The organism is Flavobacterium frigidarium DSM 17623 (assembly GCF_000425505.1).
GTDB lineage: Bacteria > Bacteroidota > Bacteroidia > Flavobacteriales > Flavobacteriaceae > Flavobacterium > Flavobacterium frigidarium.
Genome location: NZ_KE384393.1, coordinates 164,795 through 222,465, shown reverse-complemented (window position 1 = coordinate 222,465; position 57,671 = coordinate 164,795). Strand labels below are relative to the sequence as shown.

General features: G+C 34.3%; 49 protein-coding genes (1 of these 49 cut by a window edge). 35 read left to right on the top strand and 14 right to left on the bottom strand.

Annotation, left to right across the window (positions count from 1 at the left end):
- A protein-coding gene (locus H603_RS0115420; protein WP_026709465.1) for a HipA family kinase crosses the window boundary here: on the bottom strand, positions 1-583 show its 5' portion. 212 nt of this gene lie to the left of the window's left edge; the window shows 583 of its 795 coding nt (coding positions 1-583); it begins with the start codon at positions 581-583; its stop codon lies off the left edge, out of view.
- A 90-nt stretch (positions 584-673) separates the two neighbouring features.
- Complete coding sequence (locus H603_RS0115415; RefSeq protein WP_026709464.1) at positions 674-1,522, bottom strand: NAD(P)H-hydrate dehydratase; 849 nt, start codon at positions 1,520-1,522, stop codon at positions 674-676.
- Between the two features lie 171 nt (positions 1,523-1,693).
- On the opposite strand from H603_RS0115415, the gene H603_RS0115410 reads away from it, so the two are divergent.
- From H603_RS0115410 to H603_RS0115390, 5 genes are all read left to right on the top strand, one after another.
- Positions 1,694-3,220: a S10 family peptidase gene (locus tag H603_RS0115410; protein WP_026709463.1), complete on the top strand. Its 1,527-nt coding sequence runs from the start codon at positions 1,694-1,696 to the stop codon at positions 3,218-3,220.
- Positions 3,221-3,510: 290 nt separating this feature from the next.
- Positions 3,511-4,593 carry a glycine cleavage system aminomethyltransferase GcvT gene (gene gcvT, locus H603_RS0115405; protein ID WP_026709462.1) on the top strand — a complete coding sequence of 361 codons (1,083 nt, stop codon included), beginning with the start codon at positions 3,511-3,513 and terminating at the stop codon, positions 4,591-4,593.
- Positions 4,594-4,757: 164 nt separating this feature from the next.
- On the top strand, positions 4,758-5,471 hold the full coding sequence (locus tag H603_RS0115400; protein WP_026709461.1) for a YebC/PmpR family DNA-binding transcriptional regulator: 714 nt from the start codon (positions 4,758-4,760) through the stop codon (positions 5,469-5,471).
- An 82-nt stretch (positions 5,472-5,553) separates the two neighbouring features.
- On the top strand, positions 5,554-6,414 hold the full coding sequence (locus H603_RS0115395) for a DMT family transporter (protein ID WP_026709460.1): 861 nt from the start codon (positions 5,554-5,556) through the stop codon (positions 6,412-6,414).
- Positions 6,415-7,008: 594 nt separating this feature from the next.
- Positions 7,009-9,084 carry a hypothetical protein gene (locus H603_RS0115390; protein ID WP_026709459.1) on the top strand — a complete coding sequence of 692 codons (2,076 nt, stop codon included), beginning with the start codon at positions 7,009-7,011 and terminating at the stop codon, positions 9,082-9,084.
- Positions 9,085-9,168: 84 nt separating this feature from the next.
- Here H603_RS0115390 and H603_RS0115385 read toward each other — a convergent pair whose 3' ends face one another.
- Both H603_RS0115385 and H603_RS0115380 read right to left on the bottom strand, forming a co-directional pair.
- Entirely contained in the window at positions 9,169-10,209 is a 1,041-nt protein-coding gene (locus H603_RS0115385; protein WP_026709458.1) for a PLP-dependent cysteine synthase family protein, read from the bottom strand.
- A gap of 70 nt (positions 10,210-10,279) precedes the next feature.
- Positions 10,280-12,340, bottom strand: a complete 2,061-nt coding sequence (locus tag H603_RS0115380) for a S9 family peptidase (RefSeq protein WP_026709457.1) — start codon at positions 12,338-12,340, stop codon at positions 10,280-10,282.
- 133 nt (positions 12,341-12,473) lie between these two features.
- On the opposite strand from H603_RS0115380, the gene H603_RS0115375 reads away from it, so the two are divergent.
- Positions 12,474-12,794: a YbaB/EbfC family nucleoid-associated protein gene (locus H603_RS0115375; protein ID WP_026709456.1), complete on the top strand. Its 321-nt coding sequence runs from the start codon at positions 12,474-12,476 to the stop codon at positions 12,792-12,794.
- A gap of 183 nt (positions 12,795-12,977) precedes the next feature.
- Here the strand turns inward: H603_RS0115375 and H603_RS0115370 are convergent, their stop codons facing one another.
- On the bottom strand, positions 12,978-14,003 hold the full coding sequence (locus tag H603_RS0115370) for a threonine aldolase family protein (protein WP_026709455.1): 1,026 nt from the start codon (positions 14,001-14,003) through the stop codon (positions 12,978-12,980).
- Positions 14,004-14,092: 89 nt separating this feature from the next.
- Here H603_RS0115370 and prfB point away from each other — a divergent pair.
- Both prfB and H603_RS17195 read left to right on the top strand, forming a co-directional pair.
- Positions 14,093-15,194, top strand: a protein-coding gene (prfB, locus tag H603_RS0115365) for a peptide chain release factor 2 (protein WP_157510459.1) whose coding sequence is annotated in 2 segments (ribosomal slippage) — positions 14,093-14,155 and positions 14,157-15,194 — 1,101 coding nt in all. Because the reading frame shifts where the segments join, the coding sequence is not laid out codon by codon here.
- 96 nt (positions 15,195-15,290) lie between these two features.
- The gene (locus tag H603_RS17195) at positions 15,291-15,989 is read left to right on the top strand and encodes an energy transducer TonB (protein WP_051219361.1); all 699 of its coding nucleotides are present in this window, start codon (positions 15,291-15,293) and stop codon (positions 15,987-15,989) included.
- A 41-nt stretch (positions 15,990-16,030) separates the two neighbouring features.
- Here the strand turns inward: H603_RS17195 and H603_RS0115355 are convergent, their stop codons facing one another.
- Positions 16,031-16,942 carry a phospholipase A gene (locus H603_RS0115355; protein ID WP_035676193.1) on the bottom strand — a complete coding sequence of 304 codons (912 nt, stop codon included), beginning with the start codon at positions 16,940-16,942 and terminating at the stop codon, positions 16,031-16,033.
- 177 nt (positions 16,943-17,119) lie between these two features.
- Between H603_RS0115355 and lpxD the strand changes: the two genes are divergently transcribed.
- From lpxD to H603_RS0115325, 6 genes are all read left to right on the top strand, one after another.
- Entirely contained in the window at positions 17,120-18,118 is a 999-nt protein-coding gene (gene lpxD, locus H603_RS0115350) for a UDP-3-O-(3-hydroxymyristoyl)glucosamine N-acyltransferase (protein ID WP_026709452.1), read from the top strand.
- 154 nt (positions 18,119-18,272) lie between these two features.
- On the top strand, positions 18,273-19,901 hold the full coding sequence (locus H603_RS0115345) for an acyl-CoA carboxylase subunit beta (protein ID WP_026709451.1): 1,629 nt from the start codon (positions 18,273-18,275) through the stop codon (positions 19,899-19,901).
- A 259-nt stretch (positions 19,902-20,160) separates the two neighbouring features.
- Positions 20,161-20,805, top strand: a complete 645-nt coding sequence (locus H603_RS0115340) for a hypothetical protein (RefSeq protein WP_026709450.1) — start codon at positions 20,161-20,163, stop codon at positions 20,803-20,805.
- Between the two features lie 235 nt (positions 20,806-21,040).
- Positions 21,041-22,453: an FAD-dependent oxidoreductase gene (locus H603_RS0115335; protein ID WP_084157760.1), complete on the top strand. Its 1,413-nt coding sequence runs from the start codon at positions 21,041-21,043 to the stop codon at positions 22,451-22,453.
- Positions 22,454-22,756: 303 nt separating this feature from the next.
- The gene (locus H603_RS0115330; protein WP_026709448.1) at positions 22,757-23,266 is read left to right on the top strand and encodes a GNAT family N-acetyltransferase; all 510 of its coding nucleotides are present in this window, start codon (positions 22,757-22,759) and stop codon (positions 23,264-23,266) included.
- A gap of 7 nt (positions 23,267-23,273) precedes the next feature.
- Entirely contained in the window at positions 23,274-24,842 is a 1,569-nt protein-coding gene (locus H603_RS0115325) for a S41 family peptidase (RefSeq protein ID WP_026709447.1), read from the top strand.
- A gap of 33 nt (positions 24,843-24,875) precedes the next feature.
- Here the strand turns inward: H603_RS0115325 and H603_RS0115320 are convergent, their stop codons facing one another.
- Together H603_RS0115320 and H603_RS0115315 are read right to left on the bottom strand one after the other, a co-directional pair.
- On the bottom strand, positions 24,876-25,934 hold the full coding sequence (locus H603_RS0115320) for an AMP-binding protein (RefSeq protein ID WP_026709446.1): 1,059 nt from the start codon (positions 25,932-25,934) through the stop codon (positions 24,876-24,878).
- 12 nt (positions 25,935-25,946) lie between these two features.
- A complete protein-coding gene (locus H603_RS0115315) occupies positions 25,947-26,885 on the bottom strand; it encodes a CPBP family intramembrane glutamic endopeptidase (protein WP_026709445.1) in 939 nt (312 codons plus the stop codon).
- Positions 26,886-26,995: 110 nt separating this feature from the next.
- Here H603_RS0115315 and arsC point away from each other — a divergent pair, with 110 nt between their 5' ends.
- Together arsC and H603_RS0115305 are read left to right on the top strand one after the other, a co-directional pair.
- Entirely contained in the window at positions 26,996-27,334 is a 339-nt protein-coding gene (gene arsC, locus H603_RS0115310) for an arsenate reductase (glutaredoxin) (protein ID WP_035676224.1), read from the top strand.
- 97 nt (positions 27,335-27,431) lie between these two features.
- Positions 27,432-29,957, top strand: a complete 2,526-nt coding sequence (locus tag H603_RS0115305; protein WP_026709443.1) for an outer membrane beta-barrel family protein — start codon at positions 27,432-27,434, stop codon at positions 29,955-29,957.
- 143 nt (positions 29,958-30,100) lie between these two features.
- Here H603_RS0115305 and H603_RS17500 read toward each other — a convergent pair whose 3' ends face one another.
- Positions 30,101-30,274: a hypothetical protein gene (locus tag H603_RS17500; protein ID WP_026709442.1), complete on the bottom strand. Its 174-nt coding sequence runs from the start codon at positions 30,272-30,274 to the stop codon at positions 30,101-30,103.
- Between the two features lie 252 nt (positions 30,275-30,526).
- On the opposite strand from H603_RS17500, the gene fumC reads away from it, so the two are divergent.
- Positions 30,527-31,924: a class II fumarate hydratase gene (fumC, locus tag H603_RS0115295; protein WP_026709441.1), complete on the top strand. Its 1,398-nt coding sequence runs from the start codon at positions 30,527-30,529 to the stop codon at positions 31,922-31,924.
- Positions 31,925-32,009: 85 nt separating this feature from the next.
- On the opposite strand, the gene H603_RS0115290 is transcribed toward fumC, so the two are convergent.
- Positions 32,010-33,356 carry a DEAD/DEAH box helicase gene (locus tag H603_RS0115290; RefSeq protein ID WP_026709440.1) on the bottom strand — a complete coding sequence of 449 codons (1,347 nt, stop codon included), beginning with the start codon at positions 33,354-33,356 and terminating at the stop codon, positions 32,010-32,012.
- Positions 33,357-33,501: 145 nt separating this feature from the next.
- Here H603_RS0115290 and H603_RS0115285 point away from each other — a divergent pair, with 145 nt between their 5' ends.
- Entirely contained in the window at positions 33,502-35,229 is a 1,728-nt protein-coding gene (locus H603_RS0115285; RefSeq protein WP_026709439.1) for a M14 family metallopeptidase, read from the top strand.
- A gap of 72 nt (positions 35,230-35,301) precedes the next feature.
- On the opposite strand, the gene H603_RS0115280 is transcribed toward H603_RS0115285, so the two are convergent.
- Positions 35,302-35,913, bottom strand: coding sequence for an NUDIX hydrolase (locus tag H603_RS0115280; RefSeq protein ID WP_026709438.1), 612 nt, complete (start codon positions 35,911-35,913; stop codon positions 35,302-35,304).
- A gap of 7 nt (positions 35,914-35,920) precedes the next feature.
- Between H603_RS0115280 and pyrE the strand changes: the two genes are divergently transcribed.
- On the top strand, positions 35,921-36,571 hold the full coding sequence (gene pyrE / locus H603_RS0115275) for an orotate phosphoribosyltransferase (protein ID WP_026709437.1): 651 nt from the start codon (positions 35,921-35,923) through the stop codon (positions 36,569-36,571).
- Positions 36,572-36,583: 12 nt separating this feature from the next.
- Complete coding sequence (locus H603_RS0115270) at positions 36,584-36,976, top strand: SRPBCC family protein (RefSeq protein ID WP_026709436.1); 393 nt, start codon at positions 36,584-36,586, stop codon at positions 36,974-36,976.
- A 55-nt stretch (positions 36,977-37,031) separates the two neighbouring features.
- Here the strand turns inward: H603_RS0115270 and H603_RS0115265 are convergent, their stop codons facing one another.
- Positions 37,032-37,760 carry a biotin--[acetyl-CoA-carboxylase] ligase gene (locus tag H603_RS0115265; RefSeq protein ID WP_026709435.1) on the bottom strand — a complete coding sequence of 243 codons (729 nt, stop codon included), beginning with the start codon at positions 37,758-37,760 and terminating at the stop codon, positions 37,032-37,034.
- A gap of 95 nt (positions 37,761-37,855) precedes the next feature.
- On the opposite strand from H603_RS0115265, the gene rsfS reads away from it, so the two are divergent.
- From rsfS to H603_RS0115230, 7 genes are all read left to right on the top strand, one after another.
- A complete protein-coding gene (gene rsfS / locus H603_RS0115260) occupies positions 37,856-38,227 on the top strand; it encodes a ribosome silencing factor (RefSeq protein ID WP_026709434.1) in 372 nt (123 codons plus the stop codon).
- Between the two features lie 15 nt (positions 38,228-38,242).
- Positions 38,243-40,168: an ATP-dependent zinc metalloprotease FtsH gene (gene ftsH / locus H603_RS0115255; protein WP_026709433.1), complete on the top strand. Its 1,926-nt coding sequence runs from the start codon at positions 38,243-38,245 to the stop codon at positions 40,166-40,168.
- Between the two features lie 113 nt (positions 40,169-40,281).
- Entirely contained in the window at positions 40,282-40,884 is a 603-nt protein-coding gene (locus tag H603_RS0115250; RefSeq protein WP_026709432.1) for a lactate utilization protein B/C, read from the top strand.
- A gap of 1 nt (position 40,885) precedes the next feature.
- Entirely contained in the window at positions 40,886-41,731 is an 846-nt protein-coding gene (locus H603_RS0115245) for a phosphatidate cytidylyltransferase (protein ID WP_026709431.1), read from the top strand.
- Positions 41,721-42,374, top strand: coding sequence for a phosphatidylserine decarboxylase family protein (locus tag H603_RS0115240; protein ID WP_026709430.1), 654 nt, complete (start codon positions 41,721-41,723; stop codon positions 42,372-42,374). The genes H603_RS0115245 and H603_RS0115240 overlap by 11 nt, the downstream gene beginning before the upstream one ends.
- Positions 42,374-42,661, top strand: a complete 288-nt coding sequence (locus tag H603_RS0115235) for an acyl-CoA-binding protein (protein ID WP_026709429.1) — start codon at positions 42,374-42,376, stop codon at positions 42,659-42,661. Before H603_RS0115240 ends, H603_RS0115235 begins: the two co-directional genes overlap by 1 nt.
- Complete coding sequence (locus tag H603_RS0115230; RefSeq protein WP_026709428.1) at positions 42,651-43,427, top strand: superoxide dismutase; 777 nt, start codon at positions 42,651-42,653, stop codon at positions 43,425-43,427. The genes H603_RS0115235 and H603_RS0115230 overlap by 11 nt, the downstream gene beginning before the upstream one ends.
- A gap of 79 nt (positions 43,428-43,506) precedes the next feature.
- Here the strand turns inward: H603_RS0115230 and H603_RS0115225 are convergent, their stop codons facing one another.
- On the bottom strand, positions 43,507-45,372 hold the full coding sequence (locus H603_RS0115225; RefSeq protein ID WP_084157759.1) for an alpha-amylase family protein: 1,866 nt from the start codon (positions 45,370-45,372) through the stop codon (positions 43,507-43,509).
- 270 nt (positions 45,373-45,642) lie between these two features.
- Here H603_RS0115225 and H603_RS0115220 point away from each other — a divergent pair, with 270 nt between their 5' ends.
- The 5 genes from H603_RS0115220 to cas9 all read left to right on the top strand — a co-directional run bounded on the left by H603_RS0115220 (position 45,643) and on the right by cas9 (position 55,173).
- The gene (locus H603_RS0115220; protein ID WP_394359128.1) at positions 45,643-47,277 is read left to right on the top strand and encodes an OstA-like protein; all 1,635 of its coding nucleotides are present in this window, start codon (positions 45,643-45,645) and stop codon (positions 47,275-47,277) included.
- A 93-nt stretch (positions 47,278-47,370) separates the two neighbouring features.
- Positions 47,371-48,558: an aspartate aminotransferase family protein gene (locus H603_RS0115215; RefSeq protein ID WP_035676187.1), complete on the top strand. Its 1,188-nt coding sequence runs from the start codon at positions 47,371-47,373 to the stop codon at positions 48,556-48,558.
- Between the two features lie 128 nt (positions 48,559-48,686).
- Positions 48,687-50,084 carry a tetratricopeptide repeat protein gene (locus tag H603_RS0115210; RefSeq protein WP_026709424.1) on the top strand — a complete coding sequence of 466 codons (1,398 nt, stop codon included), beginning with the start codon at positions 48,687-48,689 and terminating at the stop codon, positions 50,082-50,084.
- Positions 50,084-50,836, top strand: coding sequence for a shikimate dehydrogenase family protein (locus tag H603_RS0115205; protein ID WP_026709423.1), 753 nt, complete (start codon positions 50,084-50,086; stop codon positions 50,834-50,836). Before H603_RS0115210 ends, H603_RS0115205 begins: the two co-directional genes overlap by 1 nt.
- A 275-nt stretch (positions 50,837-51,111) precedes the next feature.
- Positions 51,112-55,173 (top strand): type II CRISPR RNA-guided endonuclease Cas9, encoded by a 4,062-nt coding sequence (cas9, locus tag H603_RS0115200; protein WP_026709422.1) that lies wholly within the window; start codon positions 51,112-51,114, stop codon positions 55,171-55,173.
- Positions 55,174-55,373: 200 nt separating this feature from the next.
- On the opposite strand, the gene H603_RS17755 is transcribed toward cas9, so the two are convergent.
- Positions 55,374-55,502, bottom strand: coding sequence for a hypothetical protein (locus H603_RS17755; RefSeq protein WP_262487967.1), 129 nt, complete (start codon positions 55,500-55,502; stop codon positions 55,374-55,376).
- A gap of 91 nt (positions 55,503-55,593) precedes the next feature.
- Between H603_RS17755 and tnpA the strand changes: the two genes are divergently transcribed.
- The 3 genes from tnpA (at position 55,594) to cas2 (ending at position 57,571) form a co-directional block, all read left to right on the top strand.
- Positions 55,594-56,025, top strand: a complete 432-nt coding sequence (tnpA, locus tag H603_RS0115195; RefSeq protein WP_026709421.1) for an IS200/IS605 family transposase — start codon at positions 55,594-55,596, stop codon at positions 56,023-56,025.
- 309 nt (positions 56,026-56,334) lie between these two features.
- Entirely contained in the window at positions 56,335-57,231 is an 897-nt protein-coding gene (gene cas1, locus H603_RS0115190; protein ID WP_026709420.1) for a type II CRISPR-associated endonuclease Cas1, read from the top strand.
- On the top strand, positions 57,224-57,571 hold the full coding sequence (gene cas2 / locus H603_RS0115185; RefSeq protein ID WP_026709419.1) for a CRISPR-associated endonuclease Cas2: 348 nt from the start codon (positions 57,224-57,226) through the stop codon (positions 57,569-57,571). Before cas1 ends, cas2 begins: the two co-directional genes overlap by 8 nt.
- Positions 57,572-57,671 lie beyond the last annotated feature (100 nt).

The window sequence follows — 57,671 nt, the reverse complement described above, 5'->3', positions numbered from 1 at the left end:
CAAGCTCTGATGCTTGTGGCAATAAAACGTGATCTTTAATAAGTGCAAACGGACTCTGAGCATGTTTCTCCCAGTTCGTCCAAGAGTGATGAAAGTATAAACTCGCCCCGTGATCGATTAACCATAATTCTTTATGCCAAATCAACATATTGGTATTTCGAAACGTTCTATCAACATTGGTGATATAAGCGTCAAGCCATACTATTTGCGAAGCTAAAACTGGATCCACTTTTGTAACTACCGGATCAAAATTAATAGCTCCTGATAGAAAATGCAAAGCCAAATTCATTCCTTGACTTCCTTGCAACAAATCCTGAATCTCCTCATCGGCTTCGGTTCTACCAAAAGCTTCATCAAGATTTGCAAAAACTAATTCGGGCATTCTCATTCCAAGGACACGGGCAATTTCGCCCCCAATTAATTCTGCTATCAAGGCTTTAACACCATGACCGGCTCCTCTAAATTTGAGGACATATTTAAAATCGTCATCGGCTTCCGCCAAAGCAGGCAGTGAACCGCCCTCGCGCAAAGGCGTGATATACCGTGTAACATTCACGGTTCGAAGATTAAAGTTCGTTTTCATATTCGGGTTTTACTAAGCTACAAACTTACAAATTTGTAAAGTGGAATTCGTTAAATAAAACCTATTTACTGTTGTAGGAATCACTACTTGCTACTCATTTTCTATCGTTAGGAATGCTTTGCCTAAATAGTTTATAATATCGGAAGCAATAAAGGCATGATGCCCCGTTTTAAGTAAGGCGATATCTGCCGTTAAACCATGAAGGTACACTCCTAAAATTGCTGCAGTAATAGGTTCGTAAGACTGCGCAACAAGACTAGTTATGATTCCAGTTAGTACATCTCCACTTCCTGCAGTTGCTAGTGCCGCGTTACCTGTGCTATTTTTATAGACTGCATCTCCATTAATCACAACAGTAGGAGCGCCTTTCATCACAACGATTACATGATATTGCTTACTAAAAGCCTTTGTTTTATTTAATTTCTCTTCGTCAGAATTCCATTTTCCAGTCAAGCGTTCTAACTCTTTAGGATGTGGCGTAAGAATGGTTTTAGGTTGTAAAAGTGACAACCAATTTTTATTAATGGACAGAATATTTAAAGCATCGGCATCAAGAATTAGCGGAACTCTATTGCTCTTCAGAAACTGATGCAAAGCATCTTGAGTAATTTTTCCTTGTCCTAAACCAGGTCCTATAGCGATAGCTTGTGGTTTGATATCAAAATCTATATTCGAAATAAAAGTCTCCTCTACATCTGTGAGTGTCATGATTTCGGGATTTGAAATTTGGAGGATTTGATAACCACATTTAGGTACAAAAGCAGTTACCAGTCCACTACCCGATTTCAGGCAAGCTTTTGATGCTAATACTGCTGCTCCTATTTTACCGTAGCTTCCTGCAACAATCAAAGCGTGTCCTTGCGTGCCTTTGTGCGCCTTGGAGTCGATGGGTTTGTATCGTTTTGTTATTTCGCTTTTAGTGATATGTAGCATATTCATTTTCTAATTAGTTTCTTTAAAAATACTAATAATAAATTGAAACGAAAATCAAAACTACAAGAATCCTATCCTATCCGCTGGTGATATCAGATCTGAATTTGGCATCTCTTTTTTTTATTAACCTAAAAAAGAATACTTTAGTAAGATTAAATCAAACCTTAAAATGTACCAATGAAAAAAACATTATTTTCACTATTGTTACTAGTAGCTATTAATCAATCTAATGCACAAGAACCAACTGTAAAACCAAAAGAGATAGCGAAGGAAAATTCAGGAGCTTCTAATCTTGTTTTTAATCCGGATCAAAGTACCGTTACTAATCACGTAACTACTATCAGAGGCACAAAAGTTCCTTACAAAGCGACGACCGGCACCATGCCAGTTTGGGACGAGGACGGAAAAGCGATTGCAGGATTGTTCTATACCTATTACGAGCGCACCGATGTGAAGGACCGTGACTCTCGCCCTCTTGTGATTTCGTTTAATGGTGGTCCTGGATCTGCATCGGTATGGATGCATATTGCTTACACGGGACCAAAATTACTCAATATTGACGACGAAGGCTATCCTGTACAGCCATACGGAATTAAAGAAAATCCATATTCCATATTAGATGTAGCCGATATTGTTTTTGTGAACCCCGTAAATACTGGGTATTCAAGAGCAACAAGTAAGGACATTCCAAAAGAAAAATTCTTTGGTGTAAATGCTGACATCAAATATTTAGCCGATTGGATTGGTTCTTTTGTAACGCGATCAAATCGTTGGGCTTCGCCTAAATATCTTATAGGTGAGAGTTATGGAACCACCCGCGTCTCTGGGCTTGCACTAGAATTGCAAAATAGCGAATGGATGTACCTGAATGGTGTGATTTTAGTTTCTCCAACTACCCTAGGAATTACTCGTGGTGTCGCTGCAGATGCCGCATTGAAATTACCTTATTTTGCTGCTACAGCTTGGTTTCATAAAAAACTCCCTAGCGATTTACAAGCAAAAGACTTGACCGCTCTGTTACCCGAGATAGAAGATTTTACTATTAATGAATTATTACCTGCCATTAGTAAAGGGAGTTCGCTAGACAATGAAAAAAAGAAAGAAATAGCAGCAAGAATTGCACGCTACTCTGGCCTATCTGAAAAAGTAGTTTTACAAAACAATCTTGACGTGCCTTTTAATTATTTCTGGAAAGAATTATTGCGTGATGAAGGCTTCACGGTAGGAAGGCTCGATTCTCGTTACAAAGGAATTGACAGAAAAGATGCTGGTGATGGTCCTGATTTTAATGCAGAATTGACTTCGTGGCTGCACTCCTTTACTCCAGCTATCAATATGTATCTTCGCAACGAACTCAATTATAAAACAGATTTTAAATACAATATGTTTGGTCCTGTTCATCCATGGGACAGATCTGGTGATGAAACAGCCGAAAATTTAAGACAGGCTATGGCACAAAATCCGTATTTGAATTTAATGGTACAATCAGGCTACTATGACGGAGCTTGTGATTACTTTAATGCCAAATATAATTTGTGGCAAATGGATCCCAGCGGTAAATTAAAGGAACGCATTTCTTGGAAAGGGTACCGAAGCGGACATATGATGTACTTGCGAAAACAAGATTTAGAATCCGCCAATGAGGATATCAGAACATTTATAAAAAACTCCCTACCTAAAGCTGGTGCACCAGCCAAATATTAAGCCGAGCTTGTTTCAAAAGAAGCTATAGTAAAGAAAGACAAATCAAAAAACGTATTTTAGTCTGTCTTTTTTTTTTTCGAAAATTACTCTGATTTCAAAACAATGTCTAGGAGTTCACAAAGTCCCTAGCCCAGATAGCAGTGGAAATCCTTTTACTTTTTTCTTAAAAAGTAAAAGATTGAAACGGATAGCTGGAAATAGCTCCTAAATACTATTGAATTTACATATTTGATACCTTTAATATGATAATTTTTCAATAAATTAGCGACTTCAAATTTTATACACAAACGATGAAAAATACTGCGCTTACGCACATACACGAAAGTTTGGGAGCTAAAATGCTTCCTTTTGCTGGATACAATATGCCAATTACCTATGAAGGGATTAATGCTGAACATGAAACGGTACGTAGCGACGTGGGAGTTTTTGATGTTTCGCACATGGGAGAATTCTTACTTTCGGGTCCTAATGCTTTGGCTTTGATCCAAAAAGTAACTTCTAATGATGCATCAGTTTTAACGGTTGGTAGAGCGCAATATTCTTGTTTACCTAACAATGACGGTGGTGTTGTGGATGATTTAATTATCTATAAAATGAAGGAAGAAGAGTATTTACTAGTCGTAAATGCTTCGAACATTGAAAAAGACTGGAACTGGATTTCGTCTCACAACGATTTAGGTGTTGACATGAAAGACCTTTCTGAAGAGTACTCTTTGTTAGCAATCCAAGGACCAAAAGCAGTAGAAGCAATGCAATCCCTATCATCTATTGATTTGAGCGCGATTAAATACTACCATTTTGAAGTAGCTGATTTTGCTGGAATTGATGATGTAATTATTTCTGCGACGGGTTATACAGGTTCAGGTGGTTTCGAAATCTACTGTAAAAACAGTGATGCTGAGGTGATTTGGAATAAAGTTTTTGAGGCTGGAGCAGCTTTTGGAATCAAACCAATTGGTCTGGCTGCAAGAGATACATTGCGTTTAGAAATGGGTTTTTGTTTGTACGGAAATGATATTAGCGACACTACGTCGCCGCTTGAAGCAGGTTTAGGATGGATTACTAAATTCAATAAAGAATTTACGAATTCTGAAAACTTGAAAAAGCAAAAAGAAGCAGGTGTTTCTAGAAAACTAGTGGCCTTTGAAATGCAAGAACGCGCGGTACCAAGACACGATTATGAAATCGTAGATGGAGCTGGAGCAGTAATTGGTATCGTAACCTCGGGAACAATGTCACCTTCAATGAATAAAGGAATTGGTTTGGGTTACGTTACTATTGACAATAGCGCTCTTGAAAGCGATATTTATATTAGAATACGTAAAAAAGATGTTGCTGCTAAGGTGGTAAAATTACCTTTTTACAAAAAGTAAGACGAAATAGTTAAGTGATTGAGTTGTCAAACGACTGCACTTTTAGAGAATGAAATAGTTTGCTAACTATAAAGCTTGTTTTAAAATTACAGACAAACAGCAAATCGTTTTAAAAATAGCGGAATAATTGTATTTTTGCACCGCATTAAAAATAAAAATCAGAAATGGGAAGAGCGTTTGAATTCAGAAAAGGTAGAAAAATGAAACGTTGGTCAGCAATGGCTAAGGCATTTACCAGAATTGGAAAAGACATTGTAATGGCCGTTAAGGAAGGTGGACCAAATCCTGATGCCAATTCAAGATTAAGAGCCGTTATTCAAAACTCTAAGGCAGCAAACATGCCTAAGGAGAATGTAGAGCGTGCTATTAAAAAAGCCACCGATAAAGATACAGCTAACTATAAAGAAGTTTTATTTGAAGGCTATGCACCTCACGGAATTGCTATTCTTGTAGAAACTGCTACTGATAATAACAATAGAACAGTTGCTAATGTTAGGAGTTATTTTAACAAATGTAACGGTACTATGGGAACGCAAGGTTCAGTAGAATTCATGTTTGATCATACTTGCAATTTTAGAGTTCCTGCCGAAGGACTTGATGCTGAAGAGTTAGAATTAGAATTAATCGATTTTGGTGCTGAAGAAGTTTTTGAAGATGAAGACGGGATTTTAATCTACGCTCCTTTTGCAAGTTTTGGAACAATCCAAAAAGAATTAGAGAATCGTAATCTTGAAATCTTATCTTCTGGATTCGAAAGAATTCCTCAAATTACTAAAGCTGTGACTGAGGCTGAAATGGCTGACGTTGAAAAACTGATTGAAAAATTAGAAGAGGATGATGACGTGATGAACGTGTATCATACTATGGAAGAGGCATAAACTTCATTACATTTATATATAAAACTCCAGCTACGGCTGGAGTTTTTTTTGTGTTAACAACAATGTATTCAAAATTACAACTATGTTATTTCTTATATTAAGTATTCTTTGTAGCGTTACTGTGGGTATTATTTTTAAAGTAGGCCGAAAACAAAATCTCAACATTAGCCAAGTTGTAGCTTGGAATTATGTGATGGCTTTGATTCTATGTTATTTCTTTTTTAGTCCAGATTTAGAGGCTATAAATGCTACAGCGCCTTGGCAAATTTACATTCCGTTAGGGATATTATTGCCTACTATCTTTTTATTTCTAGCCGCTTCGATAAAGCATATGGGAATCGTAAAAACAGATGCAGCCCAGCGCTTATCACTATTCATACCAATCGTTGCAGCCTGGTTTTTATTTGGTGAGGAATTTAGTAAAATAAAGCTCTTAGCATTTTTAATCGCGCTTCCTGCCCTAGTATTAATTCTATCTAAAAAGACAGATAACCAAAACGGAAAATGGCTGTATCCAGCAGTAGTTTTGGTAGGTTTTGGAGCAATCGATATTTTGTTTAAACAAATCGCTTTGGCGACAAGCCTCCCTTTCACCACCTCTATATTCATCACTTTTGGGATTTCGTTAGTTGTTATTCTAATTTATGTGATTTATGAGGCATCCATTAAAAAAGTGTCTTTTAAAAGTAGCAATCTATATTTTGGCTTGTTAGTTGGTTTATTCAATTTTGGTAATATATTGTTTTACTTAAAAGCGCATCAGGCTTTCGCCAAAAATCCATCGACAGTATTTGCTGCAATGAACATGGGAGTTATTGTAATAGGGAGTTTGGTAGGCGTTTTGATCTTTAAAGAAAAGCTGAATTCTAAAAACTATGTAGGACTTGCATTTGCACTTCTTGCAATTGTACTAATAACCTATTCTCAAATGATGGTTGTTTAAGCTTTAGTGCGTATGTAATACTATAAAAGCAAAAATTAAAAGATTGTTATTGTAGCTTTTTTCTCAAGTATTTGTTTTGTTCGATTTTTGCAATCAATCACTTTAGAACTGCGTATCTCAACTTTATTTTTTGCGTATAAATTATACTGTACATTATTTAAAAAATGCACTATCGCTAGTGTCAAAAGCCTTTAGAACACTACTCTAAAACATTTATTTTCTACATCGCTACAAGTTCCTTATATTTGCCTGATTTTTGCTTTTCTAAATTGGGATAAAACCGAGATTTAGTAATGGCTTTTTTTCTTTTTATGACTTGTTTTTATAATTGATTCGAGCTGATAATATATAGAAATTTGGACGCTACAATAGCATTAGAAATATTAAAAAATTACATCCATTTTGTAGTTTAACATGTTGGTATAGAGGTGACTTTGTTTTTACTATTCATTAGATCATACTATTCACATAAACAGTTTTCATTAACTGCAGTCGTATTTTAGATAATTTACGAAACAAACAAGAAAGTCAATACGCAGCAATAATACGCTTGAAAGAAAAACGTTCTCACGAACGCATAAATTTATAATACCTATGACAAACAATATTTTAATTGAGAATCAATACAACAGAACCAGTTTATTTGAAAAAGAGAATGTAAATTATTTGGTTCGCATATTAAAACGTTTTAATACGGTACCTAAAATAAATAATGTTAACATTATTACCTCAACTACGCAACCTACAATATTTAAAATTGTTCCTAACAAATCAATTATTATAGGTACTGCTTTTTTAGACAAACCCATCTTAGCGCTATTGTATTTGCGATATGGTATTGAGTGGCAATTGTGGTACAAAGCGCTTGATCACGAAAAAAAGGATACGGTTCTTTGTGATATAGCAGCGCTAGAGGTTATTAAAATATTTTACAATTTATTACCAAAAGACGATAAAGAAAAATTAGAAGATCTAGATTTTCTTCTTATAAATTTAATAAAAGAAGCTAACAAATCTGCCACACCAAAAACTTTAGGGAATACTGAATTGCAGTCTTTTCATGGATTACAAAGTACAAGCACGGAATTAAAAGAGTCATGGAAAGCCATTGTCGAAAACTTAGCAAAACCTACCGAATATTTATTAATGTCTGGTGGGGATTTGAGATTGAATATTGATGAAATTCATCTTTTAAATAAATACGGCTGTCGCCCGTTCCCCAGGCCTGATGCTTTTACTTTTGCTTCTTCAACTGCTTCTAGTGTATCAAACTTTGCATTTGATAAAACAGACAAAGTGAGAAGTATCTTGATTAGAAATAGCCTTAAAAATGGTTTCAAAGAGAGTACTATTGCTTTCTCTGAATTGCTAAAGACTAATTTAAGAAAAAACTTTAAGTTGAATGAAGAGTGTGAGATCATTTTCTCTCCTTCTGGAACTGACTCCTCTTTACAAATTGCTGCAATCACACAGATCATGTCTAATGACGAAATCACGCACATACTTGTGGCTTCTGACGAGACTGGAAGCGGTGTTGCTGCTGCATTAAAAGGATGTCATTTTGAAAACACAACAGCATTGAATTTCCCAATTAAAAAAGGAGAGCAAATCGAAGGATTTAGAGATGTAGATGTAATTAAGGTTCCTTTTAGAGATGAAAACGGAGATTTAAAGTCGGCTAAACAATTGGATGACGAAGTTTTTAATGCCGTTTTAAAAACCAAAGAACTTGGTAGACATGTAGTATTGCACACCATGGACCAGTCTAAACTAGGATATCAAGCACCTAGCGACGAATTCATTAAAAAATTAAATACTCTTAAGGATTTATCAATGCAAATTATTGTTGACGGATCACAACTAAGATTAGATCCTAAAGACATACAACATTATTTAAACAAAGGATACATTGTAACTATTACTGGAAGTAAGTTTTTTACTGGACCTCCATACTGTGGCGCTTTAATACTGCCAAAGAATGTAAGTAATTCAATCCAATCTTCAAAAAATGTATTACCAGCAGGCTTAACGCAGTACTACAACCACTCTGACTGGCCTAGTACTTGGGAATGCTCAAAAGCACTTTCTGATGGCTACAATTACGGTTCGTATATGCGCTGGAATGCTGCAGTTGTCGAGATGGATCGTTATTACAAAACACCAGTTTTATACCGTAACATGGGAATCGAAATGTTTTGCAACTTTGTTGAAGACTCGATTAAAGAAGCTTCATTTTTACAACCAATTTACGCTGACGAAGCTAAAACTAAAAGCTACAATAGCAAAGCATTCGGAATAAGAAACATCCGTACTATTTTCCCATTCTTTATCTTGGATAATGAAACCGCTTTACCACTAGAAAAAGTTAAAAAATTATATACTTTATTGAACTCTGATTTGTCAGATGAATTTGCTGATTCTTCATTAGAAATTATTCGTCTTGCTGCTCAAAAATGCCATATTGGTCAAGCGGTAAACGTAAAATATTCTAACGAAATTGAAAGTGCGATTTTAAGAATTAGTTTGGGATCACGAGTTATCTCTGAAAGTTGGGTAAATAGAGACATCAGTTTATTCTTTAGAAATATTGAATTACAAATGAGCCAAATCACCATTACTATCAAGAAAATCGAATTGATTTTAAGCCGCCCAGAATTATTAGAAGACTAAATTACCTACCCATTTTACATAAAAAAGTCCCATTTACAAATTTGTAAATGGGACTTTTTCTATTGGTCAAATAACGTAATTTTATTACTTGATCATTTCGATTTTTTGAACATCTTCCTCATTGACACTATCAAAAAATCCTTGTTCGTTCATCCAGTCATCACTATATACTTTACTCATATACCTTGAGCCATGATCCGGGAAGATCGCTATTACATTACTAGTAGCGTTAAACTCTCCCGCTTCTGCATATTGTTTAATCGCTTGCATTACCGCTCCAGAAGTATAACCTACAAATAAGCCTTCTTTACGTGTGATTTCTCTTGCTGTGTGTGCGCTTTCTTCATCGGTTACTTTCATGAATTTATCAATCATGTCAAAATCTGTAGCAGATGGAATCAAGTTTTTCCCAAGGCCTTCTATTCGATAAGGATAGATTTCGTCATAATCAAACTCTCTCGTTTCATGGTACTTTTTTAATACAGAACCAAAGGCATCTACACCCAAAATTTTAATCTCGGGATTTTGCTCCTTTAAATACTTTGCTGTTCCAGAGATTGTGCCTCCCGTGCCGCTACAAGCTACCAAATGTGTGATTTTACCGTTGGTTTGTTTCCAAATTTCTGGTCCTGTCGAATTGTAATGTGCGTCAATATTCAACTGATTGAAATACTGATTAATATAAACAGAACCTTTCGTTTCTTCGTGAAGTCTCTTGGCTACATTATAGTAAGAACGTTCATCATCTGCAGCTACGTGCGCAGGGCAAACGTACACCTTTGCGCCCAAGCTTCGTAACATATCAATCTTATCCTTTGATGATTTTGAACTTACTGCAAGAATGCAACTATATCCCTTAATGATACTCACCATAGCTAGACTAAAACCAGTGTTTCCAGATGTTGTCTCGATGATGGTATCTCCGGGTGACAAAATTCCTTTTCTCTCAGCCTCCTCAATTATATATAATGCAATTCTGTCTTTTGATGAATGCCCTGGATTAAAAGCTTCTACTTTTGCAAAGAAATTACCCTCTAACTTTTCAGTGACTTTATTTAGTTTTATAAGGGGTGTATTCCCTATTAATTCTAAGACATTATTGTAAGCATTTATTTCCTCTTTCATAAAAAAACGGTTAAAAAAGGTTGATTTTACAAACCTTGATAGCTCTCAAATTTAACTAAAAAATCTCTAATTAATTTGTAATTCTCTCTAAATCTAACAAAAAGCTAAATTCTTTTGCCAATTCTTTCAATGCTTCAAATCTTCCTGATGCACCACCATGTCCTGCATCCATATTTGTATCTAAATACAAGACAGTATCATCTTTTTTTAATGTTCGCATCTTGGCAACCCATTTTGCAGGTTCCCAGTACTGTACTTGCGAATCATGTAAACCAGTAGAAACATAGATATTAGGATATTTCTTCTCCTTTAAATTATCATAAGGAGAATAAGACTTCATATATTTATAATACTTTTTAACGTTAGGATTCCCCCACTCGTCATACTCCCCTGTCGTCAAAGGAATCGAATCGTCAAGCATTGTAGTCACAACATCCACAAATGGAACTTGTGCAATAATACCATTGTACAATTGAGGCGCCATATTGATAATTGCTCCCATCAATAATCCACCTGCAGAACCACCTTCGGCATACAAATGCTTAGCAGAGGTGTATTTGTGCTCAATAACATATTTTGAGCAATCAATAAAATCAGTGAAGGTATTTTTCTTTTTAGCTAATTTACCTCCTTCATACCAAGGTCTCCCTAGATCTTCCCCTCCACGAATATGAGCGATGACATAAATAAAGCCTCTGTCTAGCAACGACAGTCTTGTGGTCGAAAAATAAGCATCCATAGAATGACCATAAGAACCGTAAGCATACAACAATAAAGGATTATCTCCCGTTTTTTGCATGTCTTTATGATATACCATCGACATAGGGATTTTAGTTCCGTCTTTGGCTGTAGCCCAAACTCTCTCTTCGATATAATTATTTTTGTCAAAAGAACCACCTAAAACCTCTTGCTCCTTTTTAACTTCTTTCTCCTTAGTCTTCATATTAAAGTCAATTAAAGAGGAAGGCGTAGCCATTGATTGGTAACCGTATCGCAAAATATCAGTATCAAAATCGACATTTGCGGTTGTGTATGCAGTATAGGTTTCGCTCTCAAATGGTAGAAAGTATTCCATGTCCCCATTCCAAGGCATGATTCTAATGCGGTTGAGACCATTACTACGTTCAGAAACTACTAAGAAATCCTTGAAAATATCAATATCCTCAAGTAAAACATCCTCACGGTGCATGATCACTTCTTCCCAATATTTTCTATTGGTTAACTTCTCTGTTGTTTTCATCAACTTGAAGTTGGTTGCCTTATCCTTATTAGTTACGATATAAAAATAGCCACCGTAATACGAAATACTATATTCTAACCCGCGCACTCTTTTTTGGAACACTTTAAATTTTCCGTCAGGTTTGTCAGCTAGTAATGTTCTAAATTCGGTTGTTAATGTACTAGATGAACTTATTAAAATATATTTTCTAGATTTCTCTTTTCCTACAGCAACATCAAAGGTGTCGTCTTCTTCAAAATAAACTAATACATCTGTCTCAGTTGCTGTACCTAGAACGTGCTTTAATACTTTATCAGATCGCAACGTTTTTGGGTCTTGATTGGTATAAAACATGGTTTTATTATCGTTAGCCCAAGTAGAATTTCCAGTGGTGCTTTCGATCTTATCAATTAAAATTTCGCCAGTAGTCAAATTTTTAACGTGCAGTGTATAAATTCTTCTACCAACAGTGTCTACTGCGTAAGCGGCCAATTGATTATCATTGCTAATGCTCAATCCGCTTAATTGGAAATACTTGTGGCCTATAGCCAACTCATTGCAATCAAACATGATTTCTTCAGGAGCGTCTAGACTAGTTTTTTTTCGAGAATAAATAGGGTAATCTTTTCCTTTTTCGAATCTAGTAATGTAATAATAGCCATTGTATAAATAAGGAACAGATTCATCATCTTCCTTGATGCGGGCTTTCATTTCTTCAAATAAATCTTTTTGAAAATCCTTAGTATGAGCAGTCATCGCCTCATAATATTCATTTTCTTTATTTAAATATTCGATTACCTCAGGATCTTCGCGCTCTTTTAACCAGAAATAATTATCGGTTCTAATGTCTCCAAATTTCTCAAGGACTGTAGGGATCACCTTTGCAATAGGTGGCTGTATATTTTTTATCATTTTTTGTACTTAGTAATTTTTACAAAAATAACACAATCGCCATAGAGTACACAAAAGCTTTTGATGTTATTTACTATTGCTTATTGCGTTAAAAACTGTAATTTCGTATTCAATAACTTTAAAAAGAGCAAAAATGGATTTAATGGGAATGATGGGTAAATTAAAAGAAACCCAAAATAAAATTGAAGAAACAAAAAAGCGTTTAGATTCTGTTCTTGTTGATGAGCAAAGTACTGACGGATTATTAAAGATAACGATGACAGCAAATAGAAAAGTAAAATCTATGACTATTGCTGACGAACTATTAGAAGACAAAGAGCAACTTGAAGATTACCTTATATTAGTAATGAATAAAGCAATCGAAAAAGCATCTAAAGTAAACGATGCTGAACTTGATGCTGTTGCAAAAATGGACATGCCAATGATTCCAGGAATGGAAAACATGTTTAAATAAGGAGAAAATCATATTGAATCAGCAATTTTCGTTGGCTTTACCAATAAAAAGTTGCTTTGGCTTAAAGCCAAAATAAATATGCCACAATTTAAAAGAATCTACAGCATAATCTGTACCTTTTTCTTTTAAATTGTGGCATTTATTTTTATAGTTGGTGCTACTAAAATTAAAAAAAACAATAGTTTACAACTCTAATTTATTTAATGTTTCAAGAACATAAGTATGCATCACTTCTCTATAATCTAGATGGGTAACCATTCTTAACTTCCCTTGCCCCATAGAGCTAATTGAAATATTTTTTTGCTTTAATTTTTCAATCAAGTGCTTTTCACTGTAATTGCTTTTAATTGTAAAGATTAAAATATTAGTTTCTACCGGTTCTACCCTAGCAACCCATTCTCTTTTATTTAAAATTCCTGCAATTTCCTTTGCTCTACGGTGATCTTCAGCAAGACGTGTAATGTTATTATCTAAAGCATATAATCCTGCAGCAGCTAGATAACCCACTTGTCGCATACCTCCACCTAAAATTTTACGAATGCGTAACGCACGGTGAATGGTCTTTTTATCTCCTAATAATACAGACCCAATAGGCGCACCCAATCCCTTAGACAAACACACTGATATCGTATCAAAGATTTCTCCATAGGATTTCGGATTTTGCTTTTTGGCGATTAAAGCATTCCAGATGCGAGCGCCATCAAGGTGAAACTTTAGATTGTTTGCATCACAAACAGCTTTGATCTTTTGTAAGTCTTCTAACTCGTAACAGGCACCACCCCCTTTATTTGTTGTATTCTCGACGCAAACTAAACTCGTTAAAGGACTGTGATAGAATTCAGGATCGTTGATTGCTCCAGCTACCTGCTCTGCAGTAATCATCCCGCGATCTCCGTCAAGTAATGAAAAAGAAACACCACTATTAAAGGACGCCCCACCACCTTCATAAAGGTAAACGTGCGCATATTTATCAGCAATAATTTGTTCGCCTGGTTGTGTATGTAATTTCAACGCTGCTTGATTTGCCATAGTTCCTGACGGGAAAAAAAGTCCCGCTTCCATGCCAAAAAGTTGTGCTATAGTATCCTCTAATTCTATTACAGTAGGATCTTGTTTGTATACGTCATCGCCTACTTCGGCATTGAACATATACTGTAACATTTCGTATGTAGGCTTAGTAATCGTATCGCTAACTAAATTTATTTCCATATAGCCATTTTATATTTATTTAAAAAGACAAGTCGGTACTTGCCTCTTCTTAAATTTTATTATTTTTGTCCAACAAAATTACACAATTTATGACAACTACCGAACAAATTAAAGGTATTGTAGAGCGCCTTGGTGCGTTGAGGAGGTATCTTTGACGTTGATGCCAAATTAATCGAAATTTCTAACGAGGAAGAAAAGACTTTTGCCCCTGATTTCTGGAATAACGCCAAGGAAGCAGAGGTTATTGTAAAGAATCTTCGAAACAAGAAAAAATGGATTGAAGACTACGATAAAGCTGTCGAGATGACAGATGAATTGCAACTTGCCTATGAATTTTATAGGGAGGGAGAATACACAAATGAAGAGCTAGAAGCGCAATATGATGCAACCGAAAAACATATTGATGCTATCGAATTTAAAAACATGCTTTCTGACGAAGGAGATACGCTTAGTGCAGTAGTCCAAATTACAGCTGGTGCCGGTGGGACCGAAAGTTGTGACTGGGCATCAATGCTAATGCGCATGTACATGATGTGGGGTGAAAAATACGGTTACAAAATCAAAGAGCTAAATTTTCAAAAAGGAGATGCTGCCGGAATTAAAACGGTAACACTTGAATTTGAAGGAGATTATTCTTTTGGGTACCTAAAAGGTGAAAATGGAGTACACAGACTAGTGCGTATTTCCCCTTTTGATAGTAACGCTAAACGTCACACCTCATTTGCATCTGTTTATGTGTATCCTTTAGTAGACGATAGTATCGAAATTGATATTAATCCTGCTGATATCGAAATCACAACTTCGCGCTCTAGTGGAGCTGGAGGTCAAAACGTGAATAAAGTTGAAACTAAGGTACAGTTGTTCCATAAACCTACTGGAATTCAGATTCAATGTTCAGAGACGCGATCACAACAAGACAATAGACAACGTGCTATGCAAATGCTACGTTCGCAATTGTATGAGATTGAATTAAAAAAGCAGTTAGCACAACGTGCCGATATTGAAGCCGGAAAAATGAAAATTGAATGGGGTTCGCAAATACGAAATTATGTCATGCAACCTTACAAATTAGTAAAAGACGTGCGTACAGGCTACGAAAGCAGCAATGTTGATGGCGTAATGAATGGTGAAATAGATGAGTTTTTAAAAGCTTATTTAATGATGATGGGGCAACGAGACGAAGAGGAATAGTATTATTTTACTGTTAACATCTAATCCTACAGATAAAAACTTATTTTTCTGTAGGATTTTTTGCTTACATTCGCAAAAAAAATCACCTTACACAACATGAAAAATTGTATTCTATTAGCATTTCTCTTTCTCTCATTAACATTTAACGCACAAGAGAAAATCTATTTTACAAAAGATTTTAAAGAAGTAAAATCTGCTGATCTCGCGACGTATTACAGTACTTACGAAGATATTGACGGAGGTACTCAAAGAACCACTTACAACATTGATGGTACGCTTAAAAATAGTGCGCAGTTTTCGAATATGAAAAGAAACATACGCAATGGAACTGCAAAAAGCTGGTATAAAAACGGAAGCATTGAAACTGTTAGCTTCTATGTTAAAAATAAACTTCAAGGACTTCAAACGCGATATTATGAAAATGGCCAAATAAAGCGCACTGAAAATTTTGATAAGAATGAATTTGTTGATGGAAAATGCTTCGATGAAGATGGTAGCGAAATTACCTTTTTTCCTTACTATGAAAAACCTGAATTCCCAGGAGGTACCAAGGAATTTTACAAATATATAGCCCAGTCATTTAAAATGCCCAATGGTGCTAAAGGAACAATTAAAGTAAAATTTGTTGTTCAGGCTGATGGTAAATTACGCGAATTTGAAATATTAGAAGGGCTCAACTACGATATGAATGTTGAAGTTTTGAGAGTTTTACATAGCAGTCCAGCTTGGACCCCTGGTAAAGTCGATGGAGAGATTGCTGATATCAGTTATAGTATACCTATTACAATTAAATAAAAAATTCCCCTTTACACTACAAAATGTAAAGGGGATTTTTTTTATAGCCATTCGATTAACGAAATACCTAATCCAATTGTTGTTTGTTTATTATTGTAATCAATTAACGTTTCGCCATATCCATTAGAAATCAATAAATGCCCTTTTAAATTGTCTTTTATTGGGTATGAGTATGAAAAGGTAGCACTTCCTTTTGACCTTGAATTAAAATGTAAATTGTGGTTTCCTTTAAATGAAAATATGTGACCGTTTTGACCATAAATAACATTTATATCACCATATCCTAAATACTCTGCAATATCTGGATTATCATCTTTAGTCGCTTTCATTCTCAACCAAGGTCTAACATAAACAGTCCAACGATCCTTTTCAAATCCAGCGTGAAAAATTACTCTATTCCAACTTCGTGATAGCGGCAAACTTTTACCATTCGATTCATGCGTAAATGACACTCCCGCCATTTTCATTTTAAATCCTAATAAATTTACATTTACAGGAAAATTCAAAATAATTTCTGGCTCATAATTTATTTCTCTAAAAGGGCGTGATAAACTATTATTATAAATTTGCCAATGCGAGACTTGCGTATAGGCGATCCACAAATCCCCGTGTCCCCAAAAAATGTCCTGCATTACTTTAGTCTTAAAACTAATTTGAAAACGAGATTCGATGTTATTGTAATTCAATCCATCCTGCGAAATATAATCATCGCTAGGATTTCCAGAAACTGGCTTTTCATTGGGATTACTAGACCATCTTGTAGGTAAAATATAAATAGGTTTATAAGGCGTGATTAAAAAAGTGCCCCTAGTAACTGTAGAGTCTAACTCCCATCGCTCCGTCATGTTGCGAAACTGAGATTTGTTATTAAATAAAGCTTGAATTTGGGATTGCCCCATTAAAGGCGTCAGCACTATTAGTAAAAGGATGATTCTAGATAGAAGTAGTTTCATTGCTATAGGATTAGCTGGCAAAAATAATTAAATTTAAAATGTTAATTTTACCTCATTATGGTAAAAAGTTATAATAATATCATCTAAAATTAGTTAAAGCCATTACTAATATTAGGAAGTATGCACCTAAATCATTTTATTTGATGCTTATTAATCTTTTATACTAACAAACATTTAATGAAATCATATTCTGTAAACGAACTCAACGAAATCCTTAACGGCGTTGTTGTCGGACATACTTCTCACCTAATCACAGCCCCTGAACAATTAGAAGTTGCCACGGAAACTGAAATATCATTTATTGGTAATAGAAAATATGAAAAACAATGGCTAGATTCTAAAGCATCTGTTGCAGTAGTGAACGAGGATATCACAATTGAACCGGGTGAAAACAGAGCTTTTATAAAAGTTAAAAATGCCGACTTGGCGATGACGCAAATACTAAATTTATTTGCTCCTCCTGCCCCATTATTTAGTTCAGCTATTCACCCCACTGCGGTAGTGGATATGAGTGCTTACATTGCTAATGGAGCAAAGATAGGCGCTGGATCTTACATAGGACCTAACGTAAAAATTGGAGAAAACACGATTATATACCCCAATGTTACCATCTTAGATGATTGTACTGTTGGAGAAAATACAATAATATGGTCTGGAGCAGTGATTAGAGAGCGTTGCCACATAGGTAATGACTGTATCATTCACCCCAATGCTACAATTGGAGCTGACGGATTCGGATTTAGCCCTTGCGCTGAAAGAGGATTAGTAAAAATCCCGCAAATAGGAAATGTAATCATTGGTAACAATGTTGAAATCGGGGCTAACTCATGCGTAGATCGAGGAAAATTTAGTTCAACAGTTGTAGGTGATGGTTGCAAAATTGATAACTTAGTTCAAATAGGACACAATAGTAAATTGGGCCGTTTTTGTATTATGGCAGGAAACAGCGGTCTTGCAGGTTCGGTGACACTTGGTGATGGTGTAATCATTGGTGGTAGTGCGTCAATAAAAGACCACACAAAAATAGGTAGCGGTGCTATCGTAGGAGCAGGTTCTGGTGTTACAGGTGATGTCGCTGCTGGAAAAACAATGTTAGGCTATCCTGCTGTCGAAGCTAGAGATGCGCTCAAACAATGGGCTATTTTAAAGCGACTAGTTAACGATTCTAAGAAATAATCAATCACAATTTATCATATTCATAAAAAAAGACAGTTTGCATGCCGTTTTTTTAATTTTATATCGAAAAATATTTACAATCCATCGAAAATAATAAATATTATTTCGATGGATTTTGTATTTTAGCACGAACTATTTATAACACTATTACAACATGGATTTAAACTTCAATAAGAACGAAGATCACAATAAACTCTTATTATCACAATTAAAGCACAATCTATCTAAAGTAAAATTAGGTGGTGGTGAAAAAAGAATTGAAAAATTGCATGCCGAAGGAAAGATGACCGCAAGAGAACGCATTGCGTATCTTCTTGATCCTAACACAAAAGCAATCGAAATAGGTGCTTTTGTAGGTGAAGGAATGTACAAAGAACATGGTGGATGTCCTTCTGGTGGAGTTGTTGTAAAAATAGGATATATAAAAGGTAAACAATGTGTCGTTGTTGCAAATGACGCTACTGTAAAAGCAGGAGCTTGGTTTCCTATCACAGCCAAAAAGAATCTAAGAGCACAAGAAATAGCCATGGAAAACCGCCTGCCTATCATTTATTTAGTAGATAGCGCAGGAGTGTATTTGCCTTTACAAGACGAAATTTTCCCTGACAAAGAGCACTTTGGAAGAATATTTAGAAACAACGCACAAATGAGTAGCATGGGAATTACACAAATTTCTGCTATTATGGGAAGCTGCGTTGCTGGTGGTGCCTACTTACCCATCATGAGTGACGAAGCTATTATTGTGGAAGGCACAGGAAGTATTTTTCTTGCTGGAAGCTATTTAGTAAAAGCGGCTATTGGTGAGAGTATCGATAATGAAACCTTAGGTGGAGCGACGACACATTGCGAGATCTCAGGTGTTACAGATTATAAAGCTAAGGACGACAAAGACGCCTTAGACAAGATAAAAAATATCGTTGAAAAAATTGGGGACTACAATAAAGCTGGTTTCAGCCGAATTAAATCTGAAAAACCGAAATTAGACGAGAAAGAATTATACGGAGTGCTGCCTAAAGCACGTAACGAACAGTATGACATGATGGAAATCATTAATCGTATGGTTGACAACTCAGAGTTTGAAGCTTATAAAGATGGTTACGGTCAAACAATTATTACAGGATATGCACGCATCGACGGTTGGGCTGTAGGTATTGTAGCCAACCAAAGAAAGGTTGTAAAAACAAAGAAAGGCGAAATGCAATTTGGAGGTGTTATCTATTCTGATAGTGCAGACAAAGCGACTCGCTTCATAGCAAATTGCAATCAGAAAAAGATACCTCTTGTGTTCGTTCAAGATGTTACCGGATTTATGGTGGGATCTAAATCTGAGCAAGGTGGAATAATTAAAGACGGTGCAAAAATGGTAAATGCTGTAAGTAATTCAGTCGTTCCTAAATTCACGGTTATCGTAGGAAATTCTTATGGTGCTGGAAATTATGCCATGTGTGGAAAAGCATACGATCCACGTTTAATTTTTGCTTGGCCAAGTGCCGAACTTGCCGTAATGGGCGGAACTCAAGCTGCTAAGGTATTGGCACAAATCGAAGCATCATCGTTAAAGAAAAGTGGTGAAGTGGTAGACGAGGCTAAGGAAGCGGCTCTTTTTGCTAAAATAAAAGCACGTTATGACGAACAAGTATCTCCATATTATGCTGCCTCCCGCCTTTGGACAGATGCTATCATCGATCCTTTAGATACCAGAACTTGGATTTCAATGGGTATCGAAGCAGCAAACCACGCCCCAATCGAGAAACAATTTAATCTAGGAGTGATCCAGGTTTAATAGTTACACTTTCAAATTTTGGAGCAATTTACTCCAATTTTCATAATAACTTATGTCCCGCTATCCGCTGTATCTTCTTGTTTTAAACAACAAGAAGGATGCCGCTGCTATCGGGGCTATTTTTTTACGATTGTATTTTCATAAGTACTTCTACTACAGTATTAACTTGCAAACAGATATTTTGGTTTGGGATTTAATATTATATTTATTGTTATTAGAAAAGAGATTTATCTGATTAGAATCTAATAAAAACAAAATAATGAAAATAACAATTCGCTACTTAATCAAGTTTGGAGAAGAACAAAACATAAAAAAGTTGTTTTACCAAGGAGAGGTCTTTATGAATACAATAAAAAGCTTTAAAAAATCTACAAGAATAGCTATTGGTGATAAATATGAAGGAACTATTAGTTTAAAAAATTTCAATAAAGGGCAACTAACTTTAGAAAAATTTGGAGAACCTTTAAATCTTAAGATTAATAAGTTACAATTGCTAGAAAATAGCGATGATCATTTAGGAAATATTTTTTGCAGTTATGCATTAACTGACAAGCTATTAGTAAATAAAGATAAACATACTATAGACTCTAGGGTAAATAATTTTGGTTCTCATTGTATAATCATCAAAGATGTAGATAAATTTTTGAAAGCAATTTTTTGTCAGCTTGATAAAAATAATATTGCTTATTCACATAATTTAGTCAAATACCATGATTATAAAAAAAATGATCACATATTAAGCTTATTTGACAAATCGCATCATTTCTCCTACCAAAAAGAACATCGAATAATTGCCACTACTGATTCAGAAAAACCGATAGTATTACACATAGGGTCACTGGAAGACTACGCTGAAATTCATGAGACAGAATTTTTAGTGAAAAATTCAATTTTCTCAAAATAAAGCCTGACTGGTAATAACTTTAATTTTTGGTAAACTTTTGAGTCACGTTTTTATTTTTAAATATTTGCTAAGTTTCAAATAATCAAATCACCATTACAAAGTAAAAACATAGCATTAGTTTCTAATTGCAATTCAATTGCGATTGTTAGCGAGCGCTTAACTTCTTTTTTACTAACTTAACAGTCAATTAAACAATTAAAAGAAGAAGCGATTATATTCAATAAAAAATAAAGTTATGTCCCAAAAGATAAAAATGTACGGTGCTGAATGGTGTCCTGATTGTAGAAGAACCAAAAGCTTTTTTACACAAAACAATATTGATTTTGAATACATCAATCTCGATATCACTCCAGAAGCATCAAAATTAGTTGAGGAATATAATAAAGGAAAAAGAATAATTCCTACAGTTGTTATCAACGATACTGCACATAGCAATCCTCAAAACCATGAGCTCGCTGGGATTTTAGGAATTAATAAACAGGGTAAAGTCAAACTATATGGCGCTGATTGGTGCCCCGATTGTCGCCGAGCAAAACGTTTTTTGCAGGATAACCAAATTAATTTTGAGTTTATAGATGTCGAAAAAACTGACGGTGCTAGCGAATATGTTATGGAGGTGAATAAAGGCAAAAGAATAATCCCCACTATTTTAATTAATGGTACAGCCTACTCTAATCCTGACAACATTAAATTAACCGAAATATTAGAAATCGATGAGATTACAGATACACGTACATACGATGTTTTAATTGTAGGAGGAGGTGCTTCTGGCTTAACTACTGCAATTTACGCGCAAAGAGATAGATTCGACAGTATTATTTTAGAAAAGAAAAATATAGGCGGTAATGCTTTTATAACAAAAAAAATTGAAAACTACCCTGGCTTTAAAGAGGTGTCAGGTCCAGACTTGATGGACCGCATGGAAGAACAAGCGACTGTACTTGGAGCAAAAATTGAGACAGGTATTGAAATTATCAAAATTGAACCAACAGCCACATTTTTTAAAATACATACCAAGTCTCAAGAATACAGAGCTAAATCAATTGTTATTAGTACAGGAAGTACTTACCGCACTCTTGGCATTCCAGGTGAAGCAGAGCTGATTGGATCAGGAATTCATTATTGTGCTACTTGCGACGGTGCTTTTTACAGAGACAAAGAAGTTATTGTAATTGGCGGAGGTAATAGTGCACTTGAAGAAGGTATGTTTTTAGCTGGCTTTTGTAAAAAAGTGACAATTGTACACCGTAGCGAAACGTTTTCAGCAGACGAAATTTATACAGAAAAGCTAGAAACCTTCAAAAATATAGAGGTGCTACTGAATAAAAAACCAAAAGAATTTATCGCTAACAGCGAAGGGAATTTTGATAAATTAGTTTATGTTGATAACGAAACCAATAAAGAAGAGGAGGTAAAAGCTGATGGCGTATTTACCTTTATTGGATTAATTCCAAATACAAAAGCTTTTGAAGGATTTTTAAATCTTTCTCAAAGTGGTCATATCTTAACAAAAGACTTAAATCAAACAAGTGTACCAGGAATCTTTGCTGCTGGTGATTGTCGTTTTGGCGCTATTGCGCAAGTGGCCGCTGCTACCGGTGAGGGAGTCGTCGCTAGTTACGGAATTAAAAAATATCTCAACAAATAAAATTTGCACACAATTATATAACCTCGTTTTCATAAACGAGGTTTATTATTTTACTACTTAAAACAATTACTTGTAAAATCCTATATACCTGATAAACAACCTCACACTGAATGCAAACGATACATACAAACAGTGCTATGTTAGCGCCTTTCATGCTTCGTAATCAGCTTACTTAAGCAGCATCAAGTTGTTATTGGTTTGTTCTTGTAACTTGCAATTCATAAAATCGATAAAAAATAGTATTTCGAACATTCAATTTAATTAAGAAAAAGTATTTTAGTGCTTCCATTTTAAATTAAAAGCATGGTATTAGAATTTAAGAAAGCAGTAGCTGCTCAAATTCCCGAAATTTGGATTATTTTGCAGCAAGCTATTGCAAGACGCAAAGCTGATGGAAGTCAACAATGGCAAGATGGTTATCCCAATGAAACTGTAATTCTAAATGATATTCATAAAGGTGCAGGATACACACTAGTAGATGGTGAAATAATTATAGGTTACACTGCGATTTTAATTAACGACGAACCCGAATACCAAAATATTCAAGGAAAATGGTTAAGTGATTCCGACTTCGTGGTTTTTCACCGTGTAGCGATTGCACAGGAATTTCTAGGTAAAGGAATCGCCAAAATACTAATGCAAGAGATTGAAAACTTTGCTAAAACCCATTCTATAAAGAGTATAAAAGCCGACACCAACTTTGACAATCAAGCAATGATTGCTATTTTTGAAAAATTGCACTACGTATATTGTGGTGAAGTTTACTTTAGAGGTAGCGCGAGAAGAGCTTATGAGAAAATACTAAAAGCATAATAAGCTCATGAAAAAAGTACTACTATTAATTACAATACTGGCGGTTTTTATACAATGCAATTCTGTTGAAAAATATAACCAACATTATGACACTAAAATTCCTGTCAACGATTTAAAAAACGATGTTGATTTCACCTATAAAAAATTACAGCAGTTGCACCCTTTTCTATACGGCTTCATCAGTAAAGAGGATTTAGACCATAAATTTGATAGTTTAAAAAACAGTTTAAAAACACCTTTAAAACCCTTAGAGTTTTACAAAAAAATTAGTCCGATTGTCGCTGCTGTTAAACAAGGGCATATGATTGTCTATCCTCCTATGAAGCGACTAAGTACTAAGGAAAGTAAAGTACTTGAAGAAAAAGGAATGGGACCCTTTTCGCAAATTGAATTGGGTTTCAATGATAACAAATTATATGTCTTAAAAAATAAATCTACAGACAGTACCATACACGTAGGTTCGCAACTAATAAGTGTCGACAATATTAAAGTAACTGACATCATTCAAGAACATAATAAATACTTCACCTCTGATGGTTTTAACACTACATTTAAACCCACTTATTATAACACACGTCTTGCTAACTATTTTGTCGTGGATCACGGGATTAAAGACAGTCTATTATACACCTTTAAATACAATGACAGCATTGAAAACCATTTAATTAAACGCTTTAAGAAGGAAGAGAGCAAAGATGATTCTACAGTTGTCGTAAAAGCTCCCAAAATAAAAGTAGATAGAGAAAAAACAAAGGCGTTAAAACGTAAAAATCGCATTCAAGGATACGATGCTACTGCAGGTAATTACACTCGAAATATTGAATTTAGAGGTCAAGATAGTAGCACTGTAATTATAAAAATTAGAGGCTTTAAAAATAGAGCTTATAAAAAGTTTTACAAAGAATCTTTTACTAAAATCAAGAACTACAAAACGAAAAACTTAATCTTAGATTTAAGAGACAATGGTGGCGGAAGGTTAAGTGAGATAAATTATCTCTATTCTTTTTTAGCTGATACAAGCTATGTCTTATTAGAGAAATCAAAGGTCGTTTCGCGTTCTAGTGCAGCAATAGGATCTTATTTATCTGATGCGCCTCTAGTAGTTCAGGTAGCTAAGACAATCCTTTTCCCCTTTACTTATACCATCTCTTTATTAACTACTAAAAAAGATAAGGACGGTAGTTTTTATCAAAAAATTTACACAAAAGAACAAGAAGTTGATGAACTGGCTTTTAAAGGAAAGGTATATGTATTGATCAATGGAGGAAGTTTTTCGGCATCTAGTATATTATCCGCAACTTTAAAGGGAACTTCAAGAGCTACATTTGTAGGTGAAGAAACTGGTGGGAATTTCAATGGCACCGTAGCAGGAATTATACCTATTATTAAATTACCACATTCTGATTTAAAAATCAGAATGGGATTAATGCACGTCATACCGCATCAACAAACTACTGTTGAAGGCCACGGAATTTATCCCGACAAAGAGATTGAAGTGACCATGGATGATGTAATTAATCAAAAAGACCCACAACTTGAATGGATATTTGAAGACATAAAATCAGACAATGAATAGCAAAAGAAAAGCACCTTTAAAGGTGCTTTTCTTTTATTGAATTAAACTTTTTAAGATTTCGTTTCTCTTAACTTTTCCATTATCTGTTTCTAAAAATGAGACATTATAAAAAATTTCTTTAGGTTGGTCATATTTGTCAAGACCTTTAAGAAGACTTTCGTCAAAAATTCCTTTATCACCTTCCACTACTAATACTAATTTTTCGCCTAAGGAGTTATCAGCAATACCTCCAACAAAGAATCGAGACGGAATCAATCCTGACAACTTCTCCTCTATTTGCTCAGGAATTAGTTTAATACCACCACTATTAACAACGGTATCAATCCGACCTAAAAATTTGAATTGGTGCTCATTGATGATTTCGACAATGTCATTAGTTACAATTGCTTGATCTGATATTTTAGGAGCATTAATTACTAAACATTGTTCGTGATTTTGCGAAATGACGATGTTGGGCAAAATAGAAAATGCCGGCTCCCCAACTTTTTTAGCTGCAATATGAGTGATGGTCTCTGTCATACCATAAGTTTCATAAACTTCTGTGTCTTTAAGTTTTTTTAAGCTCCCTTCTAAATCTTTACTCATTTTTGCACCTCCCACGATTAATTTCTTAACGTCTTTTAATGCTTTCAATGAATTTTGTACTTGTAAAGGTACCATCGCTACAAAATCATATTTTGTTTCGTTTCTTGCCAAAGGTGTAGAAGTTGGAGCAACAAAATCAATATCTAGTCCTAAAATAAAGCTACGTACCAGCATCATTTTACCTGCAATATACTCAGTTGGTAAGCAAAACAACGCTTTATCACCTGGACTTAAATTAAAAAAATCACCGGTGGCAAGTGCCGAATTCACCATTTTTTGCTTGTCCATTTTAATAATCTTCGGCGTCCCTGTAGTGCCAGATGTTTTGAGATTGATATACTCTTTGGTGTCAAACCAATCAAGTAGAAAATCACCAATAGATTTCTCAAATTCATCTCCCTCTTTAATCAGGCAATAAGATACGCGACATAAATCGTCTCTATCAAGATGGTATCCATTTAGCTTGAAACGGTTGTGTACATTTTTATAAGTTACTTCAGTTACCATAATTTGTGATTTTTAAATACTATTAGAAGTGCTGTTTGCTGTAATTTTGCCCGTTAATTTTTCCTTCCAGTTAGTCCAGTTGTATCTTTTACTAAAGATATACAACAAAACAGGATACGTTATAAATAATAATAAAACATCTGTCAAGCCATAGGTGGGTTCGCTTACGCTCTTTAAAACAGAATCTGTTTGAAAAGCCGTCCAGTCAGCTGTTATCAAGAGTGCTCCAAAAATATTATTTGCAGCATGAAAACCTAAGGCTAATTCTAAACCTTCATCCATCAATGTAATAATTCCTAGAAATAGTCCTACGACCAAATATTCGAGCATAATTAAATTTCCAACTCGCGATACTTCTGGGTTCCAATAATGCATTCCACCAAATATTAGTGTTGTCATTAATAAAGGAAACCATTTATTTCCAGCTAAATTCCCAAAACCTTGCATTAAATAACCCCTAAAAACTAATTCTTCAACACTCGTTTGAATGGGAATTAAAAGTAATGCTACCACCACTAATATTAGAAACGGAATAGGTTTAAAATTCAAAACGTATTCGTTAGGGGATAAAAAGTAAGCCACCGTAACCGAAATTATTAGGAACACAGCCCAAATTGTAAATGAAAATAGCACTCGGCTCCAATCTACTTTTGGCCGTGAAGTGGTAATAGATAGCATGTTTTGATTGTGGGACTTTTTTAAAATTAAAAACAAGGCACCTAGCACAAATACGAAGGAAAGTAGCATCAAGGCTAAATAGAGATTGGAGTCAAAGTAAGTAGCAAAACCATCCATTCCAGTTGGCATGGGTCTTCCGCTATAATGCGAATAAATAGCAGTTACCATTACAAGAGGTATTGAACCAATGTTTGCAGCGACAAACAGCAAAAAGGAACCAAATAAATAACTTGCAAAACTGTTTTCCTTCTTAAATCCTTGGGCTATAAACATTTGTTTTTTTTTACTTTAATATTATCAATTACCACTTCTTAAAAGTTACTTTTGTGATTTTAAAAATACCTTTTTTATTTGATATAAATCCTATTAAAACCTTAATTAAAATGCAAGTTTATCACAATCCCCGTTGCGGCAAATCTAGAAACTGTTTGGCTTATCTTGAGCAAAACAAAATAGAATTTGAAACAATAAAATACTTAGAGCAACCACCTACTAAAGACCAAATTATTGACTTGCTGAAAATGCTCGATATGTCACCACTGAATCTCGTGCGAAAAAAGGAGAAAATTTGGATTGAAAACTATAAAAACCAAGCATTAACTGACGATAACATAATTACTGCCATGGTCAATAATCCTATTTTGATCGAGCGCCCCATCATAATAAAGTATGGAAAAGCCAGTATTGCAAGAGACATAGAAAGCATTCAAAAAATAGCGTAACTAACAGCATATTTATTTTAACATTTTTTTGTGAAATCGCCATTAAACCTATTGCGATTTTTACAATCTTATAACGATAATCTAAACTAAAACATTAATGTACCATCATTTAAAAACCTACTTGACTCTTACATTTTTTCTAACTTTAATGTGCAGCTTTGCGCAACAAAGGCCAGGCCCACCAGGACAAGGTCCAGCTGCAGCAAAAATTAGTATTACTGGAACAGTTATAGAGAAAATTAGTAAGCAACCATTAGAGTATGCTACAATTTCATTTACCAACTCTAAGACAGCCAAAGTTGTTGCAGGAGGAATAACTAATCCTAAAGGAGCCTTTAATATTGCTGTCTCTCCAGGAATGTACACGATAAAAATAGAATTTATTTCTTTTAAATCAATCGAATTAAAAGATAAAGTGCTTAAAGAAGATACTGATTTAGGAACTTTAGCGTTAAGCGAAGATGCTGCTCAATTAAATGAGGTAGTAATTCGTGCTGAAAAATCTACAGTCGAAATCAAATTAGATAAAAAGGTTTACAATGTAGGTAATGACATGCTTGTAAAAGGAGGAACAGTAAGTGATGTTCTTGAAAACGTACCTTCTGTATCTGTTGATGTTGAAGGTAATGTAAGTTTAAGAGGAAGCGACAACGTACGTATTTTTATTGATGGCCGTCCTTCTAATGCCTTAAATATGGCGGAGGCTTTGCGCCAAATTCCAGCGGATGCTATTGATAAAGTTGAAGTTATCACTAACCCATCTGCACGTTACGATGCTGAAGGTGGTGCCGGAATCTTGAATATCATTCTTAAAAAAGGAAAAAATCAAGGTTTTAACGGAACATTTATTGCGTCTACAGGATATCCAGAAACATATGGCTTAAGTGCCAACTTGAATTATAAAACTGAGAAGATGAATTATTTCACTTCTACAGGATATAGCTATAGAACAAATGAAGGTGCTGGGAAAACAAATTCAGAATATTACAATCTGGATGGTTCAACTAGTAAATTTATCGACGAAACTCGTGATACACAACGTACGCGAAAAGGAATTAGCACAAAGACAGGTGTTGAATGGGAAATAACGCCTACAGCATTCTGGACAAACGCAATTAGCTATAGAGACAATCGTGGAGACAATGAGGATTTAGTTACTTACCGCAATTTTGATCAAGACCGTCAATTCACTTTCGATAACTATCGTTTAAACAATGGTTACGATAGCGGTAACGACTTTGAATTTACATCAAACTTTATCAAAAACTTCAATGATAAGGGTCACAAATTAACTGTTGACGGTTCGTACTCAAGAAATAATGACAAAGACAATTCGATTATTACGGGTGTAAACGAAACTTTTCCTGACCAATCTTCGTTCAGCACAACAATGAATGATGAAGTTCAAAAACAATTTCAATTTCAAGCAGATTACGTTTTACCTATAGGTGAAGGTGGTCAATTTGAAGCAGGTTACAAAGGTAACTTTAATGATTTGAATAAGGATTATGATATTTTTGCAAGTGAAAATGGAAATGATCTTGGTAATTCATTGTCTAATACATTAGAGTACAAAGAAAAAATCAATGCTATCTATACACAATACGGTTTCAAAGTAAATAAATTTTCATACTTATTTGGTTTGCGTTGGGAAGACACTAATATTGATGTCAATCTCTTAGACACTAATGAGTTTAATAATAAAAGATATAATAAATTTTTCCCTAGTGCTTTTGTAAACTATGAAATCTCAGACGCAAGTAGCCTTTCTTTAAGTTATAGCAAGCGTTTATCTAGACCTAGAGGACGTTTCCTAGATCCTACTCCTAATATTTCGAGTAACATCAACATTTTTAGAGGTAACCCTGATTTAGATCCTTCATTAACAGATAAATTTGATCTAGGTTATATTAAAAGATGGGATAAAGTAACTTTCAATACATCACTTTATTTCGAAAACACAACAGATGTATTTTCATTTGTGCGTTATGAAAGCGGTGATTTTGTAAATGGAGTTGACGATGGTACAGGAACACTTGTAGGTGGTACTCCAGTTATTTTGAGTACGCCAATTAACATTGGAAAAGAACAAAAATTTGGTTTCGAATTCACATTAAACTACTCTCCTACCAAAAAATGGAAGTTGAACAGTAGCTTTAACTTATTCGATTCTAAAACTACCGGTGAATTTGTTTACACAGATTCTCAAGGAATTACACAAACAACTAATTTAGATAACAAAGCAGTGTCATGGTTTACTAGAGTTAATTCTCGTTACACCTTACCATACAAAATTGAATGGCAAGCAAGCGGAATGTATTTTGGACCTAGTAATACAGCACAGGGAAGAAGTTTAGGTCAGTATATGATCAATACTGCTTTTAGTAAAGACATCTTAAAAGATAGAGCCACAATTGCATTTAATGTAAGTGACATCTTTAATTCACGCAAAATGAAATCAGAAACTAATTTGGCTTCGGTGAGTAACTATAGTGAATTTCAGTGGAGAAAGAGACAATTTAATCTATCGTTCACTTACCGCATCAACAAGAAAAAATCAGATAGAGATAGAGAAGCACCTAAAGGTGGTGGTGATGAAGATGGTGGTGGATTTCCAGGATAATAAAGAGTTTAGTTTGGTTAATTAATTCTTGAATACGGGTTCGTTTAGATACGAATCCGTATTTTTTTTGTACCATAAAAAAGTAAGGCACAAAAAAAAAGGACCCGTTTACCGAATCCTTTTTTATGACACAATCTACTATATTATAGTGATTGTTGTTCTTGCTTCTTTTTAGCTTTTTTTTCTTTATATGCTTCCCAAGTTGCACCGCCTACCCAGTAGGAAACGAAACTAACTAGAAAAAACATTAACCAAAATCCTAATGTAAGGATGGTTAAAAAAAGTAAAAAGCCTAAATACTGTGAAAATTCAAACATGTTTTCCGGAATTTTTGAATGTAGCCACAAATGTAAGTTTATTATCCAACCCTAGCAATAAAAAATTATAAAAACTATGCATCAATTTTTATAAAATAGTATTTATCCGTATTTTTGAGCTCATATTTAGGAGCATTTTCCAGCTATCCGCTATATCCACGCATAAAAAACGTGGGATGCCGCTACTATCTGGGCTAGGCCACAAAATATACGACAACATGTAATTTTTCAAATAACACAAACACATATAAAATGGAATTCAGAATAGAGAAAGACACCATGGGTAAAGTGCAAGTCCCAGCCGATAAATACTGGGGTGCACAAACAGAACGTTCTAGAAACAATTTTAAGATAGGTCCATCTGCTTCAATGCCAAAAGAAATCGTTGAAGGATTTGCTTACTTAAAAAAAGCAGCGGCTTATGCTAACTGCGATTTAGGTGTTTTACCAGTTGAAAAACGTGATGCTATCGCTGCCGTTTGTGATGAAATACTGGCAGGTAAGCTAGACGATCAATTTCCATTAGTAATATGGCAAACAGGTTCTGGTACTCAAAGTAACATGAACGTAAATGAAGTTGTTGCAAACCGTGCTCAAGTTTTGAAAGGTTTTGCTATTGGCGAAGGAGAGCAATTCATAAAAGCTAATGATGATGTGAACAAATCACAATCTTCAAATGACACTTTCCCTACAGGTATGCACATTGCTGCTTACAAAGCGATTGTAGAAGTAACTATTCCTGGCGTAGAGCAGTTGAGAGATACGCTACATGCAAAGGCTACTGAATTCAAAAATGTGGTAAAAATAGGTCGTACGCACCTTATGGATGCTACTCCCCTAACATTAGGACAAGAATTATCAGGATACGTTGCTCAATTAAACTACGGTTTAAAAGCAGTAAAAAACACATTAGCACATTTATCTGAGGTAGCTCTTGGAGGAACTGCTGTAGGTACAGGTCTAAATACTCCTGCTGGATACGATGTAAAAGTAGCCGAATACATTGCTGAATTTACAGGACACCCTTTTATCACTGCCGAAAATAAATTTGAAGCCCTTGCTGCACACGATGCTATCGTTGAGTCTCATGGTGCTTTAAAACAACTTGCTGTTTCTTTGAACAAAATTGCAAATGACATTCGTATGTTAGCTTCTGGACCTCGTTCAGGAATTGGTGAATTGATTATTCCAGAAAACGAACCAGGTTCTTCTATCATGCCAGGAAAAGTAAACCCTACACAATGTGAAGCGTTGACAATGGTATGTGCTCAAGTAATGGGTAACGATGTTGCAATCACTGTAGGTGGAATGCAAGGACATTATGAATTAAATGTATTCAAACCAGTAATGGCTGCTAACTTTTTACAATCAGCACGTTTATTAGGAGATGCTTGTAAATCATTTGACGAACACTGTGCTCAAGGTATCGAACCTAACCACAAAAGAATTAAAGAATTAGTAGATAATTCATTAATGCTTGTGACGGCTTTAAATACTAAAATAGGCTATTACAAAGCAGCTGAAATCGCGCAAACAGCACACAAAAACGGAACTACTTTAAAAGAAGAGTCAGTACGTTTAGGATATGTAACTGCCGAAGATTTTGACGCTTGGGTTAAACCCGAAGATATGGTAGGAAGTTTAAAATAATTTCGCTCTCAATCAATACAAAAAAGCCCTGTAACAAATGTTACAGGGCTTTTTAAATTTATAAGAACAGTTATTGTATTGCTACCTACTCTTCTTCTTTCTTGATGACTTTTCGAGCCACTTCGATTTTATATTTCTTTCCTTTCATTTTCTGATCTCTAATATTATTCAGGAGGTCTTTAACCTTTCCAAATTTTACAGCGGCAAACGAAATAAAATCTTTCACTTCGATTAAACCTAAATCTCCTTTTTCTAGTTGACCTTTTTGAGAAAAGAAACCTACAATATCAATTTTATTTAATTTATTCTTTTTACCACCGCTTATGTAAATTGTTTGGTATTGAGGTGGTTTTGGTAAGTTGACAGCTGTATCTACAGCTAGTACTTTCATACCATAATCAATATAATCCATTTTTTTTTCACTATCATGCGTAATGATGTAAGCAGTACCAGAAGCTGTCATACGTGCTGTACGACCATTTCTATGCGTGTACTCATCTTCTTTTGAAGGCAAATGATAATGAATTACGTGGTTCATCTCAGGAATATCTAGTCCACGGGCAGCTAAATCTGTGGTGATAAGATAGCTTACACTACCGTTTCTAAATTGAATCAAAGCGCGCTCGCGTTCCTCTTGATCCATACCTCCATGGTAGTATGTTGAGTAGATTCCTTTTTCGTTCAATGTGTCACTAATACGTTCAGCAGCATCACGATGATTACAGAAAACAATAGCCGATTCTGATTTTAAAGAGCAAATTAAGTTAAATAAACTCCCCAACTTATCTTTGTCTTTAGACACCACTAATTTGGTCGCTAAATTGCTTGTTTCTTCATGCTCCGGAATAAAGTCCAAAATAGTTGGATTGATTACTCTAGTATATTTTGGAATTTCGATATCACTAGTAGCTGATACTAAAACACGTTTGTTCAGTTTACTTAATTTACCAATGATAAAAGACATTTGCTCATGAAAACCCAATTGCAACGATTTATCAAACTCATCTAAAATTAATGTTTGTATTTTGTCAACTCTAAAAGTTCCTCTATCAATATGATCTGCAATACGTCCTGGTGTTCCTATTAAAACAGCTGGAGGATTGCTTAAGTTTTTGATTTCAGTATCGATCGAGTGGCCACCGTAACAAACGTTGACTTTGTAATCGGTTCCCATTTTTTTCCATACTTGCTCTATTTGTAATCCTAATTCTCTTGATGGAACTAAGATCAAACACTGCACAGATAGAATCTCTGGTTGTAACATTTCTAAAATAGGCAACAAAAAGGCTAATGTTTTTCCTGAACCTGTTGGTGATAATAACAAAACATTATTATCGTTCAAAATAGCATCTTGCGCTACTTCCTGCATTTCATTTAAGCTTTCGATGCCTAAATTCAATAGTATATTGTTAGAATGGTGCTTCTTATTCATTTTTAAATATTTGTGCAAAGGTAAAATGAATTATGCATTTCTAATGTACAATTCCCATTTTTATCTTAAAACCACATTATTAAAGCTACCATTCTAATATAGCATGCAAATTATTTATATTTGGTTTCCATAAAAACAATACCAAATGAAAATCACCACTGCACTATTACTCTTGATATCAGCCTCCTGTTTTGCACAAAAGGATGTAAATTATGAAACTATATTCGAAAAAGGGAATGGCAATCAAACCGCTAGTTACCAACAAACAATTGAGTATTACAAGCTACTAGCAAAGGATTTTAAAACGATTTCCATTCAAGAAATGGGACTCACAGATAGCGGAGAGTCTCTGCACATCGTAATATTTAGTGCAGATGAAAATTTCGATTTTGCTTCTATTCGAAAAAATAAAGCCATTGTATTATTTAATAACGGCATTCACCCCGGAGAGCCAGACGGAATTGATTCCACAATGCAACTGTATCGCGATCTCGCTTTAGGAAAGATTATTGTGCCTAAAAATACGGTCTTAGTAACGATTCCTGTTTACAATATAGGAGGCGCCTTGAATCGAAATAGTACTACAAGAGTAAATCAAGATGGTCCTGAAGTTTACGGCTTTAGGGGAAATGCTCGAAATTATGATTTGAATCGAGATTTTATTAAATCAGATAGCCGAAATACGAGCAGTTTTGCAGCGATTTTCCAACTTTTAAAACCTGATGTTTTAATTGATAATCATGTTAGCAATGGAGCAGATTATCAATACAAATTAACGTACATCATGACCCAACAAAACAAAATAGGCGAAATTTTGGGTAATTTTATGGATAAGGAAATGAATGAAGCAGTGGTTCAAGACCTAAAGAAAAAGGAGCTCCCAATGACACCTTATGTGAATGCCTTTAGCGACACACCAGATACTGGTTTTATCCAATTTTATGATAGCCCAAGGTACTCCACGGGATATGCTTCACTTTTTAATACAATTGGCTATGTTGTAGAAACGCATATGTTGAAAAAATATCAAGAAAGGGTTCATGCAACCTACGAATTTATGCGCTCGATACTTGATTATACCGACGCCAACTTTAAAAAAATTAAAGAAAAAAGAATTGCTAATGAGTCGTTATACAAACCCGGTTCAAAATATGCTTTAAAATACAAAATTGATAGTACGTCAGTGACCAATTTTGAATTTCTTGGGTATGAAGGAAGCTATAAAAAAAGTGATGTAACCAGCGGTGAAAGATTATTTTATGATCGTCAAAAACCATTTAAAAAGAATATTCCGTACCTGAAAAATTATGTTCCAGTTGACGAAATTACAATTCCCAAAGCATATATCATTCCGAAAGGTTTTTGGAATATTATTGCGCTTTTAAAAGGCAATGGACTTACTGTACAACAACTAGAAAAAGATCGTTTAATACCTGTAGAAAATTATCAAATTGAAGATTACAACACTACTTCATCTCCTTATGAAGGTCATTATTTGCACCGCAATACAAAGGTAAGTACAACTGTAGAGACAATCGCATTTAAAAAAGGAGACTATATCGTATCGACAGATCAAGCAGGTGTAAAATATTTACTAGAAACACTAGAACCTGCAGCGATTGATTCCTTTTTTAATTGGAATTTCTTTGATACAATACTCCAGCAAAAAGAGGGCTACTCAGCCTATGTATTTGAAGATACTGCCGCTAAAATACTAAGAGACAATCCTGAAATAAAAAAAGCATTCGAGCAAAAAAAGGACAGTGATGAAGTTTTTGCAAAAGATGCCGCAGCACAACTGGAATGGATTTATAAAAATTCTGCTCATTATGAAAAAGCACACTTACAATATCCTATTTATCGCGTAATGTAAAATAAAAAAATAACGGACAAATGACTTAAAGTCAAATGTCCGTTTTCTTTTTTATGATCTATTATCAACAAATTACAATGTCAGAGAGTTTTCATTCTCTTCCTCAAATAATAGTTTGATGTTCTCATAAGAATTTTTGAGGATTTCGGGGATTTCTTCCGGTTTAAACCAGGCTACTTTCTCGATGCCTTCCTCTAACTGACCTTGAGGCGTACCTTCAAAATCAGAATGCATTTCGAACCAATGCGTTATTTTCAGCTTATAGACATCGTTGCGCTTAAAAACATGGTAGGTTTTCTGGAGTTTTTTTACAATTTTGAGTTTGTTCACCCCAGTCTCCTCCTCTACTTCACGCATAGCGGTATCCTCAATTTCCTCTCCTTTTTCGATTCCGCCTTTGGGTAAATCCCATTTGCCGTTTCTAAAAATGAAAAGAATTTCTCCTTTTTTATTATATACTAAGCCACCGCCTGCTTTATTCACAGGGATTTTTGTCTTCAAAGTCTTCATAATTTCCTTATCATCGGGATGATATAAACAGGCCTTCTGAATTTTATTTTGAAACATTTTTACGATAAGCTGTTTGATATCAATGCTTTCTAATAAAAACAATTGAAAATCTGTCTCTTTTGAAATTTTATTTGTCAAAAAAAGTGGTTTGTCGTTCACAAAAACTTTATACATTTGTACTATGATTTTTAATAAAGATACTGCCGAAAAAACAGCCGAATTGCTTTTGCAAATAAATGCAATTAAATTGAATCCAGGAAATCCTTTTACATGGGCTTCTGGATGGAAGTCACCTATTTATTGTGATAACAGGCTAATACTCTCATTTCCACCAATAAGAAATTATGTGCGAGATGCGTTTGCAAAACACATTGAGAAACAATTTGGCAAGCCAGATGTAATTGCCGGTGTTGCCACTGGAGCAATTGGGATTGGGATGCTAGTTGCAGAGAGTATGGGATTACCATTTGTATATGTGCGTCCAGAAGCAAAAAAACATGGCCGTCAAAACCAAGTAGAAGGTTTTTTACAAAAAGGACAGAACGTAGTAATTGTAGAAGATTTAATTAGTACTGGTGGTAGCAGCTTGAATGCCGTTGAGGCTTTACGCGCCGCTGGAGCAAATATTAAAGGGATGGCAGCAATTTTTACTTATGGCTTTGATATTTCAACACAAAATTTCAAAGATGCTAATGTGGATTTATTCACTCTAAGTAATTATGAAAATTTATTGAATTTGGCTGTAGCCAAAAGCTATATTACAGAAAAAGAAGAAACGACGTTAAGAGAATGGAGTGTTAATCCTTCGACTTGGAATAACGAAATAAAATAAATACTTACTTATATGAACTTAGAGAGCCCAAAAGTTACTGTTCAAAAATCAGCTCAAGATTTATTCACATTATTAACTGATGTGAAGAATTTTGAACAATTGATGCCTGAAAATATTGCTAAATTTGAAGTAATTGGCGAAGACGCGTTTATTTTTGGATTGAAAGGGATGCCTGAGATCAAATTAAAAATGAAAGAAAAAATAGCACCTAACAAGATCGTTCTTGGAGCTGCTAGTGATAAGTTACCATTCACATTAGTGACTAATATCGAGGCAACTTCGGAAACTTCAAGTTCGGTAAAATTAGATTTTGAAGGTGATTTTAATCCTATGATGGCTATGATGATTAAAGGGCCAATTGGGAAATTTATTGAAACTCTAGCAACAAACATGGGAAAATTATAATCCCAGTTAATTATATAAAAAAGTCCCTTAAATTAATTTTTAAGGGACTTCTTGTTTAATATAACATTTGAATTTCTTTGATATTATACTGTACCACAGCATCGTTTTCAAGCAATATTTGTAATTTACCTTGATCAGAGACACCCTGAATAATTCCCATGAATCTATCACCATCTGGCAATTCAAAAGGAACAGGAACATTTTTTTTAAAAAGTAAATTCAAGTATTCCCTCCACAACGAATCAGGGTTGGTCTTTAAAACGATCATAGCATCTTTTAAATCTTTTAAAATTGCTACTAACACTGCTTGCTTGTCAAATTCTTGTTTAGCGATGACAGCTAGAGAAGACCCTTTAGGAAGGTTTTCAAAATTTGTCTGGTTAATATTGATTCCAATACCTACGATAGAAGTAACTGAACCGTCAATTTTAATACTATTTTCGATCAAAATTCCGCCAATTTTGCAATTGTATGACATTATGTCGTTTGGCCATTTTATCGCTAATTCAGGTATTTTAAATAATTGTAATGCCCGTACTACAGCAAGAGCCACCGCAATATTTAGAGTATAGATTTGGTTCAAATCAATTAAAACATCCTTAATAAGCACACTCATTGTTAGGTTCTTACCTTTCTCAGCTACCCATACTGACCCCATTTGACCTTTACCCTTTGTTTGAATTTCGGCAGAAACCACAGTGAAATTTTCAACAAACTGCTTACTAGCTAACCCCTTAAGGAAATCATTTGTTGAATCTATGGCATCGAGTTTGATTAGTTTCATTGACTATAATTTGTGCAACAGAATTTAATATTTTGTTAAGGGTCAAAAATAATCACAAAAAATGGTAACTTTACCAACTTATATAAAAATTTTTCATGGCAAAAAAGACAATTAATAATGATGACTTACTAGCAAACATCATTAAGGGAATAGAAGAAGTAAAAGGAAATGACATTAGCATTCTAGACTTAAGAGAAATTGATACAGCCGTTTGTGACTATTACGTGATTTGTAATGGTAATTCTAACACACAAGTGAACGCAATTGTAAACTCTATCCAAAAAATCGTTTCAAAAGAATTAAAAGACAAACCATGGCATGTTGAGGGATCAGACAATGCTGAATGGGTTCTTATGGATTACGTAAACATCGTTGTACACGTATTTCAACAACAAATTAGAGAATACTACAATATTGAAAGTTTGTGGGGTGACGCTAAGATCACTACAATCGAAAACAAATACTAAAGAAAAACACAAGTAATGGCTAAAGATAATAATCCAAACCCTAATAAGTTTAAAGTAAGTCCGTGGCTAGTTTACACTGCTATTTTACTAATCTTTTTATTTATTAGCTTTATAACGGGTGGCTCAAGTTTGCAAGAACCTTCACAGTTGAGCTCTTCTAAATTCAATACGTACCTAGAACAAGGGCAAATTGAAAAAGTTATTGTTTACAATAAATTAGAAGCCGAAGTTTTTTTAAAAGCGGATGCTCTAAAACTTAAAGAGCACGCAAAAGTTTCTAAAGATTTATTTGATAATACTAATAAAGGACCACAATACACCTTTGACATTGGTAATGATCAACTTTTTCAAACTAAATTAGAGAAAGCAGTAGCTGAAGGAAAATTAAAAGATTTTAGTTTTCAAGCAAAAAGTAACTGGTCTGACTTATTCATTACACTTTTACCAATAATTATTATTGTAGGTGTCTGGTTATTTATCATGCGAAAAATGTCTGGCGGAGGTGCTGGAGGTGGTGGTCAAATATTTAACATTGGAAAATCTAAGGCTAAATTATTTGATGAAAAAACCGATATCAAAACTACTTTTAAAGACGTAGCTGGATTAGAGGGTGCTAAAGAAGAAATACAAGAAATTGTAGAATTCTTGAAAAACCCAGAAAAATACACTAATCTAGGTGGTAAAATTCCAAAAGGAGCTTTACTTGTAGGACCTCCTGGTACAGGAAAAACATTATTAGCTAAAGCCGTTGCTGGAGAAGCACAGGTTCCTTTCTTTTCATTATCAGGATCTGACTTTGTTGAAATGTTTGTAGGTGTAGGAGCTTCTAGAGTTCGCGACTTATTTAAACAAGCTAAGGAAAAATCTCCTGCTATCATCTTTATTGATGAGATTGATGCTGTGGGTAGAGCGAGAGGAAAAAGTAATATGTCAGGTGGTAATGATGAAAGAGAAAACACTCTTAATCAATTATTGACAGAAATGGACGGTTTTGGTACCAACTCTAATGTAATTGTACTTGCTGCAACTAACAGAGCAGATGTTTTAGATAAAGCTTTAATGCGTGCAGGACGTTTTGACAGACAAATATTTGTTGATTTACCAGACATTCGTGAGCGTGCTGAAATTTTCAAAGTACACTTAGCTCCATTGAAAAAAGTAGAAGGTTTAGACTTAGACTTTTTAGCCAAGCAAACACCTGGTTTCTCAGGAGCTGATATTGCTAATCTTTGCAATGAAGCTGCTTTGATTGCTGCGCGTTTTAATAAAACTGCGGTAGACAGACAAGATTTCTTAGATGCTGTAGATAGAATCGTAGGTGGACTAGAAAAGAAAAATAAAATCATTAGCCCAGAAGAAAAGAAAGCTATTGCTATTCACGAAGCTGGTCACGCAACTGTAAGTTGGATGTTAGAGCATGCAGCACCTCTTATAAAAGTAACAATTGTTCCTCGTGGACAAAGCTTAGGAGCTGCTTGGTACTTACCAGAAGAGCGTCAAATTGTTCGTCCTGACCAAATGTTAGACGAAATGTGCGCAACGATGGGTGGTAGAGCTGCAGAGAAAGTAACTTTTGACCGTATTTCTACAGGGGCATTAAGTGATTTAGAAAAAGTTACTAAACAAGCGAGAGCGATGGTGACGATTTACGGACTAAACGATAAGATAGGAAATGTAACTTATTATGATTCTACAGGTCAAGGAGAATACAACTTCTCTAAACCGTATTCTGATGAAACAGCAAGAGTTATCGATACTGAAATCTCGTTATTAATTGAGGGTCAATATCAAAGAGCAATTACTATCCTTGAGGAAAATAAAGACAAATTGAATCAATTAGCTGATATATTAATCGAAAAAGAGGTCATCTTTAAAGACGATTTAGAAGCTATTTTTGGTAAAAGAACTTTCGATGCTAATTTAGAAGAAGTAGTATTGTAATTACCATACATAGACTAAAAAAAATTAAAATCTTAATTCAAAATTCACTTTTTGAATTAAGATTTTTTTATCTTTGGACGTTTCAAACAATATGTAAAGTACCACCACAATATATGAGTCTTTTTAGTAAATTTTTTGGTTCTAGTAGTTCGGCCGCAGATGAGGAGAAGGTGAGAGAAGAGCAGGAAACTTCGAACATTAATAACATGTCTATAGATGAACAGTTTACTTATCATTTTAAAAAGAATGGTGGGAAATTTTTGTACTGTGAAAACATGGACGAACTGAAAGAACAGTTTGAAAATATTCTTGAAGAGAACGATTGGTTTGAAAGCCAAGTGTTATGTTATGATCACAAATTATTTGGATTATTAGACGAAAACAGATTGCGATACGGAATGACTTCTAATCCTAAATTCTTGTTTTCTACCTGCGAAAATTTAATTGCTGAAGAAGGTTCTATACTTTTTTCTTCAAAACAAATTAAGCAACACAAGCCTAATGAACTACCTACTAATATTGTAGTTTATGCAACTACAAGTCAAATGCTTGCTACAAAAAGCGACGGACTTACTGCGATAAAAAAGAAATACGAAAGAGATTTCCCCACTAATATAACAGCAATTAAATATTTTGAAAAAGCAAAAGAGGAAAACTTCACGCAATACGGAAGTTCTCCAAAGAATCTTTATTTATTGCTTTTAGAAGACCTTTAAAATGAATGAAACTTTAAAGAGATCTATATCAGGAGCCGTTTATATTGTTTTATTGATAGCTTCAATTTTATATTCTACTGATAGTTTTTTTATTCTGTTCGGGATATTTTTACTTATAGCAACTTTTGAGTTCTGTAATTTAGTGCAAATAAATAAAATCATTCCGGTATTACTTGCCGCAGGCTGTTTCAGCTTATTTTATATGATATCTTTTGCAAAAGAAGGAGTACTATTTGACCTTAGATTCAGTAAAAATTTCGATTTATCAGTTTTATTTTTCACCTTATTTGTATTCATTAAATGCATTCATTTTCTATTTGACAATAAAGCGGTAAAAATTGATTCTTTTTCAAAATATGTATACCTACTGGGCTACATCATTTTACCCTTTATAATTATCACAAAAATTCCTTTTGGAAAGGATGGTTACAATCCAAAAATCCTAATAAGCATCTTTATTTTAATTTGGACAAATGATACCTTTGCTTATATTGTGGGTAAATCTATAGGGCGAACAAAATTATTTGAAAGAATCTCGCCTAAAAAAACAATCGAAGGATTTTTTGGAGGAGTTGTATTTGCAGTAGTTGTAAGTTATGTTATCGCTAAATATTATATTGAAATAGCAGAATCAAATATTTACATATGGATTATAATTGCCATCATTGTTGGTTTTTTTGGAACCGTAGGCGATTTAATCGAATCTAAGTTTAAACGAGTAGCTGGTGTTAAAGACAGCGGAAAAATAATGCCTGGTCACGGAGGTGTACTAGATCGACTAGATAGTGTTATATTTGTAGCACCAATTGTATTTTTATTTTATCAAATTTTAAATTATGTTTCATAGAGAAGGAATTAAAACAATTTTATTTGGCTCAATTTTTACGACAGCCGTATTGTTACTATCTGATAAGTTTATCACGCTAATTTGGCTGCAAAAAACAGTGCAAATTACTGCTTTTATCATCTTGGTAATCATTCTACAGTTTTTTAGAAATCCTAAAAGAACTGCCATTTTAAGTGAAACAGAGATACTAGCTCCTGTGGATGGAAAAGTAGTGGTTATCGAAGAGGTATTCGAAGCAGAATATTTCAAGGATAAGCGCATACAAATCTCTATTTTCATGTCACCTATTAATGTGCACGTTACCCGTTATGCATTAAGCGGATTGGTAAAATTTAGTAAATACCACCCAGGTAAATTTTTAGTTGCTTGGCATCCGAAGGCGAGTGAAGAAAATGAAAGAACTACAGTGGTCATTGAAAACCCAAATTTTGGTCAGGTTTTATACCGCCAAATTGCAGGTGCGCTAGCCCGCCGTATTGTAAATTACGCACAAGAAGGCATGCAGGTAGTACAAGGTACAGATGCTGGTTTTATAAAATTTGGTTCAAGAGTAGATATCTTCTTACCACTAGGAACACCAGTAAATGTTGTTCTTAATCAAAAAGCTATTGGTGGAAAGACAATTATTGCAACTAAGGCATAATGAACACAAATGATATAGATCTTCAGTTTCAAAAAGCTGTTGAAAGTGCTGCAGCGATGACTCAAGCTTCATTGCCACAAGATGTACAATTACGATTGTATGCCTATTATAAGCAATCTACACTTGGTACAGTTGAGATAAGACAAACAACTTCCTACCATCTGAGAGATGCATTTAAAACAAATGCTTGGATGCAAATTAGCCATATTACTGCCACTGAGGCAAAGCAAGAATATATAGCAATCATCAATTGCATATTAAAAAACAATGAGAAAAATGAAAAATAATGTCATGTTTGCAAGTGCATTTACCGCAGCAGCTTTACTTTTTTCTTGTCAAGATAAAAAGTTTACAGAAGTTGTTGAAGTGCCCTTACCAACTGCTCAAGAGAAAGTTTCTATAGGTTATCCAGAAGATGTTAAAGCAAAAGAGGGATCATTTCAAGTCGAAAAACTTCCCTATGCTTATGATGCATTGTCACCTACAGTTTCTCCACTTACTCTAGAAACGCATTATTCTAAACATTATCTATCAGATACAAACGGTTTGAATGCAGCAATTGCTGGTACACCGTATCAAAATCAGTCTATAGTAGACATATTATCCAAACTAGATATAAGAGATACCGGGCTTCGTAACGATGCTGGTGGATACTACAATCACAGTTTGTACTGGAAATCTATGGCTCCTGACACAGGAGGAACACCAACAGATACTATTGCAGGAACAATCAATCGAGATTTTGGATCTTTTGCTAATTTTAAATCTGCTTTTAAAGCTGAAGCTTCTAGTCAAGTTGGTTCAGCTTGGACTTTTTTAGTCGTAGACAAATACGGAAAACTAAGAATTACAAGCACACAAAATCAGGATAATCCATTAATGCGTAATGCAGCGGTTCCTGGAACTCCCATATTAGCACTCGATTTATGGGAACATGCTTATTATCTAGGTTATCAATATCGTAGAAAAAATTATATCGATTCTTTCTTCAATGTAATAAACTGGAAACAAATTAATGAGAATTATGAAGAGGCTTTAAGAAAGAAATATTAATTCCTATTTACATTTAAAAAGAAAATGCTGATGATAACAAAATGTTACATCAGCATTTTTTTTGTTCGCACAAACAATTCTATAATTTATAGATAAAAGATTCCAATGGAGCTATGGTAATACTTATTGTGGCTTTACCTTCTCTTACATTTAGCTCCCCTTGTGTACCCTCAGACAGTTGATCAATTAAAGTATATTTGCCATCAGTTAAATTCCATTGCGACGCTACAACCGATGGAATTACTGCATCAAATGTACCCTTTTGTGTCGCCGAGAAATTACTAATCACTATCAATTTCTCATTTGCTGACCATCTAGCAAAAGCATAAATAGTTTTGGCTACTTGCTCCTTATTTGTTTTTGCAACAATTTCTAAAGCTGCGTACTTCCCCATCAAAGCATCACTTGTTCTTGAAAAATTGAGCAAACGCTTATAGAAACTTCTAAGTTCCTTTTCTTTTGGCGATAAGCCACCTCCATCAAACTTTCCATTATTCATCCATTTTTGATGGTTAGGAACACCTACATAATCAAAAATAGATGTGCGAGTTGCAGTACCATAACCACTATTCTCATTTGCTGCCTCCCCTACTTCCTGTCCAAAATAAATCATTGTAGGCGCACTACTTATTGTTGTTGAAACCACCATCAACGGCTTACCATTTTCGGCAGAACCTGCAAAAGCTTTATTTGCTAAACGTTGTTCGTCATGATTATCAAGAAAATGCAACATGTGATGCTCTATATCTGCAAGCTCATTTTGAATAATCGTGAGATCATCAGTGTTGGCTTTTCCTTGAGTGATTGTTTTAAGTTTGTCATAAGTAGCTACTTTATCGTATAAGTAGTCCATTTTACCTAGCTGGATATAATTGCGATACTGATCTGGCTGATACACTTCTGCAACTAGAAAAGCATTAGGATTTGCCATCTTTATCGCCGAATTCATGTAACTCCAAAATTCATAAGGGACCATCTCTGCCATATCATATCTAAAACCATCAACTCCTTTAGCTGTCCAATAAAGTGCAATGTCACGAAACTTTTTCCATGAATTAGGAACATCTTTATTTTTCCAGAAAGCATAATGCGCTGCAATAGGTTTAGTAGCATAATTAGCGGGTAGCAGCGGAAAATCTTTTGTGCCATCAGGACGCACACCATAGTTTATCTTAACTGTTTCATACCAATCATTCTTGTCTGGTTTAGGCAATTTTGATCCATTACCAGTCCACTTTGCAGGAATTTCAGTGAATTTCCCATCACTTAAAGCGTGTTTCTCACCATTTAAAGGGATTACTGTATCTGGAACTTCAAATTTTGAATCAGGGATATAATAAAAATTATTGTCTCTTTTGTACGCTACAGATGTATCATCGCTTGCACCAAAATCCTCTACTCCGTCTGGATTATTTTTACCTTCATATTTGCGTGCAATGTGGTTGGGTACAATATCGATTATGACTTTCATTCCTGAATTGTGCGTGCGGGCAATCAAAGCCTCAAACTCCTGCAATCTATTTTCTGGCTTTACAGCCAAATCTGGATCTACATTGTAGTAATCCTTTACGGCATAAGGAGATCCAGCGCGTCCTTTAACTACATCTGGATCATCATTAGATATTCCGTATTTTGTGTAGTCTGTAATTACAGCATGATGGGGAACTCCTGTGTACCAAATATAATCGACACCTAAATCTTTTATTTCGCGTAAAGCGACATCAGTAAAATCATCAAACTTCCCTACTCCATTTTCGGCGATGGTTCCCCATGGTTTATTTGTGGTATTTTTATTTCCAAAAAGTCTAGTGAAAACCTGGTACACCACCACTTTTTTTTGTGGTTCTTTATTTCGATTATTTATGTCACTTGCTACTTCATTTGTCTTACAAGAACTCAATAAAATTGCAAACGTTAAAGCTGTCACAGCTATTTTATTTTTCATTATTAACAGTTTTAATTATGAAACCTTTCGATTTAGTTTAGATACAAATCTAATTTACTGTAAATTATAACAATATGCGATGTTACGCATCTAGTTGTGTTTATAAACGCATCTAAGAGTACTACTACAACGTGAGAGTTCATATGAATGTTGATAATTTTATTTGATTGAAAATCATTATTCATACGCTACTATTAGCAATCTATAAATAAATGCTAATATCGATTAGGATTGTTTCCTTTTTCTTAAATTTGACAAAAAATAAATCCATTGAATAAATATCTATTCTTAATAGGCTGTTTCTTGCTGCTTTTTAGTTCGAAATCAACTTTTGCGCAAGCGCCAAAAAAAATAATCGTAGAACACGCGGATTATGGCGATACAAATACGGAAGAATTGCCAGAAGGCTTTCTTTTAAGTGGTAATGTAAAGGTAAATCACGACGGAATTGTACTAACCTGTAATAAAGCCTATTTTTTTAGAAATGAAAATTACATCAAAGCTTTTGGGAATGTTCAGTTAGTACAAGGCGATACCTTATTTTTAAATAGCAAATACGCTGAGTACAACGGAAATATGAGACGTGCTTTTGCCTCTGGGGATGCATATATGAGTTCGCCAGACGCGACACTTAATACGGATACAATTAACTTCGATAGAAATACTCAAGAAGTATATTACAATTCGCCAGGTACCATCGTTAATAAAGACAATACCTTAAAATCAAAATCGGGTCGTTATTATGTCAAACAAAAGAAATTTCAGTTTTTAACGGCAGTTACAGTCACTAATCCACAGTATGTAATTAAGTCAAATCATTTAGATTATTATAGCAATTCTGGGCATTCTTATTTGTTAGGTCCTTCGACAATTACTAGTAAAAATAATTACATCTACACCGAAAAAGGTTTTTATGACACCAAGAAAAATTTGGCGCATTTCCTTAGAAAATCTTATATTAAATATGATGACCGATTAATTGAGGGAGACAGTTTGTATTATGATCGAAATAAAGAGTTTGCCTCAGCAACCCGTAATGTAAAAATAACAGACTCTATAAACAGAGCGATTATTAAAGGACATTATGGAGAAGTTTTCAAGAAGAAGGACTCGATGTTTGTCACAAAAAGAGCACTAGCAATAAACTTTGTTGACAATGATTCTGTTTATATTCACGGAAAAAGATTGATGGTAACCGGTAAAGAAGGTGATCGAATAATTAGAGCATATAACAACGTGCGCTTTTTAAAGAAGGATATGAGCGGAAAATGCGATTCTATCCACTCGAGTTCTAAAAATTCTTTGACAAAATTAATTGGCAATCCGATTTTATGGAACGGGGAAAACCAAATAACCGGAGATGTTATTCATTTAATAGGTAACAACAGCACAAAAAAAATTGATTCTCTCAAAGTTCTCAATAATACTTTTCTAGTGTCAAAAGATACATTAGGAACCGGTTTCAATCAAGTGAAAGGACTCAATCTCTATGGAAAATTCTTAGATGGTAAGTTGCATGACGTAGATATAGTAAAAAATGCCGAGGTTATTTTTTACATGCGTAATAATGAAAATGAACTTATAGGTATTAATAAGAATATCAGTAGTAGAATTAACATGATACTAGACAATAATGCCATCGAAACGATTACCTTTTTTAATCAAGTTGACGGTGATATTTACCCCGAAGCAGATCTACCCGAGAATGCCCGCAAATTGAGAGGACTTGTATGGAGAGCTGATGAGCGCATTTTTAAAAAGGAAGATCTATTTACAGACGAAGAAAATGAGTACAACGATAAGATGATTGAAGATGGCAAGAAAGACAATGCTGCTAAAAACGTACCCTTAAAAGTGAGAAAGGAAACTTTAAATTATGATAAAAAGAAACCCAAAAGCAAATAGTACATCCTTGCCTTTTGCCATTCTTAAAAAAGCATTATAATCACTTTATTTTAATTAGGTGCCTAGCACCAACAGATTAAAACATTCACACTATTGAAAACAGATTTTATTAAATACCAAGCACAAACCTCTCCTTATCCATTAGGAATGGAGGTTTCTCATGCAATTGGATCCTATATTTACGACGTTAATAATAAAAAATACTTAGACTTTGTGGCCGGAGTTTCTGCCTGCACTTTGGGTCATCAACCCGCACGAGTAAATCAAGCAATTAAAGATCAGCTTGATAAGTACTCGCATGTCATGGTTTATGGCGAATACTCTCAAAGTCCGGCAGTTGAATACTGCAAGTTATTAGCTTCACACTTACCTGCCCCTTTAGATAAAACCTATATGGTAAATTCAGGCACCGAAGCCATTGAAGGAGCACTTAAACTTGCCCGCAGAGTTACGAGTCGTAGTCAATTAATTTCGTGTCACAATGCTTACCATGGAAACACCATGGGATCATTAAGTGTGATGGGATTTGAAGAGCGAAAACAAGTTTTCCGTCCGTTAATTCCTGATGTAGATTTTATTACCTTTAATAATGAAGCCGATCTTGAAAGGATTACAACAAAAACAGCTGGAGTTTTACTTGAAACAATTCAAGGAGGTGCTGGATTTATTCAGCCTGAAAATGATTTTCTGGAAAAAGTAAAAGCGAGATGTACTGCTGTAGGGGCATTACTAATACTAGACGAGATCCAACCAGGTTTTGGTCGAACAGGGAAGTTATTTGGTTTTCAAAATTACAATGTCGTTCCAGATATTCTCGTTATGGGAAAAGGAATGGGTAGCGGAATGCCTGTAGGTGCTTTTACCGCTTCAAGCGAAATGATGGATTTATTGAGTGATAACCCTAAACTGGGTCACATCACTACCTTTGGTGGTCATCCTGTCATAGCGTCAGCATGTTTAGCGACATTGCAAGAATTAACTGAGACCGAGCTGATGAATCAAGCATTGGAGAAGGAAAAGCTCTTCCGCTCTCTTTTGGTACATCCTTTGATTAAGGAAGTTAGAGGTAAAGGTTTGATGTTAGCTGCAATGACTGAAACCGCTGATATTACTAATGAAGTGATATTAAAATGCCAAGACAAAGGGTTAATATTGTTCTGGTTATTATTTGAAGGCTGCGCTATTAGAATTACGCCTCCATTAACCATTTCTAATCAAGAGATTGAAGAAGGTTGTACGATAATCAAGCAAGTAATGGACGAAATCTTAGCATCAAGATAAACCCATAAACCGCCACTATTTTAAATAAAACTATTGTTAATTAAATTGTTCACAACAATTTTGATTTCTTTTTACAGCAGTAGTTATGATACCTAACTTTATTTAGGTCAAATTCAAAAAAACAAAGTATGCAATTAAGCAATGAAGAAGAAGACTATAACTTATCATTATCCAAATTTGAGTCTATGTTGAAAACCAATAAAGTACTCTTTTTTGACTCGGAAGAGTTTGAAGAAATTATTCTTCATTACCTAGATATGGGTAAGGCAGCATTAGCCAAAAAAGCACTCAAACTAGGCTTGGATCAACATCCGAAGTCAGTGGGGCTTAAACTAGTGCAAGTCGAAATGTTAGTATTTGATGATAAGCTGGATATTGCTGAAAAGCTGTTGAACGAACTCTATGCTATCGAACCAAATAACGAAGAAATATATATACAAAAAGCAAATATCTATTCGAAAAGAGATCAGCATGAAAAAGCTGTCGAGTTTTTAAAAATTGCGCTTACATACACCGAAGATTTTGCCGATGTCTACAACTTGATAGGCATGGAATATCTCTTTATGGATAAGTTAGAGCAAGCAAAAGAAAGTTTTATTAAATGTCTTGAAGAAGATCTTGAAGATCAATCGGCTTTGTACAATGTGGTTTACTGTTTTGAATTTTTAGATCAAAACTTAGATGCCATTGCTTACTTAACAAAGTACATAGATAAAAACCCTTATAGCGAAATCGCTTGGCATCAAATGGGGCGTTTGTACTATGATCTTAAAGATTATGAAAACGCAATACGTGCCTTTGACTACGCTACTTTAATTGATGATGAATTTCTAGGTGCTTTTATGGAAAAAGCAAAAGCCTATGAAAGAATGAAGCAATACGAGGAGGCGATTGAAAGTTACAACCGTACGATTGCGCTTGATGATGCTACATCCTATGCCCTACTGCGTATTGGTAAGTGTCACGAACGTTTAGGCAACACTGCTCTCGCAATAAAGTATTATAATGAAACAGTGCATGAAGATCCTCTTTTAGACAAAGGTTGGATTGCGATAACTGATTTTTACATTCGTCAAAAGAACTTTCAAAAGGCACTCTTTTTTGTCAATAAAGCCTTGGCAATTGACAATCAAAACAGACTGTACTGGAAACGATATGCAAAAATCAACAAAGAAATGAATTTCTTTGAAGAGGCTGAATTTGGTTTTAGAAAAGCAGTAGAATTTGGAGACACTGAATTAGACACTTGGTTATTCTGGGTGAATATTTTACAATTCTTGGGAGAATTTGACACCGCTATTCAAACCTTATTGCAAGCATCTGAATATTTCCCTGAGGAAAATGAGATCGAATACCGATTAGCAGGATTATATTTTATGGCACAAGAAACTACAAAAGCTAAGTTCCATTTGAGCAATGGTTTGCGATTAAACTTTGATAATTACATTTTACTTGAGGATTTATTTCCGGTAGTATGGACTAACAAAGCAGTGAGAAATTATATCGAAAAATATAAAAAAGAGTAATGGCAGAGAGTACTAAAAAAAGATTTGGCTTACTTGGTAAAAACATCAGTTATTCTTTTTCGAAAGGTTATTTTGCCGAAAAGTTTGCATCTGGTTCGTTAAACGATTTAAGTTACGAAAACTTTGATCTACAAGATATCAGTGAATTTGAGACGCTAATTGAGAACAACCATCAAGAATTGGCTGGCATAAATGTAACTATTCCTTACAAGGAGGCTGTAATCCCTTTTCTAGACAAATTATCTAAAAAAGCCAAGCTTATTGGTGCTGTGAATACAATAAAATTTACCCGTAATGGTAAATTGAAAGGTTATAACACCGACTATTACGGTTTTAAAAAGGCAATAAAACCCTTGCTAGCTGAACATCATAAAAAGGCACTAATCCTAGGAACAGGAGGCGCATCAAAAGGTGTTTGTTTTGCATTAGATGAGTTGGGAATTACGTATACGTTTGTATCAAGAATAAAAAATGAAAACACTATTTCGTATGAAGATTTAAATCAAGATGCTTTTACAGAGCATACTATTGTAATTAATGCAACACCTGTAGGAACTAGTCCTGATATCACTGCCTTTCCTGCAGTACCGTATCAGTATTTTACGCCACAACATATTGCTTTTGACCTTATCTATAATCCTGCTGTAACACAATTTTTAAGTAAAGCAGCTGCACAAGGAGCACAAACTAAAAACGGTTACGACATGCTTGTCTACCAAGCAGAAAAGTCATGGGAGATTTGGAATAAATAAAAAACTTCAACAAAAAATAAATATAACTTTCAATCTTTTAATGAGATTGGAAGTTTTTTTTTGGCAAAATTTCTAAAATGAAAAAGGCGACCCTTTTAAAGAGGCCGCCTTGAATGTTTTCACAACGGAATAATCCTTATTGTGAATTGCTTCAAAATTGTAGGACAATATTACAAAAATATTTTAAATATTCAACTATTGTTTTATGTAATGATCTTAATTTTCTTATATTTATATTTAACAATTCTTTCAAATAACAAGAAATTAGTCATAAAATGAAGAAAATATTAGGATTGGATTTGGGGACAACCTCAATAGGATGGTCATTTATAAATGAATCTGAAAACGAAAAAGAAACTTCATCAATAGTAAATACAGGAGTTCGTATTGTGCCATTAACTTCAGATGAAGAAGCTGACTTTAAGAAAGGAAATACAATTTCGATAAACGCTGACAGAACTTTAAAACGTGGAGCAAGAAGAGGCTTACAACGTTTTAAATTGAGAAGAGATGCATTATTAGATATTTTTTCTAAAATAAATTTCATTCCCCCTCATTATGTTTACGCTGAAAATGGTTCGAACAGTACTTTTGCATCGTATCAATTACGAGCAAAAGCAGCTATTGAAAAAGTAAGCAAAGAAGAATTAGTGCAAGTTTTATTAATGCTTAATAAAAAAAGAGGATATAAAAGTAGTCGTAAAGCAAAATCTGCGGATGAAGGCGATGCGATTGACGGAATGAAAATTGCCAAAGAAATCTTTGAAAACAATTTAACTCCTGGTCAATGGGTCTATAATTCGCTATCAAAAGGGGGGAAATTCATTCCTGACTTTTATCGTTCTGATTTACAGAAAGAATTAGAGAGAATTGTTCGTTTTCAAAATCAATTTCATTCGGAACAAATGAATGAAAAGTTATTGGACGATATTCAAGGAAAAACAAGAACCCAAACTTCGCAATACTTTACCAACACAATAAAAATTCCACTTACCGAAAATAAAGGTTCGAGAGACGAAGTAAAACTGCAGCATTACAAATGGAGGTCTGAAGCATTGACTAGCGAACTGGATTTAAAAATCCTAGCTTACATCATTACTGAAATTAACAATCAAATTAATCAATCGAGTGGTTATTTAGGAGCTATTAGTGATCGAAGCAAGGAACTGTATTTTAATCAAGAAACTGTTGGACAATACCAATACAAACAACTACAAGAAAATGCACATAATAAACTAAAAAACCAGGTATTTTATAGACAAGATTATTTAGATGAATTTGAAAAAATTTGGGAAACCCAAGCAAAATTTCATTCTGAATTAACCGACAAACTAAAAACTGAAGTTAGAGATATTACGATTTTCTATCAAAGAAAATTAAAATCTCAAAAGCATCTTGTTAGCTTTTGCGAGTTTGAAAAAGGCCACAAAGCTATTCCAAAATCATCACCTCTATTTCAAGATTTTAGAATTTGGCAAAATTTGAATAACATTGTTATTAAAAACGAAACAACCAAAGAACCATTTGTTTTAAACGAAGAGTTAAAAAACATAATTGCACAAGAGCTCCTGTTTAAAGAAAATATGACTGATGTGCAAATGATGGCCTTTTGCGATTTAAAAAAAGGAAACCATTCTGCCAATTTCAAAAAAATAGAAGGTAACAGAACTAATACCGAAATTTTTAAAGCTTTTGAGAAAATTTTAATTCTCGAAGGTTATGACGAATTGGATTTTTCTAAACTAGACTCATCAGATATCAAACAAATTTTCAAATCTGCTTTTGTTGATTTAGGAATAAGTACAGCTATACTTGATTTTGACCCAAAAATTCAAGGAAATGATTTTGATAAACAAGGATATTACCAATTTTGGCATTTAATATATGCAGCGGAAGATGATGAAAAATTGAAAGAAACGTTAAAAAATAAATTTGGTTTCAAAGAAAACCACCTTCCTTATCTATTGAATATTAGCCTACAAGCCGATTATGGTAGTTTGAGTGCCAAAGCTATAAAAAAAACATTGCCTCACTTGATGGATGGACATACTTACGATAAAGCTTGTTTAATGAGCGGTTACAATCACTCCTCCTCGCTAACTACCGATCAAAATAATGATCGTGTTTTAAAAGACACACTTGAATTATTAAAAAAGAACAGCCTACGTAATCCAGTAGTTGAGAAAATACTCAACCAAATGATTAATGTAATCAATGCAATTATTGCAGACCCAGAAATGGGTAAACCTGATGAAATCAGAGTAGAATTGGCTCGGGAGTTAAAAGCAAACAACGAGCAAAGAAGTGATATGACAAAGACTATCAATAAAAGTACAGCCGAACACGAAAAAATTAGACAACTACTCCGTACCGAATTTGGAATTCCTAGAGTAACTAGAAACGATATCATAAGATACAAACTGTGGAAAGAAACAGAAGGAATTTCGATATATACAGGCAAAACCATTGAAGCTTCCAGATTATTTACAAAAGACTATGATATTGAACATATTATACCAAAATCACGATTATTTGATGATAGCTTTTCGAATAAAACCATTTGCGAACGCCAGCTAAATATTGATAAAAGTAATAAAACTGCTTATTCTTTTTTACAAGAAAAATTATCTGCAGAAGATTTTGACCAATTTGAAAAAAGAGTAAAAAGTTTGTTTGGTAAAATAAGTCGCACCAAGCAAAATAAACTTTTGATGGCAGACAATGAAATTCCCGAAGGTTTTATTGACCGTCAGTTACGAGAAACCCAATATATTGCAAAAAAGGCTAAAGAAATATTACTCGAAGTTTCTAGAAATGTGACCGCAACTATTGGTAGTGTTACTGATAAATTGCGTGATGATTGGGAATTAGTAGATGTTATGAAAGAGCTTAATTGGGAGAAATACGAAAAACTGAGTCTAACCTATGAAGAAAAAGGCAAAAATGGAGAACGCTTATATAAAATAAAAGACTGGACTAAGAGAAACGACCACCGCCATCATGCCATGGATGCGATTACAGTTGCTTTCACAAAACCTGCTTACATTCAATATTTAAACAATTTGAATGCAAAAACACAAGGTGATAAAAATTCTCATTCTATAATTGGTATTGAAGCGAAATATTTAAAAAGAGACAAAAATAATAAGTTGCGTTTCATCCCTCCGATGGAGAACTTTAGAGAAGAAGCTAAAAAACAACTTGAAAGTATTTTGATTTCGTACAAAGCTAAAAACAAAGTAGTAACCAAAAATAAAAACACAACCAAAAAAAGCGGAGGAACGCAAACAAAAATACAATTGACACCTAGAGGTCAATTACATAAAGAAACGGTTTATGCTAAACTACAGCGTTATGAAACCAAAGAAGAGAAAGTAAACGCCAACTTTACAGCCGCTCATATTGCTAAAGTAGCCAATAAAGTCTACCGTGAAGCACTCTTAAAACGACTGGAAGAGAATGAAAACGATCCCAAAAAAGCTTTTACAGGTAAAAACTCATTGGCAAAAATACCTATCTATATTAGTTTAAAAGATAACATTACTGTTCCCGAAAAAGTTAAATTAGTTTGGCTAGAAGACAATTACACGATTAGAAAAGACATTACACCCGATAATTTTAAGGATTTAAAAAGTATTGCTAAAGTAATGGACTCTGGATTAAAAACTATTTTAGAAAACCGTTTAGCCGAGTTTGCAAATGACCCTAAAAAAGCTTTCTCAAATCTTGACGAAAACCCTATCTGGCAAAACAAAGAAAAAGGAATTGCTATAAAACGGGTTACTATTAGTGGCGTGAGCAATGCACAGGCTTTGCATACCAAAAAAGACCATTTGGGTAATGAAATTTTGGATCAAGAAGGAAAACCGATGCCTGTGGATTTTGTTAGTACTGGAAACAATCATCATGTAGCCATTTACAGAGACGAAAAAGGAAATCTACAGGAAGAAGTGGTTTCATTTTATGATGCGGTTATCAGGCGAAATCTAGGATTATCGGTAATTAATAAAAGCCATGAAAAAGGTTGGGACTTTCTATTCTCCATGAAACAAAATGAGTTTTTTATATTTCCATCTGATGGTTTTAATCCTCATGAAATGGATTTACAAAATCCAATCAATTATCATTTGATTAGTCCTAATATTTTTAGGGTTCAGAAATTTGGTTCTCTGTTATCAGGATTTTGGTTCAGACATCATCTAGAAACACAAATTGAAACACCAAAAGAGTTAAAAGGAATAACATTTCGAGTAATTCAAAGTGCCAACAATTTAAAAGACATTATAAAAGTCCGAATCAACCATTTAGGTAAAATTGTTCAGATAGGAGAATATTAATAAAAATATTGGATTCAATAGGATTATGTTTTAACCCAATCTAAAATATACAAACACAAAAAGAGGGCTTTAGCCAAAATAACTGTTTCGGCTAAAGCCAATCCTTCCAATAATTAATCAATTACCTCCAGCTAAAGCTGGAGGCAATTGATTAACAATGATTATCGATTCTGATGGATTCATCAGGATTGGGTGTTAACTCATTCGGCTGTAGGCAATTGATTGACAATGAATATCGATTCTGATGGATTCAATAGGATTGGGTTTCCTCCAGATAAATCAGGAGACAATTGATTTGACAAAGATTGTCGAGTAAGATGATAAATCAATAGGATTGGGTTTTAACCCATTCAAAACAATGAAAGCATAAGATGAGGGCTTTAGCCAAAAAACAATTATTTATATCAAAAACAACTAATTATGCCATACATCAAAACCTATATTCATTTTGTTTGGAGTACAAAAAATAGATTTCCTTTTTTGGACAATAAAGAACTACGGCAGAAAGTTTGGAATCATATTAAAGAAAATGCAAAGGAGAAAGGGGTTTTTGTTGATTTTGTAAATGGTTATGCTGATCATTGCCATTGCTTAGTTTCATTGGGAGCCGATCAAACCATTCAAAAAACTATGCAGCTCATAAAAGGAGAATCCTCTTTTTGGATCAATAAAAACAATTTGTGTAAAGGTAAATTTGAATGGCAAGATGAATATTTTGCTGTATCCGTATCGGAATCTATGATTGACAGAGTGCGCAACTATATTAAAAATCAAGAACAACATCACGCCAAACAAACATTCCAAGAAGAATATGATGAGTTTATTGTTAAATATAATTTCCCAAAAGAATAGATTTTGGCTAAAGCCAATTTATAAATATCAATTTATTTCCCTCCAGCTAAAGCTGGAGGCATTCAATGCTATAGACAATTTAAAAATGATGACAATCAACATTTTCAATTATAGAAGGTTCAAAATATTGTAGACGCAATGCAATAGCTGGAGACAGTCTAATCCTAGAGCCATTTTACAAATGATGACAATTTAAATTTTCAAGAGGTATGGGGTTCAACCCATTCAACAGTAAAACATTCCATACTGGCTTTAGCCGAAACATATTGTAAATCATTAAAATAGGATTATTAATTTAAAACCAAAAAAATGATCAAACGAACGCTTTTCTTTGGCAACCCAGCTTATCTGAGTACCAAAAATGAACAAATAGTAATCTCTTATCCTGATAAAGAACAAGAGACTAAAACAGTAGCGATTGAAGATATTGGTGTGATTGTTCTGGAAAACCAACAAATAACTATTACCAATGGCTTACTTGAAAAACTAACAAACAATAATGTAGCACTAATTAATTGCGATCAATATCATCTACCTATTGGGTTATTGATGCCATTGAATGGTCACACAGAGCAAAGCGAACGATTTAAAAACCAAATTAATGCCTCTGTCCCGCTCAAAAAAAATTTATGGCAACAAACGATTAGTGCCAAAATAATGAACCAAGCGGGCTTGCTAAAAGAAAAAGGAATTCCGTGTCGAAAAATGGAAATTTGGTCGAAGGAAGTAACCTCAGGAGATGCACTAAATCACGAATCGAGAGCAGCCGTGTTCTATTGGCAAAATCTTATTACTGTTGAAAATTTCACTCGAGGTCAAAAGGGTGTTGCGCCAAATAACCTACTAAACTATGGGTACGCAATACTGAGAGCTATAACTGCCCGCGCTATTGTAAGCTCAGGCATGTTACCTACACTTGGAATTTTTCATCGCAATAAGTACAACGCTTATTGTCTGGCTGACGACATTATGGAACCGTATCGACCCTATGTTGATTTAATAGTCTGTCACATTATGGAAACAGAAGATTGTTATGATGAATTGACAATCGAAATAAAAAAACAATTACTAAATATTGCAACCATTGATGTATTTATAGACGGTAAGAATAGTCCGTTGATGGTAGCCATGAGTAGAACAACACATTCTTTGAACGAATGCTTCGAAGGAACAGCAAGGAAAATTTTATACCCTGCATATGTATGATGAACATTACACCCGATTAAACCAGTATAGAAGTTTGTGGATATTAGTATTTTTTGACCTGCCTACAGAAACACGCAAAGAGCGTAAAATTGCCAGTGGATTTCGCAAGAAATTATTGGACGATGGATTCTCTATGTTTCAATTTTCCATCTACATGCGCTTTTGTGCTAGTAGAGAAAATGCCGAAGTACATACGAAGCGAATTAGAAATAGTTTACCCGAATACGGCAAAATTGGCGTAATGCAAATAACCGACAAACAATTTGGGATGATGGAACTTTTTTATGGAAAGAAAGCTGTAGAACCAGATAAACCTTCGCAACAATTGGAACTTTTTTAAAATTAGGATTTAAAAAACGTACAACTAACTGGGATTCAACACTATTTAAGCATCAATTTTTACTTTCTAAATAAATTCATAACTCCCAACATGTCAAACG

Bases quoted from the DNA above. Each gene is read 5' to 3' on its own strand.
- H603_RS0115415 (WP_026709464.1), bottom strand. From the start codon at position 1,522: ATGAATATGCTACATATCACTAAAAGCGAAATAACAAAACGATACAAA.
- H603_RS0115410 (WP_026709463.1), top strand. From the start codon at position 1,694: ATGAAAAAAACATTATTTTCACTATTGTTACTAGTAGCTATTAATCAA.
- gcvT (WP_026709462.1), top strand. From the start codon at position 3,511: ATGAAAAATACTGCGCTTACGCACATACACGAAAGTTTGGGAGCTAAA.
- H603_RS0115400 (WP_026709461.1), top strand. From the start codon at position 4,758: ATGGGAAGAGCGTTTGAATTCAGAAAAGGTAGAAAAATGAAACGTTGG.
- H603_RS0115395 (WP_026709460.1), top strand. From the start codon at position 5,554: ATGTTATTTCTTATATTAAGTATTCTTTGTAGCGTTACTGTGGGTATT.
- H603_RS0115390 (WP_026709459.1), top strand. From the start codon at position 7,009: ATGACAAACAATATTTTAATTGAGAATCAATACAACAGAACCAGTTTA.
- H603_RS0115385 (WP_026709458.1), bottom strand. From the start codon at position 10,209: ATGAAAGAGGAAATAAATGCTTACAATAATGTCTTAGAATTAATAGGG.
- H603_RS0115380 (WP_026709457.1), bottom strand. From the start codon at position 12,340: ATGATAAAAAATATACAGCCACCTATTGCAAAGGTGATCCCTACAGTC.
- H603_RS0115375 (WP_026709456.1), top strand. From the start codon at position 12,474: ATGGATTTAATGGGAATGATGGGTAAATTAAAAGAAACCCAAAATAAA.
- H603_RS0115370 (WP_026709455.1), bottom strand. From the start codon at position 14,003: ATGGAAATAAATTTAGTTAGCGATACGATTACTAAGCCTACATACGAA.
- H603_RS17195 (WP_051219361.1), top strand. From the start codon at position 15,291: ATGAAAAATTGTATTCTATTAGCATTTCTCTTTCTCTCATTAACATTT.
- H603_RS0115355 (WP_035676193.1), bottom strand. From the start codon at position 16,942: ATGAAACTACTTCTATCTAGAATCATCCTTTTACTAATAGTGCTGACG.
- lpxD (WP_026709452.1), top strand. From the start codon at position 17,120: ATGAAATCATATTCTGTAAACGAACTCAACGAAATCCTTAACGGCGTT.
- H603_RS0115345 (WP_026709451.1), top strand. From the start codon at position 18,273: ATGGATTTAAACTTCAATAAGAACGAAGATCACAATAAACTCTTATTA.
- H603_RS0115340 (WP_026709450.1), top strand. From the start codon at position 20,161: ATGAAAATAACAATTCGCTACTTAATCAAGTTTGGAGAAGAACAAAAC.
- H603_RS0115335 (WP_084157760.1), top strand. From the start codon at position 21,041: ATGTCCCAAAAGATAAAAATGTACGGTGCTGAATGGTGTCCTGATTGT.
- H603_RS0115330 (WP_026709448.1), top strand. From the start codon at position 22,757: ATGGTATTAGAATTTAAGAAAGCAGTAGCTGCTCAAATTCCCGAAATT.
- H603_RS0115325 (WP_026709447.1), top strand. From the start codon at position 23,274: ATGAAAAAAGTACTACTATTAATTACAATACTGGCGGTTTTTATACAA.
- H603_RS0115320 (WP_026709446.1), bottom strand. From the start codon at position 25,934: ATGGTAACTGAAGTAACTTATAAAAATGTACACAACCGTTTCAAGCTA.
- H603_RS0115315 (WP_026709445.1), bottom strand. From the start codon at position 26,885: ATGTTTATAGCCCAAGGATTTAAGAAGGAAAACAGTTTTGCAAGTTAT.
- arsC (WP_035676224.1), top strand. From the start codon at position 26,996: ATGCAAGTTTATCACAATCCCCGTTGCGGCAAATCTAGAAACTGTTTG.
- H603_RS0115305 (WP_026709443.1), top strand. From the start codon at position 27,432: ATGTACCATCATTTAAAAACCTACTTGACTCTTACATTTTTTCTAACT.
- H603_RS17500 (WP_026709442.1), bottom strand. From the start codon at position 30,274: ATGTTTGAATTTTCACAGTATTTAGGCTTTTTACTTTTTTTAACCATC.
- fumC (WP_026709441.1), top strand. From the start codon at position 30,527: ATGGAATTCAGAATAGAGAAAGACACCATGGGTAAAGTGCAAGTCCCA.
- H603_RS0115290 (WP_026709440.1), bottom strand. From the start codon at position 33,356: ATGAATAAGAAGCACCATTCTAACAATATACTATTGAATTTAGGCATC.
- H603_RS0115285 (WP_026709439.1), top strand. From the start codon at position 33,502: ATGAAAATCACCACTGCACTATTACTCTTGATATCAGCCTCCTGTTTT.
- H603_RS0115280 (WP_026709438.1), bottom strand. From the start codon at position 35,913: ATGTATAAAGTTTTTGTGAACGACAAACCACTTTTTTTGACAAATAAA.
- pyrE (WP_026709437.1), top strand. From the start codon at position 35,921: ATGATTTTTAATAAAGATACTGCCGAAAAAACAGCCGAATTGCTTTTG.
- H603_RS0115270 (WP_026709436.1), top strand. From the start codon at position 36,584: ATGAACTTAGAGAGCCCAAAAGTTACTGTTCAAAAATCAGCTCAAGAT.
- H603_RS0115265 (WP_026709435.1), bottom strand. From the start codon at position 37,760: ATGAAACTAATCAAACTCGATGCCATAGATTCAACAAATGATTTCCTT.
- rsfS (WP_026709434.1), top strand. From the start codon at position 37,856: ATGGCAAAAAAGACAATTAATAATGATGACTTACTAGCAAACATCATT.
- ftsH (WP_026709433.1), top strand. From the start codon at position 38,243: ATGGCTAAAGATAATAATCCAAACCCTAATAAGTTTAAAGTAAGTCCG.
- H603_RS0115250 (WP_026709432.1), top strand. From the start codon at position 40,282: ATGAGTCTTTTTAGTAAATTTTTTGGTTCTAGTAGTTCGGCCGCAGAT.
- H603_RS0115245 (WP_026709431.1), top strand. From the start codon at position 40,886: ATGAATGAAACTTTAAAGAGATCTATATCAGGAGCCGTTTATATTGTT.
- H603_RS0115240 (WP_026709430.1), top strand. From the start codon at position 41,721: ATGTTTCATAGAGAAGGAATTAAAACAATTTTATTTGGCTCAATTTTT.
- H603_RS0115235 (WP_026709429.1), top strand. From the start codon at position 42,374: ATGAACACAAATGATATAGATCTTCAGTTTCAAAAAGCTGTTGAAAGT.
- H603_RS0115230 (WP_026709428.1), top strand. From the start codon at position 42,651: ATGAAAAATAATGTCATGTTTGCAAGTGCATTTACCGCAGCAGCTTTA.
- H603_RS0115225 (WP_084157759.1), bottom strand. From the start codon at position 45,372: ATGAAAAATAAAATAGCTGTGACAGCTTTAACGTTTGCAATTTTATTG.
- H603_RS0115210 (WP_026709424.1), top strand. From the start codon at position 48,687: ATGCAATTAAGCAATGAAGAAGAAGACTATAACTTATCATTATCCAAA.
- H603_RS0115205 (WP_026709423.1), top strand. From the start codon at position 50,084: ATGGCAGAGAGTACTAAAAAAAGATTTGGCTTACTTGGTAAAAACATC.
- cas9 (WP_026709422.1), top strand. From the start codon at position 51,112: ATGAAGAAAATATTAGGATTGGATTTGGGGACAACCTCAATAGGATGG.
- tnpA (WP_026709421.1), top strand. From the start codon at position 55,594: ATGCCATACATCAAAACCTATATTCATTTTGTTTGGAGTACAAAAAAT.
- cas1 (WP_026709420.1), top strand. From the start codon at position 56,335: ATGATCAAACGAACGCTTTTCTTTGGCAACCCAGCTTATCTGAGTACC.
- cas2 (WP_026709419.1), top strand. From the start codon at position 57,224: ATGTATGATGAACATTACACCCGATTAAACCAGTATAGAAGTTTGTGG.